Here is a 57,671-nt window from a genome sequence, read left to right as displayed (position 1 = left end):
GCCCACAGCCGTGTTGACAACATTACCAAGCAATACCGTCGTGGTTTGATTACAGACGACGAGCGTTACGAATCCGTTATTCGGACATGGGAACAAGCTAAGGATCAAATTCAAGAAGAATTGCGTAAGTCCTTGCCACGCTTGAACCCAATCGCGATGATGTCTGACTCCGGGGCCCGTGGTAACATCTCTAACTTTACCCAGTTAGCTGGGATGCGGGGGAACATGGCGGCGCCATCTGGTCGAATCATTGAATTGCCTATCACCTCTAACTTCCGTGAGGGTTTGTCTGTCTTGGAAATGTTTATCTCGACCCACGGGGCACGTAAAGGGATGACCGATACGGCCTTGAAGACCGCCGACTCTGGTTATTTAACTCGTCGTTTGGTTGACGTGGCGCAAGATGTCATTATCCGTGAAGATGACTGTGGTACTGACCGTGGTATGACCGTTCGTGCCATTATGGATGGTAACTCCGTCATTGAATCTCTGGAAGAACGTTTGATTGGGCGTTACGCACGTAAAACGGTTCGTCACCCAGAAACTGGTCAAGTATTAGTAGAAGCTAACCACATTATTACGGAAGACATGGCAGATGCCATCGTGGCAGCAGGGATTGAAGAAGTAACCATTCGTTCAGTCTTCACCTGTGATACTAACCACGGGGTATGTAAGAAGTGTTATGGTCGCAACTTAGCGACTGGTTCTGAAGTGGAAGTCGGCGAAGCAGTGGGTACCATTGCCGCTCAATCCATCGGGGAACCTGGTACCCAGTTGACCATGCGTACCTTCCACACCGGTGGGGTTGCGGGTGGTGGCGATATCACCCAAGGTTTGCCACGTATCCAAGAAATCTTCGAAGCTCGTCATCCAAAAGGGCAAGCAACGATTACTGAAGTGGCTGGGATTATTGAATCAATCGTTGAAAAAGAATCTGACCGTAGCCGTGACATCACGGTTAAGGGTGTGACCGATACCCGTACTTACAATGTGCCTTACACTTCCCGTCTCAAGGTTGCGGAAGGCGACAGCGTAGAACGTGGTCAAGCCTTAACTGAAGGTTCAATCGATCCTAAGGAATTACTCCGCGTAACCGATGTCTTGACCGTAGAAAACTACTTGCTCCGCGAGGTTCAAGCTGTTTATCGTGGTCAAGGGGTAGAAATCGGAGACAAACACGTCGAAGTAATGGTTCGTCAAATGTTGCGTAAGGTTCGCGTTATGGACCCTGCTTCAACTGACATCTTGCCAGGTGCCTTACTGGATATCTCGGACTTCGCTAAGGCCAACACCAACGCTATTCAAGCCGGTGAAGTGCCGGCGACAGCTCGTCCAGTCCTCATGGGGATTACCAAGGCCGCCTTGGAAACTAAGTCCTTCATCTCTGCTGCATCCTTCCAAGAGACGACTCGTGTCTTGACTGATGCTGCTATCCGCGGTAAGAAAGACGCGCTCCTTGGTCTTAAGGAGAACGTTACAATTGGTAAGTTGATTCCAGCCGGGACCGGGATGACCCGTTACCGTAAGTTAGAAACCAACATCCAACCGCCTATTGTCGAAGCAGAAGACGAAGATATTGAATTAGAAAATCAAGCACCTGCTAAGGCCTAGGCCTTCAAGTGCTGAGCCAATAGGCTGGGAAGATTCCCAGCCTATTTTTTTACGCTGACAAAATTATGAAATTTTTTAGAAATATCAAGTGATGAGATAGAATATTGCGCGAAAGATAATGGAACCGATTCTGAAGAAGTTCCGAAAAGATTCAATATAAAGCGAATAATATGGCATAAAAATCATTTAATTTTCGAGTGTGTCAGTGTTATTTTGCGGGTGGTATGCTATAATAGAGGCAAAGGGAGGTGCTCACATGGTAACAAAAGAGCTGATTCAACAACGCGCTGTTTTCCTAAGTACCCTTTGTCGAGATTTGGAGCAGGAGTCCTGGGTAAGAGGTTTTTTTCTAGCTGGCCACACGCTTCAAGGTCAGGACGATCCCTACTCAGATATCGATCTCCGTCTCATTGTCATCGACAAAAAAGCCAAGCGTCAAGTCTATGAATGGTTGGCGACCTGGTCACCTGATTTGCTCTTTATTGAAGAACTAAATGACGTCAATGCCTCCTTTTACTTTGAGCATTTTATCAAGTTGAAAGTGCTGGCCTACTATGCTTCAGAACTTGAGCCAAGTATCTGGTTCAAACAAATTCAAGTCGTTTGGGACCCAGAAGGCATGATTGAACCGATGCGACAATCTTCCTTGGCCTTGGAATTGTCAGTCACTCAGGCCATGATTGACCACTATCTGACCAAGTACTACGCCCACCTCCATACCTTATGCAGAGGTATGATGCGAGGCGAGATTAACTACTGCATGCAATGTATCTTGATGATGCGCAATATTCTGTCGGCCCTCTGGTGCTTGGAAAAGGGCCACTTGCCCAACGATATTGGCGACTGGTCTCGCTATGAAGGCGCCCGCTCAGTTCTCAGCCAAGCCCAACAGCAATGGATGCAGAAGGTGATTTCGCTGGACAAGCAGTCGGTCCGTCATTTCTGTTTGGATTCCAATCAACAAATCAAACAGGTTTTGGTACGTTTTGGCTATGATACCCACCAGTTTGACCGGCTGACCCTCCATGTCTTGGAAGAAACTCACTAATTGGCTTATTCTCTTACGCCCACCTAGCTTGCTGTGCCAATCGGATGCCCCCGTATTGGTCCGCTAGCTAGGTGGTTTACTTGTCTCCCGCTATTTTTATCTGCTTAGGTGAAAAAGTCATGACATTTAGGCTTTTTTCAGGTACAATAAAGACGTATGGGCTTTTTTGATAAGAGCCGTCAAGACAGTACTAGGAGGAAATTAAATGACTGAACAATATCAAGATGTCCAGGCTGAACTTAACGACCAGCTTTTGGTTCGTCGTGAGAAAATGGCCCAAATGGCAGAAGCGGGCGTGAACCCTTTTGCGGCGGGCTTTAGCCGGGACCATTTATCTGCCAAAATCTTGCACGACTACAGTGAGATTGACAAAGAAGCCTTAGAAGAAAAGAAAATCCCGGTTCGTGTGGCAGGCCGTATGGTCTCCAAACGTGGTAAGGGTAAGGCTGGTTTTGCCCATCTCTTAGACATGGATGGCAAGATTCAAATCTACGTCCGCCAAGATTCAGTAGGTGAAGATAGCTACCAATGGTTTAAGGCAGCAGACTTGGGCGACATCGTCGGCGTTGTGGGTTATGTCTTCAAGACCAATACAGGTGAACTTTCGGTATTCGCTCAAGAATTCCACCCCCTAACCAAGGCTTTACGTCCTCTGCCAGACAAATACCATGGCTTAACTAATGTAGAGCAACGTTACCGTCAACGTTACTTGGACCTTATTAGTAACGAAGAAAGCCGCGAACGCTTTATCTTGCGTTCTAAGATTGTGCGCGAAATCCGTCGTTTCTTAGACGACCAAGGCTACTTGGAAGTTGAAACACCAGTTCTGCACACCATCGCGGGTGGGGCAACCGCTCGTCCATTCGTAACCCATCACAATGCCTTGGATATGGAGCTCTATCTCCGCATCGCGACTGAGTTGCACCTCAAACGCTTGGTAGTCGGTGGGATTGAGAAGGTTTATGAGTTAGGGCGGATCTTCCGTAATGAAGGGATTGATACCACCCACAACCCAGAATTTACCACTATCGAATGTTATACGGCTTACCAAGTTTATACAGATGTCATGGACTTGATTGAAGGCATGCTGAAGAATGTAGCTGAGCGTGTCCTTAACAAGACTAGCTTGGAGTATCACGGTCACACCATTGAGTTAGGTCAACCTTGGGCGCGTCGCCATATGGTAGACTTGATTAAGGAAGTTACAGGTGTGGACTTCTGGCAAGCTATGGACTTCGACCAAGCCAAAGCTTTGGCTAAAGAGCATGGTGTGGAACTCAACGACCACGACACCACTGTGGGTCATGTCATCAACGCCTTCTTCGAAGAGCACTGTGAAGATAAGTGTATCCAACCAACCTTCGTTTACGGACACCCAGTGGAAGTATCACCATTGGCGCGTAAGAACGAAGAAGACCCACGCTTCACTGACCGTTTTGAGCTCTTTATTGTAGGGAAAGAATACGCCAACGCCTTCACAGAGTTGAGCGATCCAATTGATCAACGTCAACGTTTTGAAGCGCAAATGGAAGAAAAGAACAAGGGTAACGATGAGGCTCAACCAATGGATGATGAGTTCATTGAAGCGCTGGAATATGGGATGCCACCAACCGGCGGTTGGGGCTTAGGGATTGACCGTCTGGTAATGCTCTTCACGGGCGCTACTGCTATCCGCGACGTCCTGCTCTTCCCAACTATGCGCCACCATTCATAAAATAAGTGTATCAAAAGAGGACTTATATATAAGTCCTCTTTTTTTACTTGAAGTAAGAGGAGGTTTTATCGAATCTACTTGGAAATTAGAGCTATAAACACGATAGTTAGGAGCTTTACCCGCACTCAAGAATACCCTTACAAAAAATAGTTGACACGAGTCAAAAATGCGTGTAAAATGAATTCGTAAACAATTGTTAGCGTTTTCTGTTTTGAGGAGGAGTATTGATGAAGGACACATTATTTCATCAACGGTTAAGAGAAAAAGGATTCTTAATCTTAACCCATCGTGGTATGAGAGGAGGAAACATCCCTGAAAATACGATAAAGTCTACTCAGTTGGCCTATCAGTTAGGCTCAGATTTAGTAGAGGTAGATATTGCTCGTTCTAAAGATGGGGTCTACTATTTGTTCCATCATAACAACGAGAAAAGATTACTAGGGGTAGAAAATGGCTCGTTAGAAAAATTGACTAGTGCTGAGATTGATGCACTCGCTTATTTGAACGGGATTGGTGATGATTCGGGATATCATCTAGAGAAGCTGAGTGATTTTCTTGCTTGGTTACCAGTTGATGGGCTGGTTAACATTGACCGTTCATGGTTTTATTGGGACGACCCAGCTTTTATGAGACTATTTGTAGATACACAAACACTAGATCGCGTATTCTTCAAAAGTCCACTAGAAGATGAACTGTTGGCTAAGTTGAATTCGCATAGACTCGATGTGTTTTACATGCCGATTTTACGCGAGCAAATGGACATGTCCTATTTTGATGCTTATCCTTATGTTCACTGTATTGGAGCGGAGTTATTGCCGACAGAGGAAAATTCACCTCTGCTTGCTGCTGATTGGCGATCTTCGCTCCGTGAAGCTGGATACCTAGTGTTACTTAACGGTATTAATATTGGAGTAAGACACAATCTTTTTTATCAATTTGACGAGGACCAAGCCGTTCTCAATCCATCAGAGGGATGGGGACATATTGTGGCACATCGTCCAGATGTTATTCAAACAGACTGGCCATTTCTGCTCGCAGCTTATCGCCAGAACTGCCAAAAATAAGGAGGATTAAAATGTTTAAGAAGTTAAAGATGTTGTTTGCTGGGTTAGCAGTATTCTCAACGGTTGCAAGTGTTACTGCAGTTCAAGCTGAAGCAGACAAGTCGCAAGAGCTCGTTGTTTACTCGAATGCAGTATCTAGCGGACGTGGTGATTGGTTAATTGAAAAAGCTGCAGAAGCAGGGTTTAAAATTAAAATTGTTGAAGTTCCCGGTGGGGAAATTGCTGATCGATTAATTGGGGAAAAAAATAATTCAATTGCAGATGTAACTTTTGGCTTAAATGTTATCGAATACAATAAGCTTAAAAAAGAAGATGTTTTGAAACCATATAAGCCGGCTTGGGCAGATGAAGTAACTGAGGGGCTCGCAGACCCAGACGGAAACTATTGGCCAATTACGGTCGTGCCATTGGTTTTGATGGGGAATGAATCGCAAACTATGCCGAAAGACTGGACTGATTTAACAGATCCTAAGTACAAAGATCAGTACGGGATTTTTGCTCTCTCAGGTGGGACGCCAAAAATGATTTTGGCTAGTATCCTAGCGCGTTACGCAGACAAAGATGGTGAGCTTGGAGTATCAGAAGAAGGATGGGAAGTAGTTAAGAAATATATTCAAAATGCCCATATCTATACTGAAGGGGAAGATCACCGCACTGCCATTATTGAAGGTAAGTACAAGTACGGTCAAATGTGGGGGAACGGCTTACTTCAACTAGAGAAAGAACGCAACGTTAAAATGCAGTTTATGCAACCAGAAATCGGGATGCCTTTCGTTTCTGAACATTTAGGGATTGTTAAAAACTCTAAGAAAACAGAATTAGCTGAGGAATTCATCAATTGGTTCGGTAGTGCCGAAACACAATTGGCTTGGAGTAATCAATTCGGTACAATTCCTGCGAATAAGAAGGCTTTGGAAAAAGCTCCAGATTATGTTAAAGAGTTTGCTTCAAAGACTAAACAACAAGATATTGACTGGGAATTTGTTGGTCAACACATTGACCAATGGGTTGAAAAGGTTACCCTAGAATTTATCCAATAATCAACGTTTAGGCTATAAACAAGAAGAGGAGTTTACACAATGATCAAGTTCACAGATATCCAAATCAGTTATGGTGATTTTGTGGCTGTGGACAACCTGAATTTAGAGATTCAAGAAGGTGAATTTTTCACCTTCTTGGGCCCTTCAGGTTGTGGCAAGTCAACGACCTTGCGCGCCCTGGTGGGCTTTAATATTCCAACGCGCGGTAAGATTGAAGTAGGTGGCCGGGATGTTACGCGATTAGAGCCTGAAGCCCGGGAGATTGGAATTGTCTTCCAATCATATGCCCTCTTCCCAACTATGACAGTATACGAAAATATTGCTTTTGGTCTCAAAGTCAAGAAGATAAAACCGGAAATTATCCGTGAGAAAGTAAATGAAGTTGCTAAGAAAATTAAGATTACCGAGAAGCAATTGCAGCGCAATGTCTCGGAACTATCTGGGGGACAACAACAACGTGTGGCGCTAGCGCGTGCACTTGTTTTAGAGCCTAAGATTCTCTGCCTTGATGAACCTCTATCCAACTTAGATGCTAAGCTTCGGGTTGATTTGCGTAAGGAACTCAAGAGGCTCCAAAAGGACTTCAAAATTACGACTTTGTATGTTACGCATGACCAAGAAGAGGCCTTGACACTTTCTGACCGCATAGCCGTATTCGATAACGGGAAAATTGAACAAGTCGGCACACCGAGTGAAGTTTATAACGCTTCTCAAACAGAGTTTGTTTGTGACTTTATTGGAGATAACAATCGTCTTGATGAGGGCACTATGCAGATGCTGAGCCAATCTTCAGGCCATGCCTTTAAGGATAAGGCCGGCTATATTAGATTGGAACGTGTACGTTTCAATCGAGACTATCCAAATGATGTGGAGACTAAAGGGGTTGTCTTGGATATGGAATTTGATGGTATTCTTCTCAAGTACACCGTCAAGTTAACCAATGGAAAGCATATTCATATTATTGATAAAAATGATGGGTTCTCTAAACGTGAGATTGGGTCTGAAATTTCTGTCTTTATGAATCCTGCAGATATTCTGCAGTTTTAGGAGGTACTCCTATGAAATTCGACCGTAAAATCGTACAGAAGATTGCTTTGCGCTTATTGCTAGTTTGGCTGATTCTGGCCTTTATTGTCTTGCCTAACTTTAATTTGCTTTATACAGTCTTCGTCAATAACGGACAAGTATCCTTTAGAGCGATTGAAAAAGTCCTGAAATCTGAACGAGCTCTAAAGAGTATTTTTAATAGTTTTATTTTAGCATGCTCTATGGTGGTCACTATTAATGTAGTAGGGACTTTAGTAGTTTTATTTACCGAGTATTGGGATCTGAAAGGGGCAAAAATGCTTAAGATAGGCTATATGACCTCTTTGATATATGGTGGGGTTGTCTTAGTTACTGGCTACAAATTCCTATATGGGGATACTGGCTTCTTAACTAATGCGATGGCAAGCTTTATTCCGGGATTTAATCGGCAATGGTTTGTAGGATTCGCAGCTGTACTCTTTGTAGCAACTTTTTCTAGTACTTCCAACCATATTATGTTTTTAACTAGTGCAGTTCGAAACGTAGACTACCACACGATTGAAGCAGCGCGAAATATGGGGGCTAAGCCTTTCACAGTTTTCTGGAAGATAGTTTTACCAACCCTGAAACCAACTCTTTTTGCCTTGACGATCTTTACTTTCTTATCGGGGCTATCGGCAGTTTCGGCGCCGCTGATTGTAGGGGGAGCGGACTTCCAAACCATTAACCCTATGATTATCACTTTTGCCAAGTCTAGTAGTTCAAAAGATATTGCAGCGGTCTTAGCAATTTTCTTAGCTATTATGACAATTACACTTCTAGTAGTACTAAGTCGTATTGAGCGGAATGGGAATTACATCTCAATAAGCAAGACGAAGGCTCGACTCAAAAAGCAAAAGATTGAATCTCCTCTGTGGAATGCAATTGCTCATTTAGTGGCATATGTTCTGTTCTTAATCTATATGCTACCGGTAGTGCTAATTATCTTGTTCTCCTTCCAAGACCCAGTGGCTATTGAAAAAGGGCAACTTGATTTTAGTAATTTCACCTTGAAAAACTATAGCCAACTCTTTACCAATGCGGAATCTTTTATGCCATATGTAGTCAGCATTGTGTATGCTGCTTTGGCTGCAGTGATTGTGACGCTCTTGGGGGTTGTTATTGCCCGGTTAGTTCATAAGGCTGAGTACAAAGTAGACAAGCTATTTCAATGGGGCGCTTTAATGCCATGGATTTTGCCAAACACCATGATTGCTGTAGCCTTTCTCTTTTATTTCAATAACCCGCAAGCTGTTGTTTTCAATCGAGTGCTGATTGGAACCTTGGCGATTATGCTAATTGCATATGTAGTAGTGAAAATGCCATTCTCATATCGGATGACGAGGGCTGCTTTCTTCAGTATTGATAATAATATGGAAGAGGCCGCTAAGAGCATGGGGGCGTCAACCTTCTATACCATGACGCGGGTGATTATTCCATTCTTGCTACCGGTGCTCATGTCAGTAATGGCGCTCAATTTTAATTCTCTGTTAGCGGATTACGACCTATCCGTTTTCCTTTACCATCCGCTTTTCACTCCGTTGGGAATTGTCGTGCGGTCGGCAAGTACGGAAACGGCTACGACTAGTGCCAAGGCCATGATTTTCGTCTATACAGTGGTCTTAATGATTATGACATCAACCTCACTATACTTAACGCGTACTAAGGATCGGAAACCTCCGAAGAAGTTACGTAAGTAATTGGCGATTGATTCAGTAATATGAGCGATAAATCGGCATAACTGCAGCTGTAGTTATGCTGATTTTTTCATAAGTGCGTGCTATAATTTGTGTTAGTGAGGTGATGGGAATGGCAACGATGGATGATATTGCGCGCAAAGCTGGCGTATCACACGGGACGGTTTCGAATGTATTAAATAAGCGCGGGAATGTGAGCGCTAAGAAAATTAAGCTGGTTGAGGATGCTGCTAGAGCATTAGGATATTATGTCAACGAGTCAGCGCAAACCTTACGTAAGGGGATGTCAAAGGTTATCCATTTGATTATCCCATTTGAATTGAGACGAAAATATGATTCCTTTGTTTCTGGTGCCTATCTCGCTATAAGTGGCACCGACTATAAAATTGAGTTGACCTATTTTCGGATGCGTCAAGACTTAGATAATCTTGTAGAACAGTTGGCTACTGCAATACCGAGCGCAATTTTTTGCCTTGGGGCGGCGCCGAAGCAGGCAATTTTGGATAATTATAAAGCTGACACCCCTTTACTTTTGGTAGACTGTCTAATAGCAGAGCAACCTCTATCCTCTCGCGTATACTATATCGATTTTAATCAGGAGACGGTTGGTCATATGCTAAGAGCTTGGGTTGATGGGAACCAGCGAGTGGTTGTATTGAGCGATCGGCAGGGCTTTCAGGCCGCCTATGAATCTTTGATTCAGTCACTTTTACCTGAAAGTGAGATAACTGTCATTGGAATTGAAGGAGATTATAAGTGGATTGAACTAGCCGATATACTTGACGACTTGACAGAAAATGACATAGTAGTTGCATTGAGCCCTAGTTACAAGGAGCAGCTGGAAGAGCTGAGTAATTGGTTGTATTTACCGCTTAAGTGCTCTGTGATTGTGTTAGGTGAACCTACGCCCTTTCATGAGTGCCCAGGTGGTGCATTAAACTTGAAACAACTGGGATATCGCGCTCTACAACAGGTATGCCGACAAGTTTACCAATCCGAAATTTTGCCAGTTGATATTTCAGTTGTATCTAGCCCGTCCATATTAAAAGAAAGCAAGCCATTGCGTTTTCTGACCATTGGAACGCCCATGACTCAAGCAATTAAGAAGATTGCCCAACGCTATAAGAAAGTGTATGGGGTTCCTGTTCAGGTTGAAGAATTGGGCTACGAGGCTATGTATGCTCTCCTAAATCAATATGGACCGATTGATGCAGATATTGTCCGTTTGGATATAGCGGGAATGCGAAGTGTGGATTGGTCCGCTTTTGCTCGCTTAGATTCTATACCTCAAGTGGCAAGGATTAACCAATCTCTAATAGAAGGGATCCCTAAGGAATATACCCATGTGTCGGGATATCAGTACGCCTTGCCGCTAGATATCAGTTTGCAAATGTTGTTCTACCATAAGCAGTTTTTTGAAGATAAATTAATACAACGAGAGTATTTTGAACGTTATCGAGAGCAATTAGCAGTGCCAACGACTTTTGCGGCTTTTGACCGAATTAGCCAATTCATACAGGAAGCTCAATTTAAGAAAGGGCTCGTTGGGCATTCGCTTATCCAGGGTGGCCCCCTAATTACCTATGCAGACTTCGTTCCGCGTTTACTAGAGAAAGCCCATCAGTTAGATGAAACCACACCTGAGACGGAAATCTTCTTAGAGTGTTTAAAAGCATATCAAGAGAGTCTTGCGAATAGCGCACAGGTTTTCGATGGTTGGTGGGGAGATGCGGCAGCAAACTTTGCCAGTGGGAATTCTGTTATGGAAATCATTTTCTCCAACTACGGGAGTGATTTAGTAGGGAGTGCGTCGCATTTCCATTCGAGTGATATTGGTGTTTCAGCCATTCCAGGAGGGCGCCCACTCTTAGGTGGCGGAGTACTTTGCGTGTCTAAACCTGCTATTAAACGTCCAGAAGTAGGACACTTTCTTGAGTGGCTCTATAGTGATGAAGTAGCCAAACCTCTTGCATTACTAGGTGGGCTATTGCCAACTAGTTCAGTTGTCAATAATCCTGTTATCCAAGCTGAATATCCGTGGTTAAGTCAATTAAGGGCCAATCTTCAGACTGGTTCTCGCTTTGGGATATGGGCAGAAGAATATGCCTTACAAAATGAAGTGAATCTAGGTGCTGCGGTAGCGCAAGCCATAGAAAAGCAAAGAAAGAAGGAATAAAGTGGATTATCAAGTGGTTAGTCTGCGACTTTTTATGGCGATTCTGTGTGCCGGATTAATAGGATATGACCGGCAGAAGAAGAACCGTCCAGCTGGTTTGCGGACACATATTTTGGTATGTATTGGTGCAGCAGCAATTTCGATGATTCAAGCAGCTGTTTTCTATGAAAAATTACAAGTGCATCCAGAGATTAGAGTAGACCAAGTGAGACTCTTAGCACCCATTGTCAGCGGGATTGGTTTCCTTGGTGGCGGGACTATTATCGTTACTAAGCAACGTGTGGCAGGATTGACTACGGCAGCCTCATTGTGGACGACAGCCGGAATGGGGATTGCGATCGGCATGGGATATTATGAGATTGCTCTTTTGACTTGTGCGGCAGTTATGTTTTCGCTTACAATTATTCGACGTATTGTTCATATGCCCAATGTTAAGCGACTAGAAATAAAATACATTCATCGAGTGGCAACCAAGGAGTTTCTGACTCAGTTCTTTGAATCACGAGGAATTGAGGTGACAGATATTCTATTTGATGTAGAAAATTCAGAAGGGCGCCGACTTTATCGTAATATTTTTACGGTTCATGTCCCTGAAGAATTATCTTTGCCCCGATTAATTGAAGAACTAGCTGCCCACCCAGATATCCGGAAAATTCGTTTGGTATCTATATCGGAATAAGCCATTTACCGACTAAGTGCATCGCGCTTAGTCGTTTTTGTGAGATTGAATGAACAGATTTGAAGTAGTTATGGATATTTACAATGTAAAACATGCTATAATAAGAGAAAAGAATCAGGAGGCGAGCGAGATGCGCAGTGAAGTCATGTGGCAGGATTTTTGTAGGCGTCAGGGGCTGGCAAAGGATACGCCCTATGAGGCTTTTAGTTTCGGTGGACCGGGCAGTGTCATTGCGGACCCCTTGGCACAGCTGGTCATGGCGGGCAAGAAGACGGCCACCTGCTCAGCCAAATTGCTCTATGAGGTAGAGGATGAGCCCCTGCCGGAAGTTGGAAGCTATAGCGTCATTCTGAATAGCCGTAACCAGGCTCAATGTGTCATTCAGACCACGGGGGTGGTCACCATGCCCTATGAAGAAGTGACCGAAGCTTGGGCTAGAAAAGAAGGAGAGGGCGACCTTAGCCTAGAATATTGGCGCCAGGCCCATTGGTCTTTCTTTGAAGCAGAATTTCGCTTAGTCAATCAGGTTTTTACCCCTGAACAGGAACTGGTTTTCGAAGAGTTCCAGGTAGTTTACCGCTTGCCAGAGGCGAGCTTAGGCTGATTTACTGGCTCGAAAAATCTAGACAGAAAAAGACCAATATATCATATATGATATATTGGGAAAAATAAGGAGGAGAAAGAATGGAATTTGTAAGAACAGAAAGAGGATTTGAAGGCTATAATGCAGCAGGAGAAGTCGTAGCTGAGATTACTTATCGGCCGACAGAGGATCCCAAGGTGGTCATTGCCGACCATACTTTTGTGGACGATAGTTTGCGTGGCCAGGGTGTCGCCCAAGAACTCTTGGACACCTTAGTAGCGGCTATGAAGGCTGAAGGCAAAAAGATTAAGGCAGAATGCTCTTATGTAGTAGCTAAGTTCCAACGTGACTCGCAGTATGATGCGGTCAATGCCGATAAGGACTAGTCGGATGCCAGAAGTATGGGAACTAGTCGATGTCAATAAGCAATTGACTGGCATCAGACATTTGAGGGGGCAAGAAGCCCTCATCCCACCAGGTCATTATCATCTGGTGGCGCGCGTTTTGGTAATGGATGCAAAGGGTCAGATTCTACTGACCCAGCGTAGTCATGGTAAGGCCCATTATCCTAATAATTGGGAATTTGGCGCCAATGGCTCAGTTTTGGCAGGCGAAAGCTCGGAACTTGCTGCTTGTCGCGAGTTATGGGAGGAGACTGGGATTAAGGTGACGCCCCATGACTTAGTCTGGTTGGAGGACTATCGCTATGACAATTGGTGGCTAGATATTTACGGAATTGTTTTAGCGGATCTGGCGCCCGCACTTGTTTTGGACCCAGAGGAAAATCAGGCCTGGGTTTGGCTAGCGCCAGACCAGTTGGAGCAATGGCAGGCCAAACTTGTGCCGGGCGACTGGGAACGTTGGCAGGCAGTTGCCAGCAAGTTGTTAGCATTGAGAGAGGAGGTTGACAAATGAAGATAAAACTAGGTCAGCCTTTGAGCCAGGCCACACTAGCAGAATGGGGTTTTGAAAATGGCCAGGCACGCCATGTCTTGGCCGAAGGGGAATTTGAGCTTCGAATGACTATGTCAGACCAGGAGCTAGAACTGGTGGTCTATGATTTGGCCATGGAGGAACCCTACACCTTGTTTGAGGTAGCCAGTGCCAGTGGGGCCCTTGTAACAGCCCTACGCCAGCAAGTGGATGATATTCTCAATCGGATTTTAGGCCAGCAGATTCAAGACAATCCGCTAGTAGAGCGATTGGTGGAACATGTGAAGGCGACTTACGGGCTGGCACCAGCCCATCCCTTTAAGCGCCATCCGGAAATAATAGGCTTTAAGGTGCCGACGGTCGATAAGCTATTTGGTATCTTTTTGCCGGTCGACTATTGTCGGTTAGATAAAACGAGTTCGCGGACTGACCAGGTGCTAGTGCTTAATCTTAAGGGCCAGCCCGACCAGATTCTTGGGCGCATTGATAACTGTCGCTATTTCCCTGCTTATCATATGAACAAGAAACATTGGTTTAGCCTACTTCTGGATGCACAGACGGATTGGGATCAGCTGACCAGTTTGCTAGCAGAAAGCTATAGCTTAGTTAAGAAATAAGGATATAAGAAGGCCCTGCTTGCTAGTGGGGCCTTTTACTTTTAGCAGGACTGCTCAAAAAATTCGAGCAAGTCGCAAAAAAGTCTTCCATACCCCCTTGACGAAAGAGGATTTTATTGGTACATTAGTAGAGGTGTTTTTATACGAGATTCCTGAAATTCAGTCGTGCTGACTGGTATAGAAGCAACATTATTATTTTTCCATAAAAATGGCACACTTGGATGTGTGGACTAGATTAAAGCAAAGGGAGGAGGAGCTTGGATGCCAACTATTAACCAATTAGTTAATAAACCTCGTAAAACCAAAGTCGTTAAGTCAAACTCACCTGCATTAAACAAAGGGTACAACAGTTTCAAGAAGACCCAAACGAACAACAACTCTCCACAAAAACGTGGGGTATGTACTCGTGTGGGGACCATGACACCGAAGAAACCTAACTCAGCTTTACGTAAATATGCCCGTGTACGTTTGTCTAACTTGATGGAAGTGACAGCTTACATTCCAGGGATCGGTCACAACTTACAAGAACACAGCGTTGTTTTAATCCGCGGTGGTCGTGTAAAAGACTTACCAGGGGTACGTTACCACATCGTTCGTGGTGCGCTTGACACTGCTGGTGTTAACGATCGTAAACAAGGCCGTTCTAAATACGGTACCAAACGTCCTAAAGGCTAAGAGCCTCATCATTAAACATTCAGAAAGGAGGATTTTGAATGCCTCGTAAAGGTGCAATCGCAAAACGCGAAGTTTTGCCAGATCCACTCTACAATTCAAAATTAGTTACTCGCACAATTAACCGTTTAATGCTCGATGGTAAACGCGGTAAAGCTGCTACTATCTTATATGCTGCTTTCGATATCGTGCGCGAACAAACCGGTCAAGACCCAATGGAAGTTTTCGAACAAGCAATCGAAAACATCATGCCATTATTAGAAGTTAAAGCTCGCCGTGTAGGGGGTTCTAACTACCAAGTACCAGTTGAAGTACGTCCAGAACGTCGTTACACCTTAGCCATCCGTTGGTTGGTAAGCTACTCTCGCTTACGTGGTGAAAAGACCATGGAATTACGTTTAGCGCGTGAAATCATGGATGCAGCTAACAACACTGGTGCATCAGTTAAGAAACGCGAAGACATGCATAAAATGGCAGAAGCCAACAAAGCATTCGCTCATTACCGTTGGTAAGATTTTCAGTCATATCACTAGCTGTTATAAGCTAGTGGTTTTTGACTACTATGCACACTCTCAAAACAACTGAAAAGGGGTAAAACAAAAAGATGGCAAAAAGAGAATTTTCGCTAGAGAAAACTCGTAATATTGGTATCATGGCCCACATCGATGCTGGTAAAACCACCACGACTGAACGTGTCTTGTACTATACCGGCCGTATCCACAAAATTGGTGAAACCCACGAAGGGGCTTCCCAAATGGACTGGATGGAGCAAGAACAAGAACGTGGGATTACCATCACCTCTGCCGCAACTACTGCGCAATGGGCTAACCACCGGATTAACATCATCGACACACCAGGGCACGTGGACTTCACTGTCGAAGTAGAACGTTCTCTCCGGGTTCTTGATGGTGCCGTTGCCTTATTGGATGCTCAGTCTGGGGTAGAACCTCAAACTGAAACCGTATGGCGTCAAGCTACCACTTACGGTGTTCCTCGTTTGGTCTTCATCAACAAGATGGACAAGATCGGTGCGGACTTCTTATACTCTGTAAGAACCTTGCACGAACGCTTACAAGCAAACGCTCATCCAGTTCAATTACCAATTGGTGCTGAAGATGAGTTCTCAGGTATCATTGACTTAGTGGAAATGAAAGCCTACAACTACACTAACGACTTAGGGACTGACATTGAAGAAATCGAAATCCCAGGTGACTTACAAGATTTAGCTGAAGAATGGCGTACTAAGTTAGTTGAAGCAGTTGCTGAAACTGACGAAGAACTCATGATGGCTTACTTGGAAGGCGAAGAAATCGACGTACCTACCTTGAAAGCAGCAATCCGTAAAGCAACTGTTGCAGCGGACTTCTACCCAGTATTCTGTGGTTCTGCCTTCAAGAACAAAGGGGTTCAATTAATGTTGGATGGGGTTATCGACTACCTTCCATCTCCATTAGACGTTCCAGCTATCAAAGGGATTGACCCTGATACTGACGCTGAAGTAGAACGTCATGCAAGCGATGAAGAGCCATTCTCTGCTTTGGCCTTCAAAGTTATGACTGACCCATTCGTAGGTCGTTTAACCTTCTTCCGTGTTTATTCTGGTACTTTACAATCCGGTTCTTACGTTCAAAACGCTACTAAAGGCAAACGTGAACGTGTCGGCCGTATCTTACAAATGCACGCCAACCACCGTCAAGAAATTCCTGAAGTATTCTCTGGGGATATCGCGGCAGCTGTTGGTTTGAAAGACACTACTACTGGGGACACTCTCTGTGATGAGAAGAACGAAGTAATCCTCGAGTCTATGGAATTCCCAGAACCAGTTATCGAAGTAGCGATTGAGCCTAAATCAAAAGCTGACCAAGATAAGATGGGTGTAGCCTTACAAAAATTGGCTGAAGAAGACCCAACCTTCCGTGCTTACACTAACCAAGAAACTGGTGAAACAGTTATCGCAGGTATGGGTGAGTTACACTTGGATATCATCGTTGACCGTATGCGTCGTGAATTCAAGGTTGAAGCTAACGTGGGTGCTCCACAAGTTTCTTACCGTGAAACCTTCCGTTCTGCAACTCAAGCAGAAGGTAAGTTCGTTCGTCAGTCTGGTGGTAAAGGTCAATACGGTCACGTATGGATCGAATTCACACCAAACGAAGAAGGTGCTGGTTTCGAATTCGAAAACGCAATCGTCGGTGGTGTGGTTCCTCGTGAATACATCCCAGCGGTTGAAGCTGGTTTGAAAGACGCTATGGAAAATGGTGTCCTCGCAGGCTTCCCAATGGTAGACATCAAAGCTAAGCTTTACGATGGTTCTTACCACGATGTCGACTCTTCTGAAACTGCCTTTAAGGTAGCGGCGTCCTTAGCACTCCGTGCAGCTGCTAAGAAAGCTAACCCAAGCATCTTGGAACCTATGATGGCAGTTGAAATCACTGTACCTGAAGAATACTTCGGGGACGTTATGGGTCACGTGAACTCTCGTCGCGGTCGCGTTGAAGGTTCTGAAGTACGCGGTAACGCTCAAATCGTTAAAGGTATGATTCCATTGTCTGAAATGTTCGGTTACGCAACTACCTTGCGTTCTGCAACTCAAGGGCGTGGTACCTTCTCTATGACCTTCGACCACTATGAAGATGTGCCGAAGTCAATCGCAGAAGAAATCATCAAGAAATACGGCGGCAAGTCAGAAGACTAATCTGACAGGACTTGCTTGGAATAACGAATAAGCGTTATTCCCAAAGCCTAGAAAATGGTGCAAAATCTTGAATTTTGCCCCATTTCTAGGTATAATACTACTGATAGATTTAATTGAAATCTATAAAACAAACTCAACTATTTTTAGGAGGCAGAAATTAAAATGGCAAAACAAAAATTTGACCGTTCTAAACCACACGTAAACATTGGTACAATTGGTCACGTTGACCATGGTAAAACTACCTTATCAGCTGCAATCGCAACTGTATTAGCTAAACAAGGTTTCGGTGAAGCTCGTTCATACGACCAAATCGATAACGCTCCAGAAGAAAAAGAACGTGGGATCACAATCAACACTTCTCACATCGAGTACGAAACAGCTAACCGTCACTACGCTCACGTTGACTGCCCAGGTCACGCGGACTACGTTAAAAACATGATCACTGGTGCTGCTCAAATGGACGGCGCGATCCTCGTTGTATCTGCTGCTGACGGCCCAATGCCACAAACTCGTGAACACATCCTCTTGTCTCGTCAAGTTGGTGTTCCTTACATCGTAGTATTCTTGAACAAAGTTGACATGGTTGACGACGAAGAATTGCTCGAATTAGTTGAAATGGAAGTTCGTGACCTCTTGTCTGAATACGACTTCCCAGGCGACGACACTCCAGTTATCGCTGGTTCAGCTTTGAAAGCTTTAGAAGGCGACGCTAACTACGAAGCTAAAGTTTTAGAATTGATGGAACAAGTTGATGCTTACATTCCAGAACCAGAACGTGACACTGACAAGCCATTCATGATGCCAGTCGAAGACGTATTCTCTATCACTGGTCGTGGTACTGTTGCAACTGGTCGTGTTGAACGTGGTCAAGTTCGCGTTGGTGACGAAGTTGAAATCGTTGGTATCGAAGAAGAAACTTCTAAGACTACCGTTACCGGTGTTGAAATGTTCCGTAAGTTATTGGATTACGCTGAAGCTGGGGACAACGTTGGTACCTTGTTACGTGGTGTAACTCGTGACCAAATCCAACGTGGTCAAGTATTATCTAAGCCAGGTTCAATCACTCCACACACTAAGTTCGAAGCTGAAGTGTACGTATTGTCTAAAGAAGAAGGTGGTCGTCACACTCCATTCTTCTCTAACTACCGTCCACAATTCTACTTCCGTACAACTGACGTAACTGGTGTTGTTACTTTACCAGAAGGTACTGAAATGGTTATGCCAGGCGACAACGTACAAATGGTTGTTGAATTGATCCACCCAATCGCGATCGAAGAAGGGACTAAGTTCTCTATTCGTGAAGGTGGCCGTACTGTAGGTGCCGGTGTGGTATCTAAAGTCTTAGCTTAATTCTAAGCTTAATATGCCTTTCCAAAAGGGTCTCTTCGGAGGCCCTTTTTCTATATCCAAAATAAGCCCCCTGTGTCAGATGACATAGGGGGACTTTATTTGTAGATAGGTTTTAGAGGTCGCGGCGCTTGAAGGTATAGATGCCGGCGAGAGTGAAGATGAGACTTAAGGCAAAGGCGAATATAGCGGTTTTGCTAGTCATACTAAAGCTAGCTGTACTCTCATAGACAAATTCCATGACAATAGCCTTAAACCAATCATTATTTGGGTCAATCAATTCGCCAGGGATTTTCAAGAAAATAAAAACGGTAAAGTAGACAATAAAGACCATACTGTAGTTGCGGGTCAGGAAGAGGACGAAGCTGGTAACGCAGAACCAAGCATAGGTACAAAGACACTGAATCAGGAAGGTAATCAGAAACTTAGGCCAAAAATCCGCTGGTAGACTCCCCATCTGGCCCCCTGACCGTAAGAATTCGATGACGTAACCTGCTGCGTAGAGAAGGAAAAATTGTAAGAGAATAAGACTAGCAATGGTCAGAGACTTAGCTAGGTAATACTGGCCACGGGTTTTACCGGTAGTCAGATTATTATGGTAGAGTTTGTTGTTAAGGTCGACTCCTAAGAGTAGGGTGGTCACCACATTGCAGGCGATAAAAAGTAGGCCTATGTTATAAGACACGGCATCCATGGCGAAGAAGAAGCCAGAACTAGAAGTAGTAACTCGCGAAGTAAAAATGGCTAGCAGAATACCCAGGACACAGAAGGCTTGAATCCCCCAAAATCCGACGGAGCGGACTAAACGGTAATAATCGGCTTTGATACTATTAAGCATACTGTTTTCCTCCTTGAACTTGAATTAAATCGGTAAAGTATCGCTCTAAATCTTTATGAGCGTAGTAGAGCGCACTGATTGGAATATCAGCTAAAACCAAGGCCTTAGCCAGTTCTGGTATATCCTCTGCTTTGCCGATTAACTGCAATTGGTCGGTCTGATGGCTCGGTTTAAGTCTAAAGCCTAGCTGTTTTTGAACGAAGTCCTTAGCCATTTGAGTCTTTTGGGACTGGAGGATAATATAGTCGCCACTTTCGCGGTCGAAGTCATCCTTGGAAAGCTCTTGGATGAGCCGTCCTTGATGAATGAAGCCAAAGCGACTAGCCACCAAATATAATTCTGACAAGATATGGCTTGAAATAATCAGGGTCATGCCTAATTCACGGTTAAGGCGGAGGACCATCTCACGAAATTCTTGAATGCCGACAGGATCGAGACCATTGATTGGTTCATCTAAGATGAGCAAATCAGGTCGAGACAGGATAGCGATGGCGATACCCAGACGTTGTTTCATTCCCAGAGAGAAGTCCCGAAATTTTTTGGCACCAGTTTGGCTTAAGCCGACATAGTACAAGGTCTCCTTAATCAGACTATCCGGCTTTTTGATGCCACGATCCAGGCAATAAAAACGGAGATTGTCGTAGGCAGATAGATGCTGGTGTGCCACAGGTGTTTCAATGACAGAGCCTACATGGTGGAGGGCGGTAGTCCACTCTTTAGGGGTGCGTGAGCCCAAAATGGAGACGGTGCCTTGACTTGGTGCGATTATTTGGGTAATTAATTTGATTAAGGTGCTTTTACCCGCTCCGTTTTGACCGATTAGGCCATAGATTTCTCCTTTCTTTAGCTTGAGGCTGAGCGAGTCCAAAGCCACTTGGTCGCCATAATGCTTACTAAGATTTTGAATGACTAAGATATCTTCCATGATCTTACTCCTTTGCTTATTTCTTATCTCTAGCTTATCAAGTGAATTTCAAATATCTCTCAAGCAATTCTCAAATCTTTCTAAAGTTTTGGAAGAGAGCAAGGGTGTTTTCTGAAAGCAAAAAATTATACCAAAGTGAGGCGCCGGCAAATTTGCATTTGAATGAAAATGACCGTTTTATGAATGAAAATGACCGAAAACGCTTGAAAGATGACCGAAAGCGGTGTATAATCGGGGTGTGAGGTGATAAGAGTGTTAACTCAAACGCGACATCAACTAATTCTATCAGAACTAGAGCAAGCGCATGTTGTCAGCCTACAAGATTTGATGGCCAAGCTGTCAGTATCAGAGTCCACTATACGGCGGGATTTATCTCAGTTGGAAGAAGCAGGGCGCCTGGTGCGAGTTCGTGGCGGTGCCAAACGGGTCTATCATTTGGATCGCGAATCTAGCTATAAGGAAAAGCTAGGGCGGAATAGTAGTGACAAGGCCCTTATTGCTGAGACAGCAGCCGCACAGGTGACAGCAGGCCAGGTCATCTACCTAGACGCAGGCACCACGACCTTGGCTATGATACCGCATTTGGTTGGGCAGGGTGTGACGGTGGTTACCAATGGACTCAGTCAAGCTGACTTGCTGTGTGACTATGGCGAGTCCGTCATCTTGTTAGGTGGCCAAGTTAAGCCCAAGACGCGGGCCATAATTGGAGCGCAAGCTCAGGCTCAACTAGCACGCTATCGTTTTGACCATGTTTTTATGGGCATGAACGGGGTGGATGCTGAATGGGGCTATACGACGCCAGACCAGGAGGAGGCAGCCCTTAAGCAACAAGCCATGCAGCAGGCCAACCAAGTCTATGTTTTGGCGGATGCTTCCAAGATGGGACGGGTCAGTTTCTGTCATGTCGCCAATTTGGAAGAGGCGATTCTTATCACTCATGCCTTAACAGAGGGGCAACGGGCACCTCTTGTGCAAGTCACGACAGTGAAGGAGTGTTAAATTTCGTGATTTATACGATTACCTTTAACCCTGCCGTCGATCTCGTTATCCAGGTTGACCAATGTCAGCTAGGAGAGTTGAATCGATCCAAGGGAGAGGCCTATGTTGCCGGAGGTAAGGGAATCAACGCATCCCTTGTCTTACAGCGCTTAGGGCATGTCAACTACGCGACTGGATTCGTAGGTGGATTTACCGGTCAATATATCAAAGACACCCTCATTCAAGAAGGTGTCAAACCACTTTTTGTTGAAGTGGATGGCATTACGCGGGTTAATGTCAAAGTCAAGTCTCAAGAAGAGACAGAAATCAATGCTGCAGGCCCCCAAGTGAGTCCGGAAAAGTTTGCGGAATTATTGGCCATTTTTGAGCGGGACTTAAGCTCAGATGACGTGGTCTTCTTAGCAGGGAATGCGGCTCCTGGACTTGACGTCAAGGCCTATATTGCTATCGCCAAACTCTGCCAAGAGCGGGGCGCAAAATTTGTGCTGGATACCAACAAGCAACTCTTAACCGAATGCTTGCCTTATCGACCTTTTGTCATCAAGCCTAATCATCATGAATTAGGTGAGATTTTTGGGGTTAGCTTGAAGGATGAGGCAGAAATAATCCATTATGCCAAGAAACTTCAGGAATTAGGAGCACGTCACATTATTGTATCTCGCGGTGGTGAGGGCGCCTTACTTCTAACTGAGGATGGCCAAGTCTTTAGCTCAGATATCCCTAAGGGAAGAGTGGTTAACTCAGTCGGGGCAGGCGATTCTATGTTGGCAGGTTTTGTGGCCACCTACTTGGAGACAGGCGATTTTGCTCAATCTCTAAAACGTGGTGCTGCTACCGGGAGTGCGACAGCCTATTCGGTTTGGATAGCTGAACGTCAATTGATTGATGACCTAGTAAATCAAATTCATGTTGTCGCGCATTAGCCTAGGAAATTCAAAGGAGAAATAGAAAGTGAAATTATCAGAATTATTTGTTAAAGAGGCTATGGACCTCCAATTGAGTACAACAGATAAGCCATCAACGCTTAAGTATTTGGCAGAGCGCTTCCACCAAGCTGGCGGTGTCTCCGACGTTGAAGCTTATGTGGCCGCTTTAGAAGCCCGCGAAGCCCAATCAACAACAGGTGTCGGCGATGAGATTGCCATTCCTCATGCTCAACATGAATCAATCAAATCAGCAGCTATCGTCTTTGGGCGTAGTGACGCAGGGATTGACTGGGAGAGCTTTGATGGCCAAGCTGCCAAATTTGTCTTCATGATTGCAGCCCCTGCAGGTGGTGGTGGCGAGCACTTGCAAGCCTTAGCTAAATTATCTTCTGTCCTCATGCAACCAGCAACTAAAGCAGCTTTAGCAGTAGCAAAAACCCCTGAAGAAGTAGTGGCAGTTTTTACCGCAGCGGAAGCAGAAGAAACAGCCCAAGCTACTGCGGCTGAGCCAGCAAGTCCTGCGCAAGACGATGTCTATGTCTTGGCCGTAACAGCTTGCCCAACTGGGATTGCCCATACTTTTATGGCAGAAGAAAAGCTCAAACAAGCCGGGAAAGCCGCAGGTATCAAGATTAAAGTTGAAACCAACGGGCAGGCCGGTGTCGGCAACCGTTTGACTGCTGACGATATTAAAAAGGCGACAGCCATTATCGTAGCAGCGGATAAGCAAGTTGAAATGGCGCGCTTTAACGGCAAACCAGTCATTGTCACTAAAGTAGCAGATGGTATCCACAAAGCTGATGAATTAGTAGCTAAAGCGGCAAAAGCAGAGGCGCCAATCTACCACGCAGCAGAAGGTGCTGGCGCCGCAGACCTTGAAGTCGGTAAAGAATCCATTGGTCGTCAATTCTACAAGCACTTGATGAACGGGGTTTCTCATATGTTGCCGTTTGTGGTATCTGGTGGGATTTTAATTGCCTTGTCCTTCTTCTGGGGGATTAATTCCTTTAACCCTGAAGATGCTAGCTATAATCAAATAGCGCAATTCCTCTTTGTAACAGGTAAATTATCTTTTGCTATGATGTTGCCAATGTTAGCTGGTTTTATCGGTCATTCAATTGCTGACCGTCCTGGTTTGGTTGTTGGTTTTATGGGTGGGATTTTAGCTAATCCATCTGTCTTGTCTGACTTTGGAGCGGTAGGTCTCTTTGAGAAAAGCATTCCGTCAGGTTTCTTAGGCGCCTTAGTAGCCGGCTTCTTGGCTGGTGGGATTATCTATGTCCTCCGTCTAGCCTTTGCTTGGCTACCAAAATCACTTGAAGGTTTGAAACCAATCTTCCTCTTCCCAGTTTTTGGGGTCCTGATTATGTCCTTCCTCATGCTCTTCGTTGTGAACGGCCCAATGGGGGCTGTTATGCAAGGATTGCAAGACTTCCTCAACGGTATGAGCACAGGTTCAGCCTTAGTCTTAGGTTTCTTAGTCGGTGCCATGATGTCAATTGATATGGGTGGTCCAATTAACAAGGCCGCTTACGTTACAGGGACTGCCTTAGTGACACAATCAGCAGGCGCAGGTTCAAACGTTATGGCAGCCGTTATGGTTGGTGGGATGGTGCCACCGTTGGCGATTGCCTTGGCAGCAACCCTCAACAAAAACCTCTGGCCAGAAGAAGAACGTAACTCAGCTCTAGTTAACTATGTCATGGGTGCAGCCTTCATCACGGAAGGGGCTATTCCATTTGCTGCAGCCAACCCATTGAAGGTTATTCCACCATTGGCAGTTTCTGCCGGTGTAGCGGGTGCCTTAAGCATGCTCTTTGGTATCGTCAGCAAGGTGCCACACGGCGGGGTCTTCGCTATGTTAGCGGGTGGTGTAACGAATCCATTGCTCTATTTAGCGATTTGGGTTGGTGCCAGCTTCTTAGGGGCCTTCCTCTTGAGCTTGACCTTACGTAACCAAAACAAAAAATAAGCTCAAACAGCCAAGACTGCGGTCTTGGCTTCTTTTTTATGGTTTCATTAAGCCTAAAAAAGCACCTGGCAAGGAGCCAGGTGCGGATAATCGATTTGATAGGGAGATTAGTTTTCTTCTAAGCGAGCAAAACCATCGGCAGTCACTGCTTTGAGGGTGCTTGCAGAAGCATTCATCTTGTCCAACTCAGAGTCGTTAAGTGGGATTTCAATGACAGAAACAACCCCTTCGCGACCCAAGATAGCTGGAGCCCCGATGTAGAGGTCTGATTGACCATACTCACCGTCTAAGTAGACAGAGAGAGGGAAGATTGCCTTTTCATCGTCTAAGATAGCACGGCAGATACGAGCCAAGGTAACAGCAATCCCGTAGTAGGTTGCACCTTTTTTAGAGATGATTTCGTAAGCAGCGTCACGAACTTTGAAGAACATTTCAACTAAGGCTTGTTCGTCAGTGTCTGGGTGGTTTTTGACCCATTCATAGATAGTCAAGCCACCCACGTTAGCGTGAGACCAAACAGGGAATTCAGTATCCCCGTGTTCACCTAAGATATAACCGTGGACGTTACGCGCATCAACACCGATAAGTTGTGCGATTTCTTGACGGAAACGAGCGGTGTCTAAGGTAGTCCCAGAACCGATAACGCGCTCTTTAGGGAAACCGGAGAACTTCCAAGTTGCATAAGTTAAGATATCCACTGGGTTGGCAGCAACCAAGAAAATACCGTTAAAACCAGAGTCTACGATTTGTTTAATAACTGATTTGTAGATGCTTAAGTTTTTGTGAACGAGATCCAAGCGAGTTTCACCTGGTTTTTGTGCTGCGCCAGCTGTTAATACGACGATATCTGCGTCACCGCAGTCGCTGTATTCAGCAGAGTAAATTTCCTTAGGTGAAGTGAAGGCTAAGGCGTGAGAGAGGTCTAAAGCGTCCCCGACTGTCTTGTCCTTGTTGATATCAATGATGCCGAGTTCACGGCCGATGTTTTGGTTAACGAGAGAGAAAGCAAAGCTAGATCCGACTGCGCCATCACCGACTAAAATAATCTTGTTCTTTGGTTGTTTCATAGTGAATATCTCCTTTCTATCACTTGGCTATATTATACCACTCTTTTCAAAAATGTGAAGAGGAAATTTTTTGAGTAGTACAGTTTATTGTGGCGAATAATACAGTTCGCCTCGTGAATCTTTCTGTTAGTGACATGCTCCAAACATGTGTTATAATAGAAAATGCAGAGGAGGGAGCAGGATGAAGTTAATCGTTGGATTAGGGAACCCTGGTGATAAGTATCAGGGGACGCGCCATAATGTGGGTTTTGATGTCATTGATGCTTTGGCGCGTCAAGAAGGTTTGAAATTGACCGACCAAAAATTTCGTGCCGATTATACTATTTGGCGAGTGGGAGACGAAAAGGTGCTCTTGGTCAAACCCTATACCTTTATGAACCTATCGGGTGAAGCTGTCTTGCCTCTTATGTCCTATTATAATATTAGCCCTGACGAGCTTGTGGTGGTTTATGATGACTTGGATTTGGATCCTGGCAAGTTGCGTCTACGCCAGTCAGGTAGTGCGGGTGGCCACAATGGGGTCAAGAGCATTATCGAAATGCTAGGGACCCAAGATTTTAAGCGGGTCAAGATTGGCATTGGCCGCCCTCAATATGGACGCAAGGTTGTGGACCATGTTCTACAACGTTTCGATACAGATGACCGTGCTTTAATAGAACAGAAAATTGACCAGACAACCGACTTGTTGAGGGCCTGGGCTAAGGGCGAAACTTTCGTCCAATTAATGAACCAATATAACTAAAAGATACCATAAACCTTAAGATAGGTTGCGACTCTCCCAGGGGTGGGTAGACGTTGCAGCCTCTTGTGGCGTTAGCTGACTCAAATCTCTGAGCCAGTTTTACTAGAGAGAAAGTAGGAAAAACATGGAATTTGCGCAAGATGCTTTTCTGACGGCTATTAAGGCCATCAATCAAATAGAGGCGGGCAGCTTACCCCAGTTGGTAACTGGAATTGATGATAGTGCTCGTGCCGTCATGCTGGCTCAGCTTTTCCAAGCTCGCCCTCGGCCACTCTTGATTGTGGAGCCCATTGCTACCAAGCTAGGACAGTTAGTTGATGATTTAACACAGCTTCTGCCCCAGGTGTCCGTGCAGGCTTTTGTAGTGGAGGAGGCTCTGGCCATTGAATTTGCCTTTGCTTCGGAAGATCAGATGCGGGATCGGATTCAGATCCTTAACCAACTAGCTCACGGCGAGCCTTGTATTGTAGTTACTAATGTGGCTGGTTTACGAAAACAATTGACTCACCCTAATCAATGGCGTCAAGCTCAACATATTCTTGAACTTGGAGATAACTGGGAACGACGCCAGCTAGAAAGTGTCTTGACCGCTTGGGGTTATCATCGGGCTAGCTTGGTAGAACAACCGGGTGAGTTTAGCGTACGCGGGAGTATCATTGACTTCTTCCCAGTATCTGCCGAATATCCGATTCGTTTGGATTTCTTTGATACCGAGCTGGATTCTATTCGGGCCTTTAATGCTGAGACCCAGTCCTCGATTGAAAATCTAGAATCTGTCCAAATCCTGCCAGCTCAAGATGTCTTATTTGGTCTAGAAGCACAACAAGCTCTCTTGCCACGTTTAGAGGATATGAAGGCGCGCGCCCTGAAGAAAGTGAAGGATCAAGAATTAAGAGAGGCCATGGAAGCGGGTCTCAGCAATCAGTTGGATCAGTTGTTCCATGGCGAGCCTCTTAAGTATCCGCATGCCTATCTGAGCTTGGCTCAGGATGACCAAGTGGTGACGATCCTTGATTATTTAGGAGAGCAAGGACTTTTAGTTCTATCAGAATTTGATAAGCTACAGCAACAGGCCCTTCATCTGGTTGAGGAAGATCAGTTTTGGATTGAGCAGGAAACTCAGAAAGGTCTGCTGATACCTGGATTGGCTGTTAAAGCAGATTTTCAATCCTGTGTGCGAGCTTACTCAGGTGCCTTGCTCTATCTGTCGGTCATGAATCGAGGGTTGGGACATCAGTCTTTAGGAGCAGTGCATTCCTTCCAGTATCGCACCCTCAACCCTTTCTTTAACCAAATGCCTCTCGTCAAAACGGAGATGGATCACTGGCTGAAACAAGGCTATACCATTCAAGTAGCTGTAGGGAGTTTGGAACAAGCGCGGAAGGTTGAAGCACTGTTTGAGGAATTTCATATCGGCCCTAGCGTGGTAACGGAAGGGCAAGCCCAAGCCAAGGTTATCAATATCGGAGTAGGAGCTCTATCAAATGGTTTTGAACTACCGGTCTTAAAGTGGGTAGTGGTAACTGAAAAAGAACTCTTCAATAAATTGAAAAAGCGTCAGGCTCGTCAATCTCGCACTAAGCTAACCAATGCTGAACGGATTAAGAGTTACTCGGAATTAGAAGTTGGTGACTATGTAGTCCATGTTCATCATGGGATTGGTCAATTCCGTGGTATGGATACCATTGAAATGAATGGCATTCATAAGGATCTCTTGTCAGTTGTTTATCAAGATGACTCACGCATTCTGATACCAGTTGATCAAATTCATCTGCTACAAAAATATGTCGCCTCAGAAGCCAAGACACCTAAGCTTAACAAGCTAGGGGGCACTGAGTGGGCTAAGACTAAGCGTAAGGTAGCGGCTAAAATAGAAGACATTGCGGATGAATTAATCGCTCTCTATGCTAAGCGAGAACGAGAAGTTGGGTATGCTTTTGGGCCTGATACACCAGAGCAGAGTGAGTTCGAGTCGGCTTTTGCTTATGTAGAAACAGAGGACCAACTCCGGTCCGCAATAGAGATTAAGGCAGATATGGAAAAAAGCAAGCCAATGGACCGCCTACTAGTCGGTGACGTAGGTTACGGCAAGACCGAAGTAGCCATGCGGGCCATTTTCAAGGCGGTCATGGACGGCAAGCAAGTGGCCTTCCTAGTCCCTACTACGATTTTAGCTCAGCAACACTATAATTCTTTGGTTCAGCGTTTTGCTGATTATCCTTTTGAAATTCGGCTGATGAGTCGCTTTGTATCTAAAAAGCAACAAGATCAGACCATCGATGACTTGCTAACGGGGGCCGTGAATATTGTGGTCGGGACTCATCGCTTGGTCTCAAAAGATGTCCAGTTTCAAGACCTAGGCCTATTGATTGTCGATGAGGAGCAACGTTTTGGGGTCAAGCACAAGGAGCGGCTCAAGCAACTCAAGTCACAGGTTGATGTCTTGACTTTGACGGCGACTCCAATTCCCCGTACCTTGCATATGTCGATGATAGGTGTTCGGGACTTGTCCTTGATTGAGACGCCACCCAATAACCGTTTCCCCGTGCAGACCTATGTTATGGAGCGCAACGATGGAGCGATTAAGTCAGGTATTGAGCGCGAACTAGCTCGAGAAGGTCAGGTCTTCTATCTCTATAATCGGGTGGCGACTATTGAGCGTCGGGCCATGGAAATCCAGGCTTTGGTACCAGAGGCTAGGGTAGCTTATGCCCACGGTCAGATGTCGGAGGTGGAATTGGAGACGGTGCTGGTGGACTTTATTCAAGGGGCTTACGATGTCCTGGTGACTACCACCATTATTGAAACAGGGGTTGATATTCCTAATGTTAATACCCTTTTTGTAGAAGATGCGGACCATATGGGGTTATCCACGCTCTACCAATTACGTGGTCGGGTAGGGCGAACCAATCGCGTGGCCTATGCTTATTTGATGTATGAGCCATTTAAGTCACTCAGTGAGGTCAGTGAGAAAAGATTGCAGGCCGTCCGCGAATTTACAGAGTTGGGATCAGGCTTTAAGATTGCCATGCGCGACCTATCTATTCGAGGAGCAGGTAATCTGCTGGGGAAGCAACAATCTGGTTTTATTGATTCAGTCGGTTTTGACCTCTATTCCCAAATGCTCAAAGAAGCTGTTGACATTAAGCGGGGCAAGAAGGTTGGACAGATAGCAAGTCAAGCTAGCAACCAGATTGAATGGCATCTCTTAATCGACGCCTATATTCCAGCCAGCTATATTGCCGATGAACGGCAAAAGATTTCGGTCTATAAGCAAATTCAACAAATCGATTCAGAAGAGGCCTATCGCAATCTGCAAGATCAGTTGATTGACCGCTATGGTGAATTTCCTGATGAAGTGGCGGATTTACTGGAGATTGCTTTGATTAAACATTACGGCCTCGAAGCCGGCATTGTTAAAATTCAGCAGACTCCACGTCATGTCAAGGTCAGCTTCAACCAGGTGGCCTCAGAACAATTACGAGGCGCCAAGCTCTTTGAAGCCTTGTCTGGCATTTCCCAGAAATCCACCGTGTCTCAAGAGGGTTCGCGCCAGGTGATTAGCTTGGATATCCTAGAACAGCCATCCTATGTTTGGCTAGGAGCCCTTAAGCAATTAGCTCGTCAGGTAGCCAGTCTTTTGTTAGACGACACTAGTAAGAATAAGGAGAAGTAAGATGAGATTAGATAAGTATTTAAAGGTTTCGCGTTTGATTAAGCGTCGGACCATTGCCAAAGAAGTGGCGGACCAAGGTCGTATTACCTTGAATGGCCAAGTAGCTAAATCTAGCTCTGCTGTGAAGGTAGGCGATGAGTTGGTGATTCGTTTTGGTAACCGGCTTTTAACCGTGCGTGTGACAGACCTTAAAGAAAACACCAAGAAAGAAGAGGCAAGTAATCTCTACGAAATCTTGGGTGAAGAGCGCCTTAATAATGAAGTTCGTCAAGTAGACGAGTTTCTAGCTTAAAATAGGGCTTGGCTAGGGCTTCAGCTATGCTACCTCAAGCCAAGCTCGCAAAAAAACTTGGAAAAACGACAAGTTTGAATGGAAATTAGGCGCGAATATTGATATACTCAAACTAGGTTTATCATGGAGGTGAAAAGTATGAATTATAAATTAGATCCACAGGAATCTGTTCAGACTTCCTCACCCCGTCAGACAAAGCAACCGCACTCTCACGGACGACGCCTGATCTTTCATGTCATTCTGATTGGAGCTCTTGCTTTTGCAGGGATTCCATTATGGCGGGCTTATCAGGACCAAGTGGCAGCCGAGCAAGCCTACCAAGAGGTTAAGGCGGGCCAGGAACAAGCCGTTGAAGAGAATCGTGAAGTTTTCCAAGCAACTCAACAAATGAAGGATCCTGCCTATCTAGAGGATGTGGCACGACGTGATTATTACTACACCAAGCCAGGTGAGATTATTTTCGAGTTAGGATCTTCGCATCAGGAAGACACCAAGCATCCTTAAGGGATGAGAGTTACTGAATAGAATATAAGGATGAAAGAACTTAAGGGAGGATAAGACATCGTATGTCAATCGAAGTAGGGCAAAAAATCACAGGGAAAGTCACAGGGATCACACACTTTGGGGCTTTTATTAGCTTGCCAGATAATAAAACAGGTTTAGTTCACATTAGTGAGGTTTCAGACGGCTATGTTAAGGAGATTAGCTCCGTCTTAACAGTCGGCCAAGAAGTCGCAGTGAAGGTTCTGTCTATCGCTGACGACGGTAAAATTAGCCTGTCAATTCGTCAAGCCAGTGATCGACCTGCAGAGGCACCCGCTCGGCCTAAACGTGAACGCCAAGAAGGTGCTGCACCACATGGCCAACGTGCCCCACGCTTCAAGAGTCGTCAAGAAGAGGGCGGGAATCGCCCTAATTTCAACAATGCGGGAAATAATAACAGCCGTAAGTTGGATGATTTTGACCAATTAATGAGTAACTTCCTAAAGGACAGCGAAGATCGTCTGTCCTCATTAAGACGTAACACCGAAGGCAAACGCGGCGGTCGTGGCGGCCGACGTAGCTAGGGATGTCTTGCTAACGCGCGATAGTTTTCTTGTCGTGCGCTAATACAGGATATAAGAGCAGCCTTTTAGGCTGCTTTTTGTATCTAAAGGAGAATCTAGATGGAAAAATTAATGCGGGAAGTCAAGGCTCAGCTAGAGTCATGGCCAGCTTGGCTAGAGGCTAAGACGGTGGTCTTAGCTGTATCCGGCGGGGTTGATTCCATGGTCATGCTTAGATTGATGCATGAATTGAATCAGTTGCGACAATATGCTCATCTGCAGTTGGTCGTCGCCCATTTCAATCACAAGTTGCGACCAGAATCAGACAATGAGGCCGTCGCTATTAAGGAAATTGTGGCAGAGTATGGCTGTATTTATTTTGCGACGGAGTGGGGCGAACCGGCTGCCACTAATGTGGAAGCTCAGGCGCGTGACGCCCGTTATCAATTTTTCGCAGAAGTGATTCGGACAACTGAAGCAGATGTTTTGATGACCGCCCATCATCTTAATGATGTGGCTGAGACCTTCTTAATGCGGATGACACGTGGCACCTCCATTCGTGGCTTGCAAGGTATTCGGGGCTGTTATCAGCGCCTGATGAGTGACCCAAGTGGTCATACTGTCATGCCAACCATAATGAGGCCCTTTATTGGGGTGACCAAGGCGGAACTAGAGGCGTATGCTGAGAAGTTCAATGTGACTTATTTTGAAGATGCTTCTAACTACATGGATCACTTTGTACGTAATCGATTCCGTCATACCTATATTCCACAACTGATGCAGGAGAATCCTCAGTTACTACAAAATCTTTTGACCATTCAGCAACAGATTCAAGATTCCTACACCGTCCAGTATGCGGATTATCTGAATCTTGAGCCTCAGCTACTCATGTATTCGACTAATCATTATTGGTTGCTTTATATTCCAGCCTTTCTGGCTTTGCCAGAGGCAAAATTCAATATGTACCTGCGAATTTTCTTTGAGGAACGCCTAATCGAAGATGTGCCCGCTTATAATCGCGATTTAGTAGGTCAATTGCAGCAGATGATGCGTAACCGCCGTGATCCTAATCAACGTTTGCAGTTAGGACATGGTTGGGTAGCAGTCAAACGCTATGATTACGTCCAAATCCTACCAGAAGAGGCGGGGCCAAAAGCTTATTTTGGTCAACGTTTAATCTTAAGTCGACTCAACCACTGGTATGCCCTAGATGGTGGTGCAGAAGCGGGGATTTTTGCAGCTCATCAGGTGTCACCGGAAATGCGTGAAGCGGCTGAAGGTTGGGCAGGCCTACATTTAAGTCAGGCCCAGGAGACGGCGCCACTCAATTTCCAGCTAAGACAGAGACAAGACGGTGACCAAGTTGCAATAAGCGACGAATTAGGTCAAGTCTATCATAAGAAAGTTGGCAGAATCCTCATGGACCTTAAGTTGCCTAGCGATGAGCGAAATCAAATCAAAGTTCTTGTAGATGAAAAAGATGAAATCGTATGGTTGGGGCCAGTTAGCAATTCCCCATTGTCTCGCGGGCCACAAACTGATAAAATAACTCATATATTCCTTTATCGGAAGACACGGCAGTAAGACACTAGATAAAAAGGAGAGAAAGCTCAATGTTAGAGAAAGACATTTTAAAAGTACTAGTAACCCAAGAAGAAATTGCAGAAGCAGTGGCCCGTCTAGGCAAAACCTTAACGGAAGACTACAAAGATAAAGAAGTAGTGGTCGTTGGGATTTTACGAGGGGCAGCAATTTTTATGGCTGACATTATTCGTGCTATGGATTGCTACTTGACCATTGATTTCATGGACGTATCGAGTTATGGTGAAGCCCTCCAGTCATCGGGTGAAGTCAAGATTGTCAAAGACTTAGATACTCGTGTCGAAGGTAAGGATATTCTGATTGTGGAAGATATCATCGATACCGGGCAAACCCTTAAGTACATTGTGGACCTGCTCCACTATCGTAAGGCTAATTCTGTTAAAGTATGTACCCTCTTGGATAAGAAAGAGCGTCGTGTCAACAATATGGAAGCAGATTATGTGGGCTTAGATATTCCCAATGAATTCGTAGTGGGATATGGCTTGGACTATAAACAAGAGTACCGTAACCTTCCTTATATCGGTGTCTTATCACCTGCCGTCTACGAAAGCAAATAGGCCATGTGCCAGACCCTAGACTGTGATCTAGGGTCTTTTGGCGAAAACAAACCTTAAATATTGGTAAAGCCCAGCCTTACAGGGACCTTCCATTAGGACCCTATGGCAAAATATGATAAAATACAAGAATGAACAGAATGATCAAGACAAAGGAGTCGAACAGCATCTATGCAAAACCCAAATCGTAATTCGACGCGGAACATTCTGACATCTATGATGGCATTAGCCATGCTCTTTATGCTCTTCCATGCCCTATCAGGGGCTCTAGGGGGCGGCCAAGTCAAGGAACTCACCCAGAGTGAGTTGATGACAGAGATTGCGGACGGCAAGATTGCCGAGATGGATGTCCAGATTGGTTCCGGTGTTTATAATGTCAAAGGTAAATACAAGACCGGGACAACACGCTCAGAACAAACCAACTTTGTGGCCCTCTTCCAAGGTGGAAGTGAGACTGCCACTCAATTCACCAGCCGAGTGCTAGGTAACGATAGCACGCTTAAGTTATTGACGGAAATAGCGACCCAACAAGGGGTCAAGATGAAGACCTTGGCCGAATCCAATATGGTACTGTGGGCTAATATCCTACCAATGCTACTCTTAATGGGTATGATGGGCTTCTTCCTCTACAACATGTTCCAGAGTGGTGCTGGCGGTGGCGGTATGCGAGGGGCCATGAACTTTGGTAAGTCACGCTCCAAGGATATTTCCAAGCAGAAAGTCAAAGTCCGCTTCAGTGATGTAGCGGGTGCTGAAGAAGAAAAGCAAGAACTGGTAGAGGTAGTAGAATTCCTTAAGGATCCTAAACGTTTCACCAAGTTGGGGGCGCGTATCCCAGCCGGTGTCTTACTGGAGGGCCCTCCAGGGACGGGTAAAACTCTCTTAGCCAAGGCAGTAGCCGGTGAAGCGGGGGTTCCCTTCTTCACCATGTCAGGTTCTGAATTCGTCGAGATGTTCGTCGGGGTCGGGGCTAGCCGGGTACGGGATCTCTTCGAGAATGCTAAAAAGAATGCCCCAGCTATTATCTTCATTGATGAAATTGATGCTGTGGGTCGTCAACGGGGCGCAGGTCTCGGGGGCGGACATGATGAACGTGAACAAACCCTTAACCAATTGCTGGTTGAGATGGACGGTTTCGAAGGGAACGAAGGGGTCATCGTCATTGCGGCGACTAACCGTTCGGATGTTCTCGACCCAGCCCTCTTACGTCCAGGTCGTTTTGACCGTCAGATTTTAGTGGGTAACCCAGATGTTAAGGGGCGGGAACAGATTCTTCAAGTCCATGCCCGTAACAAGAAATTAGAAACAGAAGTTGACCTTAAGGTTGTGGCACAACAAACGCCTGGCTTCTCAGGTGCTGAGTTGGAAAACTTACTGAACGAAGCAGCTTTAGTAGCAGCACGTTTTGACCATAAGGCGATTACCCAAGCGGACATCGCAGAAGCCCATGACCGGGTTATTGCGGGGCCAGCTAAGAAGGATCGTGTGATTTCTGAACAACAACGCCGTACCGTGGCTTACCACGAGGCGGGGCATACCATCATTGGGATGGTCTTAAGTGACGCACGTGTTGTTCATAAGGTGACCATCGTGCCACGCGGACGTGCAGGTGGTTATGCGGTCATGTTACCTCGTGAAGATGCTTATATTGTGACTCGTAAGGAACTCTACGATCAAATGGTAGGGCTCCTGGGTGGTCGTGCTGCCGAAGAGATTGTCTTCAACACTCAATCTACTGGGGCTAGCAATGACTTCCAACAAGCGACTAAGATTGCGCGTAGTATGGTCACTGAATATGGGATGTCTGACCGCTTAGGGCCGGTTCAATACGAAGGCAACCATACCGTCTTCGTTGGTCGTGACTATGGCCAGAAACCTGCTTATTCTGATCAGGTAGCCTATGAGATTGACAACGAAGTGCGTCAATTATTGAACCAAGCTCATGAAGAGGCACACCGCATTATCAATGAGCACCGCGAGCAACTCAACCTGATTGCAGAGAAACTGCTTGAAGTTGAGACCTTAGAAGCGGCGCAAATTGAGTCTCTCTTCAAGACTGGGAAGATGCCTGAGCAAGTAGCAAAGTCTGAAGAAACAGACACTCCTACTTCGGCCGAAAGTCAAGATCAAAAAGCGACTCCTTCACGTGTAGAAGAAGCGCTGGAAGCTGGCGACCGTATCATTGCAGATGACCAAGTGCCGTCTGAACATCATCAAGCCTAATAAGGAAAATCAGACCTCATGGGTCTGATTTTTTTGCCTATTAGCACTAGGCCAAAGACTTGCTAAACTGGTGGGGTCTGATATACTTAGAAACGGAATATAATGACTCCCATTGGGAGATGGAGGAAGCAAACATGTCAGATCAATTATTAACAGCCTTGGCATTCGATGGCCAATTGCGGGTTTTGGTTTTGGATGCTACTGGGGTTGTCCAAGAAGCAGTCAATCGGCACAAAACTTGGCATACCGCAACAGCTGTCTTAGGTCGTACCCTGGTGGGGACCCTTTTACTAGCAGCTAATTCTAAGGGAGACGAACGTTTGCGAGTAGAAATTCTCGGAACGGGACCAGTAGGCCGGATTATTGCGGAAGGAGATGCCTACGGTCATGTACGTGGCTTTGTATCTAATCCGCAGGTGGCCTTAGAACTCAATGCCATTGGCAAGTTAGACGTTGCTAGGGCAGTGGGTATGCCGGGCAATATGGCTGTACGCAAACTCTTAGGTAATAAGGAGCTTTTCGCAGGGCAAGTGCCACTGGTGAGCGGGGAATTGGCAGAAGATTTCACCTATTATATGGCTGTGTCTGAACAAACGGCTTCTTGTATTGGACTCTCTGTCTTGGTTAATCCGGATGAGTCAGTGGCTAAATCTGGTGGTTTTATGATTCAAGTGATGCCTGGGGCCACTGATGAAACCATTGACTTCATTGAAAAACGCATTGCGGATTTAGGCCGTTTCTCCGATCTCTTGGAGTCACAACCAAGCTTAGAGGCTCTATTGGATCTCTTAGTTGGGCATGGTAATTCTGAAGTTCTGTCTAAGAAAGATGTCTCTTTCTATTGCGGTTGCTCTAAGGAAGCCTATGGACACGGTATTCAGTCCTTAGGTCGTAAGGAAATCCAAGCCATGATTGACGAAGATGGTGGGGCGGAAGTAGTTTGCCATTATTGTGAGAACCACTATGACTATAGTGTTCAAGATTTAGAAGCGATTATTGCAGCAGGTGAGGCTGCAGGTCAGCAAGCAGAAACAGAGGAGGTATAATTTGTTCAAGATTAGAGAGATTGAGATTCCAAATCCAGTCGTGGTCGCGCCCATGGCGGGCGTATCGAATGCAGCTTTTCGGACCATTGTGAAACAATTTGGTGCAGGACTAGTTGTTTGCGAGATGATTAGTGACAAGGGGATTCAGTTCCGTAATGACAAGACCCTGAGCATGCTACACATTGAACCAAATGAGTATCCTCTCAGCATTCAAATTATGGGAGGCAACAAAGAAACTTTGGTAGAGGCGGCTAAATATGTTGCTGAAAACACTGAGTGTGCCATTATTGATATAAATATGGGTTGCCCTGTTAACAAGGTCATTAAGGCAGAAGCAGGGGCGCGTTGGCTCTTAGACCCGAACAAGGTTTATGAAATGGTGGCAGCAGTAGTGGATGCCGTTCAAAAGCCAGTCACAGTAAAAATGCGCACGGGCTGGGATGATGAACATCTTTACGCCATTGAAAATGCCTTAGCAGCTGAACGCGCAGGTGCTTCCATGGTGGCCATGCACGGCCGGACCCGGGTACAGATGTATGAAGGCAAGGCCAACTGGGATATTTTGGCGCAAGTTAAGAAAGAACTCAAAACCATTCCTTTTGTTGGAAATGGGGATGTTAGAACGCCTGAAGAACTCAAATACTTGCTTGATACGACGGGTGTAGATGGTGTCATGGTGGGGCGTGCAGCTCTGGGCAATCCATGGGTTATTCAGCAGATGGTCCACTATGTTGAGACCGGTGAACTCTTGCCGCCAATGACGGCGAGACAGAAAATTGATACGGCCATCGACCATCTAGAACGCTTGGTAGACCTCAAGGGTGATCGGACCGCAACGCGAGAATTTCGGACCCAAGCTCATTACTATCTTAAAGGTATTCCGCGTTCTTCTAAGGTTAAGGTAGCGGTCAATGAGACTGAAGATCCAACTGTTGTGAAGCAACTTCTACGTGACTTTGTAGATCAGGTGGAAGAACGTGAAGCTAAAGAATTAGCGCGCAAGGCTAGCCAAGAGACGGTAGTCGAAGCTTAGTCCTTGTATGTAGATAAAAAAATAGGCTGAGACTTTTGTCTCAGCCTATTTTTTGTCTGCCTTAACGCGGTAAGGCGAAGTAGAGGGTTAGAGCCAACAGCCCGATAATCATGCCGATGATGATGTTGAGGGTGCGCTCGGATAGATGAATGCCCTCATATAGATTGGTGCGTCTGGGTGAAGTTTTGCCTACCTCAGGCTTGTTTTCGGTGGACTCTTGGGTGGTCATTGCGTGCCTCCTAGTGTTGATAAAGCAAGGCAAGCCCCAGAGGAACTTGCCTAAAGGAGATACCCTTCGATAATAGCCTATTGGCCGTTGAAGGCTTGGTAAGGAATACGTACAGCGACTTGAGTGTCGTCGTACTTGTAGTCAGTGCCGTCTAAGAAGTCTTTGCCTTGACCTGCATTGTAAGAGAGTGCGAAGACAGCTTTAGCCATCCCTTCGGCATCTTGTTTTACAGTACCAGTCATAATACCACGTGCAATAAGGTCTACTGCTTCTTCAGTCGCATCTACCCCAAATACAGGAATCTTCTTGTCAGCTTTAGCATCAGTGTTAAAACCAGCGCCTTGGAGGGCAGCAATAGCACCAGAAGCCATTGAGTCGTTGTTAGAGATGATGACGTCGATGTTGTCGGCGTCTTTAGCTAACCAAGCGTCAGTTGCAGTTTTTGCTTTGTCTGGGTCCCAGTTAGCAACTTGGTCACCTAATTTGTTCACTTCAATCTTAGCTTCGGTTAAAGTATCAACAGCGTATTTTGTACGAGCGATTGCTTCTGGGTTTTCTGGGTCACCGATTAACATAACGTAATCTAATTTGCCGTTACCATTGCGGTCATATTTCTTGTCAGATTTCCAGAGTTCCGCAATCATCTTACCTTGGATAATCCCAGCTTCTTTAGCGGTTGTCCCAACGAAACGAGCTTTGTCGTAAGCTTTAACAACGTCAGTTGCTGGTTCACGGTTGAAGAGCACGAGTGGAATATTCGCGTCTTTAGCTTTTTGAACGACTGCTTCTGCTGCCCCGGTGTCTACCACGTTAATCAAGAGGATATCCACGCCCTTTTGAATCATGACATCGATTTGGTCATTTTGTTTAGCTTGGTCGTTTTGAGAGTCATTGACGATGAGTTCAACGTTGGAATGCTCTTTGGCGATTTTTTCAAGCGCTACACGTACAGAAGACATATAAGCGTCATCGTATTTGTAGAAAGCTACCCCAATTTTGATGTTCTTATCTTCGGCTTGAACTTTAGGGCTGAGGCTAGGAACTAGCGCTAAGCAGAATAGGCAGAAGATGGCGCACCATGTAATGACTTTTTTCATAAAGATCGACTCCTTTAAGGATTTTATTTTGTTGAATTGAGTATAACACGGCGTGTAAAACGATTACATTGATTTTTTTACACTCCAGGTTAGAAAATTTACGGTCTTATTTGCGCTTGATGTATTTACGTACGTCGATTGCTACCGCCAAGATAATGATCAAGCCCTTGATGATGTATTGGTAGTTAGGGTTAACACCCACATAAGCCAAACCGTAGTTGATGAATTGGAGAATGATGGCCCCGATAATAACCCCAGGAATGGTCCCAATCCCACCGGAGAAGGAGACACCCCCGATAACGGAAGCAGAGATGGCATCGAGGTCGTAGTTAAGACCGGTGTTAGAGGTAGTAGACCCTACCCGAGCAGCTTCCAGATAGCCAGCTAAGCCATAGAGAATCCCTGAAATCAGGAAAATGATGAGAATATTCTTAACGATATTAACCCCGGAAACTTCAGCAGCTTCGATGTTGCCCCCGATAGCATACATGTTCTTACCAAGTTGGGTTTTATTCCAGATAATCCACATGATGACGCAGACGACAATGGCGTAGAAGACTACATAAGGGATTTGAATATCTTTGGTAAAGTTGACGGTGCCGTTAACTAAATTACGGTAGCGGTCGTCAAAGTTAGCAATCGGTTGTGCGCCCCCTGCTTGTTGTTGTTGATAAATCAAGGCAATCCCGTAAGCTACTAATTGAGTCCCTAAGGTAATAATGAAGGCGTGGACTTTAAGAACAGCTACCCCAAAACCGTTAATCAAACCGAAGATCCCGCCGACTACAATAACGATAATGAGTGGCAACCAGAGTGGTAATTGAGGTAAATCGGGATACATACGCGAAGCGTAGGTAGTTGATTGAAGGAGGGAGGCAGCAATCAGGGAAGTTAAACCCAAGACGCGGCCGGCAGACAAGTCTGTCCCGCCTAAGATGATAAGCCCGGCAGCCCCGCAGGCCATAATGATCCGAGTGGAGGCTTGAGCCAAGATGTTAATGAAGTTTTTTGGTGAAACAAAAGAAGTATCCATCGAAATAATGATGGCGATTAAAGCAGCAAGCACAATATAAAGAGAAAAGTCTAATAATAGCTCGCGCGGTGTTTTATTGGTGAAGCGTAGTTTTTTACTTAGTTCCATAGAGACATCCTCCTTAGAGATAGAGTGCACTCAAGCGAAGTATTTCTTCTTGGGTGAGTGATTCGGTCTTTTCGACGCCAGCCAAGCGACCATTAGACATTACTGCAATGCGGTCAGTGATACCGAGCAACTCGGTCATTTCACTGGAGACAACGATAACGGTCTTGCCCTTCTTAGCCAAGTCTAAAATTATTTGGTAGATTTCGTACTTGGCTCCGACGTCAATCCCCCGCGTTGGCTCGTCGAAGAGATAGATATCCGCATCGGTTAGTAGCCAACGGCCAATAATAACCTTCTGCTGGTTACCACCTGATAAGGAGCGGATTTGTGTTCGTTGACTTGGGGTCTTGATGGCCATGGCATCAATCATGCGTTGGGTGTCGCTACCCATGGAAGCATTGCGAATCAGACCTAACTTACCGCGATAGTGGCGCATGTTAGAGATAACCGTGTTAAAACGAATGTCCGCGATTGGGAAAATCCCAGTTGCCCGGCGTTCTTCTGTCACTAAGGCAAAGCCATTTTTGATAGCGTCGCGGGAGTTGTTATTATGAATTAACTTACCATTCTTGTAAATCTCGCCACTGGCTAGGGTTGCAATCCCGAAGATACATTCAATTAGTTCAGTCCGACGAGAGCCCACTAAACCGGCAATCCCCAAAACTTCGCCTTCGTGAACAGTTAAGGATACGTCTTGAATGCTTGGTTGATATTTAGCGGTCAAATTGCGCACCTCTAAGGTTACCTGGCCAGGATGATTGTTGCGAGGTGGGAAGCGATGGCCGATATCCCGCCCTACCATGAGTTGAATGATACGTTCCATGGTTAAGTCTTTAGCTGCTTCTGTCGCAATCCATTGGCCGTCTCGCATAATGGTCACTTCATCCGAAATGGCTAAAATTTCTTCCATTTTATGGGAGATATAAACCAAGCCACAACCTTGATCCTTGAGTTGGTTCATGATGCGGAAGAGGTGCTGAACTTCTTGCTCCGTTAGAGAGGAAGTTGGCTCGTCTAGGATAATTACCTTGGCATCGTAGCTGACTGCCTTGGCAATCTCAATCATCTGACGTTGGGAGACGGAGAGTTTACCAATGATAGTCCGTGGATCAATATCCAAGTTGAGTTGCTGGAAGATGGCCTTGGTATCTTGGTACATCTTATGCTCGTCAATCAGGCCAAGTTTGTTTTTTGGGAAGCGGCCCAACCAGATATTTTCCATGACGCTACGTTTAAGAACCTGATTCAGTTCCTGATGGACCATGGAGACGCCTTGTTCCAATGCTTGTTTTGGGTTGTTAAAGCGTACGGGTTGGCCATTGAGTTTGATACTACCGGAGTCCTCGATATAGATACCGAAGAGACATTTCATCATAGTTGATTTACCAGCACCGTTCTCACCCATGAGGGCGTGAATGGTGCCTGGGCGAACTTTAAGTCGTGCACCGTCCAAGGCTTTGACCCCTGGAAACTCCTTGACGATATCTTCAATATCCAATAGGTACTCTGCGATTTGTGTCATAATGTCACCACCTTATAGGATTTGAGTCTATTCTACCTCCAATGGCGAAACGCTTACATAGAATAATTTACGCATAAGGTTCGAAAATTTACGCTATTGCTAGATTGATTCAGACTTATAATCGCGTTATAATAGGAAGATAGAAAATACATAAGGAGGAAAGAAGATGTCAATTTTAGATGATTTAACATGGCGTGGTGCCATCAATCAGCAGACTAACGCTCAAGGCTTAGAAGAACTAGTAAATAAGAAGGCGATTGGCTTATATTGTGGCGTCGACCCAACAGGGGATTCCATGCACATTGGACATTTAATTCCCTTTATGATTCTTAAGCGCTTCCAGCTGGCTGGGCATAAACCAGTAGTGCTAATTGGGGGCGGCACAGGCTCAATTGGCGACCCGAGTGGGCGCAATAGCGAGCGGACCTTGCAAACCATGGATGTGGTAAAGGAAAACGCGCGTAAATTAGCAGACCAGATGAACCGTCTCTTCCTAAAAGGGGATGTTCAAGCGAGTGGTTTCCGGATTGTAAATAACTACGACTGGCTTAGCCAGATCTCGCTCTTAGATTTCTTGCGTGACTATGGTAAACATTTCAACATTAATAATATGTTGGCTAAGGATGTTGTCGCGTCTCGACTAGAGGTAGGGATTTCCTTTACTGAGTTTAGCTACCAGATCCTTCAATCCATTGACTTTGCCCATCTATATAAAGAATACGATGTTCAATTACAAATTGGCGGCGCCGATCAATGGGGCAACATTACGGCCGGATTGGATTTTATTCGTCGGACTGAAGGCCATGAGACTGAAGTCTATGGGCTGACCATTCCGCTTATGCTCAAATCTGATGGCACTAAGTTTGGTAAAACAGCAGGTGGGGCAGTTTGGTTGGATCCAGAGAAAACAACGCCATTTGAGTTCTACCAATTCTGGCTCAATCAACAAGATGGTGATGTGGTTAAATTCCTTAAGTACTTTACCTTCTTATCTCATGAAGAGATTGATGCCTTGGCTGTCGAAATTGAGACTCAGCCTCACTTGCGGGTTGCCCACAAGCGTTTGGCTGAAGAAGTAACGCGCTTTGTTCACGGGCAAGAGGCTCTAGATGAAGCCATTCGGATTACAGAAGCTTTATTTACAGGCGAGGTGGGTTCGCTCACGGTTCATGAAATCGAGCAAGGTTTTAGAAATATGCCGCAAGCTAGCACCTCAAGAGAGCAAGCTAACCTAGCTGTTTGGTTAGTAGATATTGGTATTGTTAAATCTCGTCGTGAAGCCAGAGAATTTATTTCTAATGGCGCGATTACCTTGAATGGCACCAAGGTAACCGATGTGGAAGCTGTGATTACGCCTCAAGATGCTATTGGGGGTAAATATGTGGTCGTACGCCGGGGTAAGAAAAATTACACACTCGTTACCTATCAAGATTAAGATGTGAGAAGCAGGCTTTTGGGCCTGCTTTTTTGCGCGCGAGTAAGGCGGGGTGAGCAAGTAGGTGGGGGATTGTCTCAATTCCAGGGCAGAAAAGGTCCCCAAAAATAACCGCGAAATAATATCGATGTTGCGTCAATATAACAACCTTTAGGTTTACTATATGTATAGCACCATCTTCAAGACTATCTTTTAGGATAGCTAAATCAGGCTAAAGGTCTAGACAAAAGTAAAAATCAGCTCTGTAGCTCTATTTCGTCAGTTGTAGAACGTCGAAAGGGAGGTATATTTGCCTATCTATTGTGGCAAAAAAGAGTCAAAAAACGAAAAATAACCAAGTAAAATTACAGCTATGTTACAGATGCTATACGAATCGTCGAAAAACCGCACCTTAGCAAAAACTTGTGGTATCATGTAAGCATGTCATAAAAAGATAAACCAAAGCCTGTGTCCAACACAAGCGTGATATACAAAATTACGAGACTAAAAGGAGTCAAATCGCTTATGAACAAGAGATTATTCAAAACGTTATTAACTTCAGCCGTCGTATTAGGGAGCGTAGCTGCACCTGTGGCTGCTTTCGCACAAGACTACGATTCATTAATCGGGCAAAGTGAAAGCCAAATCGAAAACTTATCGGCTGCTCAAGCACAACTTTACGCACAATTAGCAAGTTCTTATGCTAAGTTGCAAGAAGTTCAAGCGCAAGCAACTACTCTTCAAGGGAATATCCAAGAAAATGACGCAGCAATTGCAAGCTTACAAGCAGAAATCAAAGACTTAGAAGTAGCAATTGGCAAACGCGAAAGCCTCTTGGCAGATCAAGCTCGTGCTGTTCAAGCAACAGGTGGGGCAGAAAACTATGTTAACGTTGTAGCTTCTTCTAAATCTGTTAGCGACTTTGTTGGCCGTGTAGACGTTGTGAAGAAGATGGTTTCAGCTAACAAAACACTTTTAGGCCAACAAAAGGCTGATAAAGAAGCTGTTGAAACTAAGAAATCTGCAGTAGAAACGACTAAAGCAGACAACGTTGCTAAGCATGTACAATTAGAAGCTCTTAAAGGTGCTTTGACTGAAGAGCAAGCTAACAACGAAGCAGTATACAACCAATTGACTTCTGACTTATCATTAGCACAAAATGCTCGTGAAGCTTTAATTGCTGAAAAGGCTGCTTACCAACAGCGTCAAGCAGAGATTGCAGCAGCACAACAAGCAGCGGCTGAACAAGCTGCCGCAGAAGCTCAAGCACAAGCTTTAGCACAACAACAAGCACAAGCAGAAGCAGCTGCCCAAGAACAAGCGGCTCAAGAGCAAGCAACTCGTGAATCTCAATTAGCTGAGCAACCAGCACCAGCAGCTGAAGAAGCAAAACCAGCTGCACCAACTACAGAAGCTGAAGCAACTAGCCAAGCGGAAGCAACTGAAAGTCAAGCGCCTGAAGCTCCTACATCTGAAACTCCAGCAGCTGAAGAGTCAACTGTTGCAGAAACTCCTTCAACTCAAGAAGAAGAGTCAACAACACCAGCTCCACAACCTGCTCAAGAAGCACCAGCAGCTGAGGAAGAACCAGAAGCTCCAGCAGCTACTACTGAAGAAGAACCAGCCGCAGCAGCACCAGCGGCTTCAACTTATGGCGATGTATTATCAACAGCTGCTAAATACGTAGGGACTCCTTATGTATGGGGCGGTAAGAGCCCAAGTGGTTTTGACTGCTCAGGTTTCGTACAATATGTCTTCAAAGAAGCATATGGTATCGATGTAGGTAGCTGGACAGTACCACAAGAATCTGCAGGGACTCGTATCTCTGTATCAGAAGCACAAGCGGGTGACCTCTACTTCTGGGGTGACGCAGGTTCAACTTACCACGTAGCGATTGCAACTGGTGGCGGGAACTTCATTCATGCTTCTCAACCAGGTACTCCATTAGGCTACAACAACATCCAAAACTTCACACCACAATTTGCAGTGCGTGTACGTTAATAAGAAGTATATTAAAAGCTGGGATTTGTATCCCAGCTTTTTTGTTACTATATATAATAGAAGAGAGTTGGCAAGGACCAACTCTCTTTTGTATATGTTGCTTACTGCAAGCAGTATTTTATTCCAAAGGGAAGAGCCAACTGGCAAATTGGGGATTGAAGAGGTCTTGCGCCTCAATCCATTGATAGGTAAGCTTAGCGGTTACATCACTAGCCTTATCAGGCTGATTTTGACCAGTTTGCCCTGCTGCATAGCCTAAAGCATAGGGGTTAGGTGTGAGATTACGGCGGATGTCCCCTGCTTCGATAGCGCTAAATACCTGAGGTTGATAGCCGATGCTGTAGATGTCAGGAATAGCTAAACTTTGATGCAAGTAATGGGCCAGCTCTTGTATAGAGACTTGATCGAGTAAGACGACAGCCGGTTTGGAAGCTAAGGCTTCAACGGCACGAAGCATAGCCTGTTGATTTTCGAGTTTGTCGCCTTCTAAAGCAAGTGACTGGTAGGCTTGGCCAGACTGATCTAGGACGTCCTGAGCTCCTTTTAGGCGCTCGATGCTTTCTTGGTTGTGTGCCTGATAGGCTAAAATGAGAGGGGGCTCTGTCCCACTATTGGCTTTCAATGCTTGTGCTAAGGCCTGGCCTTGCTCCAGAGGCGCCCAACCAAGTTGGCTTGCTTGGGATAGGTGGACTTTTGGGCTATCGATTAAGGCCACTTTAACCCCTTGCTTAAGCCAGTTTTCCAATTGAGATGTTAACTCAAGGCTATAGGTAGAGTGAAGTATCACCTGATCGCCTGTTAGGAGTTTTTGCTGGCTTAAGAGGGCCACTTGTTCATCAAGATTTTCTGGTAAAGCTAGAGTCTGAATCTCTATGTCGTCAGATGGATTGATTGAGGCTTTGAGCCCTGCCAAAAGTTGTTGGTTGTAGGGCTGGCTCAAGGCTTTACTGCTAGCAAACAAGATGCGATGTGTAATGGTCTGAGTAGGTTGACCAAGCCAAAGGCTCAATGCTAAAAGGCTAGCTAAACTGACTAGGATAAGTCCTAATAATATAGTAGAAAGTTTTCTCATGATGGCAAGTCCTCCCAATCTAAGCAAGGAATCGAGAGGCTGACGCAGGTTCCTTGGTCTTCTTGGCTATCAATTGTTAGCCCGTATTCTGGCCCAAAATAAATCTGCAAGCGCTCATGGACATTTCGCAAGCCAATGCCCGCTACATCAGATGGCTGTTTTAGCTCTCGGCGTAGTTCTTCCAAACGCTCCACACTCATGCCTTGGCCGTTGTCTTTAATTTGGATTAGAATACCTTTTTCTGTCTGCTTAGCTTCAATTGTTAGCAAGCCAGGTTCATAGAGGTTGGCCAAGCCGTGTATAATGGCGTTTTCCACAATAGGCTGTAGGATTAGTTTGATAGTAGGGTATGAGCCGACTTTCTCTGGTAGCTGGAGTTGATAGGTAAATTGTTGATTGTATCGGATTTGCTGAATCTCTAGATAGTTAGTGACGTGTTCAAATTCACGTTCCAAGGGGATGTACTCCTTGCCCTTACTTAAGGTAATACGAAGTAGCCGACCTAAGGCAGTCACCATATGCGAAGCATCTCTGGTATTTTGACTTTCTATCATCCACAGGATAGACTCCAAAGTATTATAGAGAAAATGAGGTTGGATTTGGGCTTCTAAGACATTTCGCTCACTTTTGCGTAAAGCGGCTTCTTCGAGTTTAATTTGCTCCATGAGTTGATCCACTTGGTTGAGCAGTTGGTGATAGGCCTGATAGAGCTCATTGGCTTCATCGTAACCAGAAGTCTCATAGTGACCAGTCGGAAGATCCTGAAAGTCTTGCATATGGCGCGCAAGGCGACGAATAGGACGGGCAATAAAACGAGCTAGCAAGTAGGCCAGAACGTTAATTAAGAAGGTCAAGGCTAAGAAGAGAATAAGCGAGGTCTGTAGAATTCGTGACAGACCACTAGCCAACACTTCTTGTAGGTAGGTCTTTCCGACAACGCGCCAATGGGTACCGGCCATAACCTGACTGGCTAATACGACATGGTTATCCTTATCTAGTTGGACCTTTGTGGGCTCTGTTCCTAAATCTGGAATAGTTTCCCGCTTGAGTTCAGCGGTCATCAGGGCTTGGTGGGGATGGTAGATGAGTTCTTGTTGGTCATCTATCAAGTAAGTGTAGCCTTGCTTGCCAATCCCTCCGGTCTCAAAGAAACGCTGGAAGGTTTTGATTTTATAGTCGATAAGTAGAAGGCATCGCTTGCCTTGATGGTTGAAGGGGATAGTATTAGAGATAACCCAAGGAAACTCTCCCTGGAAAAGGTGTTGAATATGAGGTTTAGAATAGAGCGTCTGATCGTGCTGTGCTTCTTTTTGATACCAATCGGGAGATAAAACCGGATGTTGGCTATTCGTTTTAAGTTGAAAACGGCTAGGAGCAAAATCTAGTACTTGGCCCTGTTCATCCAGCACCGCGATAGATTGGATATCTCGGTTAAGGGTGACGCTAGAATCAAGCAAATCATGCAAAGCTTGAGGTGTTAGGATTTCGAGTGTGAGGCGGCGGATGATTGCCTCGTTGGCAACATCCATTGTGGCAATCATGGTTTCCAAGGCTTCTGTCGAGCGCGCCACGTGTTGTTCGGTTAGGGTCATGGTCTGCTTAATTAAGAGATCGCGTGCAATTTGATAATGGCCCCAGAGACTAATGCCTAGAATAGAAGTTGATAAGAGGAAGCAAGTTAAATAAATCACTCGGTGCAAGGGTTGACGCTTGGTAGGGGTCATAGCGAGGGGCTCCCTTCTTGGGCGGCTTCACGAATTTGGCGCGGCGATAGGCCAAAGTAGCGCTTAGTACTATAGGAGAAGTAGTGAGTGTCGGTATAGCCGACGGCTAAGGCTACTTCTTGTACCTTGGCTGAGCTAGTTAGTAAGAGCTCTTTTGCCTTATTCATACGAATTTGAATCAAGTGTTCCTTGAAGGATTGTCCTGTCTCGCGAGTGAATAGAGAGCTGAGATAGTTAGGGCTGACATGCATTAACTGAGCCAAACGTTTGCCTGTAAAAAGTGGGTCTTGATAATGTTGTTGCATTAAACGCAAGCCTTGCTGGGTTAAAGATTCTTTGAGAGTTTGGCGTTCGCTCTGGATTAAGAGTAATAACTTTTTGCTGTGAGCCAGGAAGGTCTGCATTAAATCCGCTACTGGGGCTTGGCTAGCTACTACCATTTGAGACATAAAGGACTCAATCAACGGTGAGTTTTGGATGCCGGTGAGGTTTTGACTGATGCGAATAACCCGTGAAGTTAATTCTAGGAAAAAGAGATAGTCGGCCGAAGGAGTAGAGGATTGGAGATGACTTTGGTTAATTAAGCTCACAATGTAATCCTCAAACTCAGGATAGGAAGCAATCTTAATCAAAGACAAGAGTCGTTGATCAGGTGTCGCATCGTAGTCTAGGTTTGATTCCATCTCGACACTGAAATCGCCATAGTAACATAGGGCAGTATTTGGCACCGATTGACAGTAATCATATGCCTGTAGGGCCTGATGATAGAGGCGTTTTAAGTCCATCAAATGTGAGGATACTTGACTAATACCAAGGTAGAGGGTACGTCGATAATTTTTCAGGAAGGTTTGCTGGATATCTTGCAGCAAAAGGTCGAGGCTAGTTGAGATATCGGGCTTATCATGGCTAAGGATGATGATTAACTTACCAGCAAAAGGGAAGGCTTCGGCCGGCAAATATTTATGACAGACCTCTAGGACGGTCTTGCGATAGGAGACCCAACTAAGCTCTTCGGCAAAGAGAATGTCTCGCATATCCGGGCTGATGGCGTGGATAGGGCTAGAAGACTGGCGTGGACAGAGGCTAATGACGGTATAATGAGGGCCGGGAATTTCTAATTGATAGAGATTAATACGGTTTTGCCAGTAAGAGGTATCTTCCAGGGATAAAGGCTCGGTTACAAGGCTAATAAGCAAACTCCGACGGGAGGCCTCAATGGTTGTCATATACTCCCGTGTCATTTCCTGCATATCCAGAGCACGCTGGCGCTGAGCGTCTAGGTTCTGGCTAACACGGGATAGAGCGGCTTGGATATCTGTAGGAGTGATAGGTTTCAGTAGATATTCTTGAATATTTAGACGAATAGCATTCTGAGCATAGTCGAATTTGTCGTGGCCACTGATAAAGATAATCTTGATAGTGGGATCAAATTCGTAGATGGCTTGACTCAATTCAAAGCCGTCCATGAGTGGCATGCAAATGTCGGTAATGACAACATCGGGACAAGTTTCTTCGATAATGGCTAGGGCTTCTTGCCCATTGCTGGCAGTGCCTACTAGTTCATAGCCCAAAGAAGTCCAATCCATTAGGTTGACAATGGACTGGAGCACAAAAGTCTCGTCATCTACAAATACAAGTTTTCGTCGGGTGGTCATGCAAGTCCCTCCTGAGGACATAAAATAGGTAACGCTTTCTATCAGTTTAACACAATTTTTGGGGATAGCATAGGGCCCTATATAAAAAGCCACAAGTCATCAGACCTGTGGCTTTCTAGTTTTAAGCTTATTTTTTAAGTTGGAAGGTAATATCGCCGGATTTAGTTAAGGACTTAAAGTCTTTGTCATAGAGGTTGACGTTCAAAGTAAGTGAGCGATCTTTGTAGAGATCATAGTCATCCTTGCTGTAGACGAATGCTAAGTGGTAAGTATACTCTTGGCCAGGTTCTACTACTTCCTTATCTTTGGCCGGCTCAACTTCAACCATGCCTTCGTGCATTAATTTTAGTTGGTCATTGAAAACTAAGTTACCAGCGGTCTGACGTGCGTTCAAGGCAACTTTACCGTTGTTCTTAACGGTAATTTCAGCAGTTAAGACTACCACACCACCTTTAAGTTTTTCGAAACGGCTAGCTTGATCCTCGTTAGGCTTGAAGTCAACCAATTGGTAGCCGTTCAAAGTCACATCATAGCCTTCAAAGTTAACGTTTTGCTTATCAGTACTTGAGCTAATGAGGGTCTTAGTTCCCCAGTTTTCAGCAGTCAGTTTGTCAGGGTAGAATTTGCTAGCCGCTGAGCGTTTTTCTTCCCCTTCTTTAGACGTTGGCAGAATAGTAGATGCCGTAGGTACAATAGCATCCGTAATTTTGTCCCCTTGATTAGCTAATACAACGAGGGTATCGAATGATAACGCGCCATTTTTGTTTAATTGTTTGAGGGCGTCGCCACCAATTGTTAGGACAACGAAGCCGCGAAGCTCAGTTTTAGCCTTAAGTACTTGCTTGGCGTCTACAACAGCCTTAGTTAGGTCTTTCGTCTCGTCTAGTAAGTTGTTGTTGTGGCTCACTGCTCTGTTATAGCCTACAATGGAGCCAGAGAAACCGCCGGTAATGTATGCATCTTTATCTGAGTCATTCTTAAGGGAGACATCAAGTACAAGAACAGCGCCAGTTTGGGTATTGCCACCAAAAGGAATCTCTAAGTCTTTGGAAAAATCTTTGAGGGAGATTAAGCTGTAGGCATGGATGGTTTCCGTAACAGGAGCCTTGCCTAAGGTAATAGGGGTTGAGTTTGTGTAAGTTACGCTAGCTTCTTTAGCAGAAGCTGCAGTCTTGATAGCCTCCGTTACCGCCTTGAAGTCTGTACTAGATTCTGAACTAGCGGTACTTTCTTGGCTACTAGCGCTTGACTCGCTGTTTGAAGATTCTGCCAAAGCAATTGATGGTCCTGCTAAGAGGGCCGTTAACGATAAGCTGCATAGGAAAATGCGTAAAGTTTTTTTCATTTCATTACCTCCAATAGTAAATCCTAGTCATATTATAATACAGAATGGATAGGCATGCAAAGTTGTCTAGTACTATGACTTGATAGGGCCCAAGAGCATGCTAGCCCAAGCTTCATGGAGTGATTCTTGATCGGAAGGTTGGAAGAGGCCAGCCAAGACGTCGCGATAGAGGCGAGAAAGTTCGTTTTGGCTGAAGTAGGCTTGTCCTCCACAAGCGCGAATCACCTCTTCGACTGCTATTTTAGAGGCTTCAACGGAACGGTTTTTTAGGGCGGACAGGCGTGGTAACCAGCTCAAATCGTAAGGTTGACCTTGATCTAAAGCTTGGCAGAAATGATTAAGTTGAGGTGGGATGGCATCCAGTTGGATAGCGGCTTCAGCCAAGCGCCAACGGATGTTCTTGTCCTGGTCGTAAGTTGTCTGGTTGCTGACAGAATAACGATTTTTGACCGTTTCTAGGCCCAGTTCGAGGGCTCGTTGCCCAATGCCTAAATAGGTAGCGGCAAGTAGAATCTCGAAATAAGCGAAAATACCGAAAACGGTGGGCTCTAAACTTGGGCCAGGAGCCAGTTTGGCCAAGATTTGTTCGGGTCTTACTTGCAGACCCTTGAGCGTCACACTGTGTGATTGAGTGGCACGCATACCAAGCGTATCCCAGTTTTCGTGAATCTCTAATTGATTATCTTGTTTGTGGGCATAGGCAAAGACAGACTGGGCTTGTTCTTGGCTGGAATCGGTCGCAAAGGTCACGAAACGGCTGCAGGCCTTAATCATCGACAGGAAGACCTTGTCGCCATAGAAAAGATAGCCCCCATCTGATTGGGGTTGAGCCTGGCAGATAGAGCCGAAGAGAACGCGGTCGTTAGAAGGTTCCGAGATGCCGAAGGCTAGGAGGTGACCTTCAGCCGCGTCTTTTAGGATTTGCTGGCCTGCAGTTTGGTCATGAGCTACTAGATGACGGCCCAAGCCTACAATGATCTGGTGCATATTAATGCCTAAGGCAGTACCAGGTGCTGCCTTGGCTAGGCGGGTTTGTTCCTGCGCGATTTCTTGAAGTGTGAGACCGTGCCCGCCAAATTCTTTGGGTACAAAGGCCTTGTAGTAGCCAGCTTCTTTGAGAGCTTGATAGTCTAGCTCAGGAAATTCGTTGCTTCGGTCGTAATGGTCTGCGCGTTGATGGATAGAATCGAGTAGTGAATCAGATAAAAACATAGCGGACACTCCTTGGAAAGTAGTTAGTAAAATAGATGGATGCTTGATTTCCTTCCTTATTATAACATGATTGCTGTGTGACGCCTTGCTAAACGCTTGCAAATAGCGACTGACGAGGCAAATGTGATACAATGAGAATAGCAAAAGGAGAGCGAGAAAGATGAGATTGTTGCTAGCAGAAGATGAATTAGATTTAGCTAAGGGAATCCAGGCTATTCTCAAGCATCATCATTATGATGTGGATCATGTAGCCGATGGAGAAGAAGCCCTCTTGTACGCACGCTCTATGGAGTATGATGGCCTGATATTAGATGTCATGATGCCTAAGAAATCGGGCTTCGATGTCCTAACGGCTTTGCGGAGCGAAGGTTCTCAAGTGCCAACCTTGCTTTTAACGGCTAAAAACCAAATTGAAGACAAGGTGCAAGGGCTTGATTTAGGGGCGGATGATTATTTAACCAAGCCCTTTGATATGCAGGAACTTCTAGCCCGTATTCGGTCTATGTTGCGACGTCCGGCCAACTTGGTAGAGAATGATTTGCGTTATGGTGATTTAACCCTCTACCGGCAACGGGCCAGTCTAGCGGTAGGAGCGGCTGAACTCCCCTTAAATAAGCGAGAGTTTCAACTGATGGAGATGCTCTTGTTGAACCAACAACAGGTTTTGTCCTCCGAATTAATAATGGAAAGAATCTGGGGCTTAGACTCCGACGCGGAGATTAATGTGGTCTGGGTCAATATTTCGTCCTTACGCAAAAAATTACAACAGCTGAGTTCTAAAGTGACGATTAAGGCCTCGCGAGGCCTGGGTTACCAGCTGGAGGTGGCGCATGATTAAGCAGATGCAAGGCCGTTTTGTCCGAATCGCCATGCTATCTTTTACGGCTGTGCTCTTGTGCCTGCTCCTGGGTTTGAATGGGCTTAACTATTGGCAGACGGTTCAAGAGCTAGATGGCGAAGCAAGTCACCTAATAGACCAGAGCCAGAATCAGCATCAGGGCAATCAGGAAAGACCGCCTCTGCCGAAGAATCAGGGCTTTGATTGGGCTAGACTCTGGCAGAGCTATCAGGAACCGAATTATCACACGGCTCGTTATATATACGCTAAAACCGATGCCGATGGTAAGTTAGTGACTAGCCAATTAGACCGCATGGATGATTATGACCAGGGGACTTTGGCGAATATGCTCAGTCCACTCTTGAAATCTTCTAAAAACCGGGGCTGGATTGGCGTACTGCGCTACTATCAGCGGACGAATTCGCAAGGAGAAAAGGAATGGCTCTTTGTAGATGCGGGACGGCAGCTTCAGGCGGTGACTCGCTTGGCCATGATTTCGCTGGGTATCTTGGTTTTGACCTTACTCATCGTCTATGGTCTACTTCGATACTTTTCTAATAGAGCCATTCGGCCTTTGATTAACAATATTAAACGTCAACAGGAATTTATTAGTAATGCCAGCCACGAGATTAAGACCCCTTTAGCGGTTCTGGCTACCAATAACGATGTCTTGGAATTGACAGGATGCAAGAATGAATGGACCCAAAGTAATCGCAGGCAAATCCAACGCTTAAATGCCTTAGTGGAGCAGATGCTGCAATTAGCTCGCTATGACGAAGGCCGAGTCGCGCTAAATCCGGAGTCTCTGGATTTAGTCGCCTTGTTAAAACAAGCGTTGGGTGATCTTGGGGGATTGCTTGAAGCAAATCGGGCGCAGGTTTCCTTGAATTTGCCTGATAGCATTCTATTAACTATCGACAGGGCTTCTTTTCAACAGGTCAGCCAGGTTCTACTCGAAAATGCCCTTCAGTATCATCTGGCAGGGACAGAGATTGAGGTTGGCTGGCGACAAACTGACAAGAGCTTGTTTGTGGCCAATCATTGTCAGGAAATGAGTCAAGAGCAGGCAGAGCGCTTATTCGAGCGTTTCTATCGGCCAGACCAAGGGCGCCAACGTGACCAAGGAGGAAGTGGGATGGGCTTGTCCTTAGCCCAAGCGGTAGCAGAACGCAATGGTTGGCATTTAAAAGTCGGCATGCGTTCAGAGACTGAAATAGAATTTACTATTCGATTCTAGCTAGGCGAGCAATCCTGCTTGAAGTCGCTAGGGCAGAGTACTAAAATAGGAAGTGCGATACATATTATATAGTAGAAAGAAGGAATAGGATGGAAATCAATGAAACTTTGTTGCGTGCCTTGAGTGAAGTCAATGGGATTGCGGGTAATGAAGGTGCGGTTCGCCAACTTTTCAAAGAAGAAACGGCACCTTATGCGCAAGGCTACGTTCAAGATGGTCTTGGTGGCTTATTTGCGGAGCATATTGGGGATGCCAGCGGTCCGCGGATTATGATGGCTGCTCACTTTGATGAAGTGGGGTTTATGGTTAGTCAGATTACGGATAAGGGCTTCCTAAAGTTTGTGCCGATTGGTGGTTGGTGGAGCCAGGTAGTTTTGGCCCAGCAAGTGACCATTACGACGCGAGACGGCAAAACCTACCATGGTGTGACGGGCTCTAAGCCTCCACATGTTCTGCCTGCGGAAGCACGCAAGATGGCGGTCGATATAGCGGATGTCTTTGTCGATTTAGGAGCGACTTCTAAGGAAGAAGTGCTAGAGTGGGGTATTCGTCCGGGGGACATGATTACGCCGTATATCGAATATCGTCGTCTCAATGGTGGACCTTTTCTCTTGGGGAAAGCTTGGGATAACCGCATCGGCGTTGCAGTTGCGATTGAAGTATTAAAATATGCAGCCAGCCAAGATCATGCTAGCCAGCTCTTTATCGGGGCGAATGTTCAGGAAGAAGTTGGTTTGCGTGGCGCTAAGGGCGCGACCCACAAACTGAATCCTGCTATTAGTTTTGCATTAGATACAGGGACAGCGGGTGATACACCAGGTATGACGACTAAAGAAGCAGACAGTGAATTAGGCAAAGGGCCTCAAGTTTTAATTTATGATGCGTCTATGATTCCTCACAAAGGCCTGCGTGACTTTGTGATTGATGTGGCGGAAGAAGAAGGCATTCCATTCCAATTCACCAGCATAAAGGGTGGCGGAACGGATGCTGGGGCACAGCACCAAAGTCTTGATGGCGTGCCATCCATTGCCATTACCATTCCGGTTCGCTACTTACATTCCCATACTTCGATTATTCACGAAAATGACTTCAAACATACAGTGGCGCTGATGACTGCCTTGCTCAAACGCCTCAACAGTCAGACGGTTGCCGATATTGTGGCTAATGTCTAGGGGGTAGGACATATGCATATTCATTGTTTAGGATGTGCCGGAGGTTACCCAATGGGAGACAATGGCACGACTGCTTTTGTGGTTTCAAGTCAGGACAGGTCCTATCATATTTTGCTTGATGCAGGGAGTGGCGCTGCACGTGCCTTAGAAAATTATCTAGATGTACTAGAGCTTAATGCTGTCATTGTGTCCCATGACCATGCTGATCATGTGGCGGATCTAGGTACTATCCAGCATTTATTAATGTTGAAACCTTCAGGTGCTAAACATGCACCAGTGCCTATTTATTTGCATGACCAATCGGTATTTCCGCCATTGGCCATTGAGGACAAAACTAGCCAATTATTGAGCTATAGGGAAGATAGTGTCTTAGAATGTGGGCCTTTCCGCGTAAGTTTCTGCCAGACGGTCCATCCACTTCCTTGCTATGCTATGCGTGTGGAAGAGATGGAAACAGGGCAAGTCTTAGTCTTTACGGCTGATACTGGCTGGTGCCCAGAGCTAATCGACTTCAGTCAGGGTGCCCATGTATTAATTGCTGATTCAGCCTTTACTAACGAACGGGGGCGAAACGAGATTCATATGACGGCTAGTGAAGTCGCGCAATTGGCCAATCAGGCCCATGTGCAAACCCTGATAGCTAGTCATATGGCACCGCATGCGGATCAAACTCTCATCCTCCAACAAATAGCGGCGGATTTGAACCCGGATATTAATTTAATTCATTGTCAGCCGGGTCTGACTATATCACTTTAAGAGGGAGCGTATAATATGTATTTCGTTGATAATGGCAACAACTATGACGCAAGTCTGAATATTGCTTTAGAAACTTATTTGGTAGAGAACCGATTGGTCGATGAGCCCATCTTGCTCTTTTACATTAATGATCCTTCTATTATAGTAGGAAGAAACCAAAACACCATTGAAGAAGTAAACCAAGCCTACGTAGAAGAAAAAGGAATTCGAGTGGTTCGCCGTATGTCCGGCGGTGGGGCTGTCTACCACGATCGAGGGAACTTTTCATTTTGCTTCATTAAAGACGATGACGGCTCCTTCCGAGATTTCGCTAGCTTCACGCAACCGGTAATTGAAGCTTTGCATAAAATGGGAGCAAAAGGAGCGGAGCTCAAAGGGCGAAATGATCTGCTGATTGAGGACAAGAAGTTTTCAGGCAATGCCATGTATGCAAAGAATGGGCGTATGACCGCTCATGGGACCATCTTGTTTGATGCAGATTTAGAGGAGGTCACTAAAGCTCTTAAACCTCGCAAGGAAAAGTTCGAATCCAAGGGGATTAAATCGGTGCGAAGTCGCGTGACTAATATTAAACCTTATGTGTTACCGGAATATCAAAAACTCACTACCGAAGAGTTCCGTGATTTACTCTTGCTTGAAATATTTGGCGTGGAAAGTCGCGACCAAGTCAAAGAATTTAAGTTGACTGAAGCGGATTGGGCCAAAGTCCGAGAGATTCAAGCTGAACGCTTCGGCAATTGGGAATGGAACTATGGACAATCACCAGCTTTTGCTATCCAAATGAGTCAGAAGTTCCCATTTGGCTTTGTCGATTTCCGTTTCAATGTGGAGCAAGGGGTTATTAAGGAAGTTAAAGTCTATGGTGACTTCTTTGGCCTAGGAGATATTAGCGATGTAGAAGACGCGCTAGTAGGCGTCCGCTTCGAGCGCGAGGCTGTCAACCAGGTCTTTGAGAACTTAGACTTCAATAAATATTTTGGACGAGTAACAGCAGAAGAAATTCTAAGCTTAATCTTCGGCTAGAATTGGCACTATATATAGGGGAGGCCACTTGGCTATACAACCTATATATAGTGTTTTTCTTTTGGACCAAAAAAAGGACTGAAAAGTAGCTAGAAAGTGTTGACTTAGTGGGCTTAGTCATGGTATATTACATTATGTTCTTAGGAACACACGAACCATTTTCTAAAAATCGTCAAAAGCATTCGAAAAAGCTTTGACATCGACAGAAGATGGTGCTAATATATAGAAGTTGTCGCTGAGACAACGGCAAAGCAAAAACTTCGAAAAAACTTCTGAAAAGTTGTTGACAGAAAGTAAGGCTTGTGCTAATATATAGAAGTTGTCACGTGGTGGCAAGGAGCACATTGAAAA

At 45.4% G+C, this 57,671-nt stretch carries 49 protein-coding genes and 1 pseudogene (1 of these 50 running past the window's edge); 37 read left to right on the top strand and 13 right to left on the bottom strand.

Annotation, left to right across the window (positions count from 1 at the left end):
- The 17 genes and pseudogenes from rpoC to tuf form a co-directional block, all read left to right on the top strand.
- Positions 1 to 1,533: pseudogene (gene rpoC, locus RWO08_RS06895) on the top strand (DNA-directed RNA polymerase subunit beta'); its annotated part reaches 2,025 nt to the left of the window's first position; the annotation flags it as partial.
- A gap of 334 nt (positions 1,534 to 1,867) precedes the next feature.
- On the top strand, positions 1,868 to 2,659 hold the full coding sequence (locus tag RWO08_RS06890; RefSeq protein WP_291430582.1) for a hypothetical protein: 792 nt from the start codon (positions 1,868 to 1,870) through the stop codon (positions 2,657 to 2,659).
- Between the two features lie 205 nt (positions 2,660 to 2,864).
- Positions 2,865 to 4,373: a lysine--tRNA ligase gene (lysS, locus tag RWO08_RS06885; RefSeq protein WP_291427526.1), complete on the top strand. Its 1,509-nt coding sequence runs from the start codon at positions 2,865 to 2,867 to the stop codon at positions 4,371 to 4,373.
- A gap of 227 nt (positions 4,374 to 4,600) precedes the next feature.
- On the top strand, positions 4,601 to 5,437 hold the full coding sequence (locus tag RWO08_RS06880) for a glycerophosphodiester phosphodiesterase family protein (protein ID WP_291427527.1): 837 nt from the start codon (positions 4,601 to 4,603) through the stop codon (positions 5,435 to 5,437).
- A gap of 11 nt (positions 5,438 to 5,448) precedes the next feature.
- Positions 5,449 to 6,477 carry an extracellular solute-binding protein gene (locus RWO08_RS06875; protein WP_268443415.1) on the top strand — a complete coding sequence of 343 codons (1,029 nt, stop codon included), beginning with the start codon at positions 5,449 to 5,451 and terminating at the stop codon, positions 6,475 to 6,477.
- A gap of 39 nt (positions 6,478 to 6,516) precedes the next feature.
- A complete protein-coding gene (locus RWO08_RS06870; RefSeq protein WP_291427528.1) occupies positions 6,517 to 7,524 on the top strand; it encodes an ABC transporter ATP-binding protein in 1,008 nt (335 codons plus the stop codon).
- A gap of 11 nt (positions 7,525 to 7,535) precedes the next feature.
- A complete protein-coding gene (locus tag RWO08_RS06865; RefSeq protein ID WP_023392503.1) occupies positions 7,536 to 9,242 on the top strand; it encodes an iron ABC transporter permease in 1,707 nt (568 codons plus the stop codon).
- A 109-nt stretch (positions 9,243 to 9,351) separates the two neighbouring features.
- Entirely contained in the window at positions 9,352 to 11,415 is a 2,064-nt protein-coding gene (locus RWO08_RS06860; RefSeq protein ID WP_291427529.1) for an extracellular solute-binding protein, read from the top strand.
- A gap of 34 nt (positions 11,416 to 11,449) precedes the next feature.
- Complete coding sequence (locus RWO08_RS06855; RefSeq protein ID WP_070756781.1) at positions 11,450 to 12,094, top strand: MgtC/SapB family protein; 645 nt, start codon at positions 11,450 to 11,452, stop codon at positions 12,092 to 12,094.
- A 130-nt stretch (positions 12,095 to 12,224) separates the two neighbouring features.
- On the top strand, positions 12,225 to 12,698 hold the full coding sequence (locus tag RWO08_RS06850) for an ASCH domain-containing protein (protein WP_291427530.1): 474 nt from the start codon (positions 12,225 to 12,227) through the stop codon (positions 12,696 to 12,698).
- Between the two features lie 80 nt (positions 12,699 to 12,778).
- Positions 12,779 to 13,063 carry a GNAT family N-acetyltransferase gene (locus tag RWO08_RS06845; RefSeq protein WP_291427531.1) on the top strand — a complete coding sequence of 95 codons (285 nt, stop codon included), beginning with the start codon at positions 12,779 to 12,781 and terminating at the stop codon, positions 13,061 to 13,063.
- A gap of 4 nt (positions 13,064 to 13,067) precedes the next feature.
- Positions 13,068 to 13,592 carry an NUDIX domain-containing protein gene (locus RWO08_RS06840; RefSeq protein WP_291427532.1) on the top strand — a complete coding sequence of 175 codons (525 nt, stop codon included), beginning with the start codon at positions 13,068 to 13,070 and terminating at the stop codon, positions 13,590 to 13,592.
- Complete coding sequence (locus RWO08_RS06835; protein ID WP_291427533.1) at positions 13,589 to 14,227, top strand: MmcQ/YjbR family DNA-binding protein; 639 nt, start codon at positions 13,589 to 13,591, stop codon at positions 14,225 to 14,227. Before RWO08_RS06840 ends, RWO08_RS06835 begins: the two co-directional genes overlap by 4 nt.
- Before the next feature lie 261 nt (positions 14,228 to 14,488).
- Positions 14,489 to 14,902: a 30S ribosomal protein S12 gene (gene rpsL, locus RWO08_RS06830; RefSeq protein WP_023392496.1), complete on the top strand. Its 414-nt coding sequence runs from the start codon at positions 14,489 to 14,491 to the stop codon at positions 14,900 to 14,902.
- A 38-nt stretch (positions 14,903 to 14,940) separates the two neighbouring features.
- On the top strand, positions 14,941 to 15,411 hold the full coding sequence (gene rpsG, locus RWO08_RS06825) for a 30S ribosomal protein S7 (protein WP_023392495.1): 471 nt from the start codon (positions 14,941 to 14,943) through the stop codon (positions 15,409 to 15,411).
- Between the two features lie 92 nt (positions 15,412 to 15,503).
- A complete protein-coding gene (gene fusA, locus RWO08_RS06820) occupies positions 15,504 to 17,594 on the top strand; it encodes an elongation factor G (RefSeq protein WP_291427534.1) in 2,091 nt (696 codons plus the stop codon).
- A 162-nt stretch (positions 17,595 to 17,756) separates the two neighbouring features.
- Entirely contained in the window at positions 17,757 to 18,944 is a 1,188-nt protein-coding gene (tuf, locus tag RWO08_RS06815; protein WP_070756672.1) for an elongation factor Tu, read from the top strand.
- A gap of 112 nt (positions 18,945 to 19,056) precedes the next feature.
- Here the strand turns inward: tuf and RWO08_RS06810 are convergent, their stop codons facing one another.
- Together RWO08_RS06810 and RWO08_RS06805 are read right to left on the bottom strand one after the other, a co-directional pair.
- Positions 19,057 to 19,779 (bottom strand): lantibiotic ABC transporter permease, encoded by a 723-nt coding sequence (locus RWO08_RS06810; protein ID WP_291427535.1) that lies wholly within the window; start codon positions 19,777 to 19,779, stop codon positions 19,057 to 19,059.
- Entirely contained in the window at positions 19,772 to 20,704 is a 933-nt protein-coding gene (locus RWO08_RS06805) for an ABC transporter ATP-binding protein (RefSeq protein WP_314211593.1), read from the bottom strand. The genes RWO08_RS06810 and RWO08_RS06805 overlap by 8 nt, the downstream gene beginning before the upstream one ends.
- Positions 20,705 to 20,956: 252 nt before the next feature.
- Between RWO08_RS06805 and RWO08_RS06800 the strand changes: the two genes are divergently transcribed.
- From RWO08_RS06800 to RWO08_RS06790, 3 genes are read left to right on the top strand one after another with little or no spacing between them, the layout of a single operon-like run.
- On the top strand, positions 20,957 to 21,703 hold the full coding sequence (locus RWO08_RS06800) for a DeoR/GlpR family DNA-binding transcription regulator (RefSeq protein WP_070756664.1): 747 nt from the start codon (positions 20,957 to 20,959) through the stop codon (positions 21,701 to 21,703).
- A gap of 5 nt (positions 21,704 to 21,708) precedes the next feature.
- Positions 21,709 to 22,626, top strand: coding sequence for a 1-phosphofructokinase (pfkB, locus tag RWO08_RS06795; protein WP_291427537.1), 918 nt, complete (start codon positions 21,709 to 21,711; stop codon positions 22,624 to 22,626).
- Positions 22,627 to 22,654: 28 nt separating this feature from the next.
- Positions 22,655 to 24,601, top strand: a complete 1,947-nt coding sequence (locus RWO08_RS06790; protein WP_314211592.1) for a fructose-specific PTS transporter subunit EIIC — start codon at positions 22,655 to 22,657, stop codon at positions 24,599 to 24,601.
- Positions 24,602 to 24,708: 107 nt separating this feature from the next.
- Here RWO08_RS06790 and RWO08_RS06785 read toward each other — a convergent pair whose 3' ends face one another.
- Positions 24,709 to 25,668: an L-lactate dehydrogenase gene (locus RWO08_RS06785; RefSeq protein WP_023392487.1), complete on the bottom strand. Its 960-nt coding sequence runs from the start codon at positions 25,666 to 25,668 to the stop codon at positions 24,709 to 24,711.
- A gap of 181 nt (positions 25,669 to 25,849) precedes the next feature.
- On the opposite strand from RWO08_RS06785, the gene pth reads away from it, so the two are divergent.
- The 10 genes from pth to dusB all read left to right on the top strand — a co-directional run bounded on the left by pth (position 25,850) and on the right by dusB (position 37,882).
- Positions 25,850 to 26,410 carry an aminoacyl-tRNA hydrolase gene (gene pth, locus RWO08_RS06780; protein WP_311466160.1) on the top strand — a complete coding sequence of 187 codons (561 nt, stop codon included), beginning with the start codon at positions 25,850 to 25,852 and terminating at the stop codon, positions 26,408 to 26,410.
- 124 nt (positions 26,411 to 26,534) lie between these two features.
- Positions 26,535 to 30,086: a transcription-repair coupling factor gene (gene mfd / locus RWO08_RS06775; RefSeq protein WP_314211591.1), complete on the top strand. Its 3,552-nt coding sequence runs from the start codon at positions 26,535 to 26,537 to the stop codon at positions 30,084 to 30,086.
- 1 nt (position 30,087) lies between these two features.
- Entirely contained in the window at positions 30,088 to 30,378 is a 291-nt protein-coding gene (locus tag RWO08_RS06770) for an RNA-binding S4 domain-containing protein (protein WP_070756651.1), read from the top strand.
- A gap of 138 nt (positions 30,379 to 30,516) precedes the next feature.
- Positions 30,517 to 30,882: a septum formation initiator family protein gene (locus RWO08_RS06765; protein WP_035364954.1), complete on the top strand. Its 366-nt coding sequence runs from the start codon at positions 30,517 to 30,519 to the stop codon at positions 30,880 to 30,882.
- 62 nt (positions 30,883 to 30,944) lie between these two features.
- Positions 30,945 to 31,445 carry a S1 domain-containing RNA-binding protein gene (locus RWO08_RS06760; protein ID WP_023392482.1) on the top strand — a complete coding sequence of 167 codons (501 nt, stop codon included), beginning with the start codon at positions 30,945 to 30,947 and terminating at the stop codon, positions 31,443 to 31,445.
- A gap of 99 nt (positions 31,446 to 31,544) precedes the next feature.
- On the top strand, positions 31,545 to 33,008 hold the full coding sequence (gene tilS, locus RWO08_RS06755; protein ID WP_314063688.1) for a tRNA lysidine(34) synthetase TilS: 1,464 nt from the start codon (positions 31,545 to 31,547) through the stop codon (positions 33,006 to 33,008).
- A 29-nt stretch (positions 33,009 to 33,037) separates the two neighbouring features.
- Positions 33,038 to 33,583, top strand: coding sequence for a hypoxanthine phosphoribosyltransferase (hpt, locus tag RWO08_RS06750; protein ID WP_070756641.1), 546 nt, complete (start codon positions 33,038 to 33,040; stop codon positions 33,581 to 33,583).
- Positions 33,584 to 33,751: 168 nt separating this feature from the next.
- Complete coding sequence (ftsH, locus tag RWO08_RS06745) at positions 33,752 to 35,803, top strand: ATP-dependent zinc metalloprotease FtsH (RefSeq protein ID WP_070756639.1); 2,052 nt, start codon at positions 33,752 to 33,754, stop codon at positions 35,801 to 35,803.
- 134 nt (positions 35,804 to 35,937) lie between these two features.
- Complete coding sequence (hslO, locus tag RWO08_RS06740; protein ID WP_314211590.1) at positions 35,938 to 36,849, top strand: Hsp33 family molecular chaperone HslO; 912 nt, start codon at positions 35,938 to 35,940, stop codon at positions 36,847 to 36,849.
- 1 nt (position 36,850) lies between these two features.
- The gene (gene dusB / locus RWO08_RS06735) at positions 36,851 to 37,882 is read left to right on the top strand and encodes a tRNA dihydrouridine synthase DusB (protein ID WP_314211589.1); all 1,032 of its coding nucleotides are present in this window, start codon (positions 36,851 to 36,853) and stop codon (positions 37,880 to 37,882) included.
- A 61-nt stretch (positions 37,883 to 37,943) separates the two neighbouring features.
- Here dusB and RWO08_RS06730 read toward each other — a convergent pair whose 3' ends face one another.
- The 4 genes from RWO08_RS06730 to RWO08_RS06715 form a co-directional block, all read right to left on the bottom strand.
- Positions 37,944 to 38,111, bottom strand: coding sequence for a hypothetical protein (locus RWO08_RS06730; protein WP_180363304.1), 168 nt, complete (start codon positions 38,109 to 38,111; stop codon positions 37,944 to 37,946).
- 77 nt (positions 38,112 to 38,188) lie between these two features.
- Entirely contained in the window at positions 38,189 to 39,208 is a 1,020-nt protein-coding gene (locus tag RWO08_RS06725) for a galactose ABC transporter substrate-binding protein (RefSeq protein WP_314211588.1), read from the bottom strand.
- A 106-nt stretch (positions 39,209 to 39,314) separates the two neighbouring features.
- Complete coding sequence (gene mglC, locus RWO08_RS06720) at positions 39,315 to 40,349, bottom strand: galactose/methyl galactoside ABC transporter permease MglC (protein ID WP_070756632.1); 1,035 nt, start codon at positions 40,347 to 40,349, stop codon at positions 39,315 to 39,317.
- 13 nt (positions 40,350 to 40,362) lie between these two features.
- Entirely contained in the window at positions 40,363 to 41,871 is a 1,509-nt protein-coding gene (locus tag RWO08_RS06715) for an ATP-binding cassette domain-containing protein (protein WP_291427547.1), read from the bottom strand.
- A gap of 166 nt (positions 41,872 to 42,037) precedes the next feature.
- On the opposite strand from RWO08_RS06715, the gene tyrS reads away from it, so the two are divergent.
- Positions 42,038 to 43,306, top strand: a complete 1,269-nt coding sequence (tyrS, locus tag RWO08_RS06710; protein WP_070756630.1) for a tyrosine--tRNA ligase — start codon at positions 42,038 to 42,040, stop codon at positions 43,304 to 43,306.
- Positions 43,307 to 43,810: 504 nt separating this feature from the next.
- Entirely contained in the window at positions 43,811 to 45,286 is a 1,476-nt protein-coding gene (locus tag RWO08_RS06705) for an NlpC/P60 family protein (RefSeq protein ID WP_291427548.1), read from the top strand.
- A gap of 118 nt (positions 45,287 to 45,404) precedes the next feature.
- Here the strand turns inward: RWO08_RS06705 and RWO08_RS06700 are convergent, their stop codons facing one another.
- The 5 genes from RWO08_RS06700 to RWO08_RS06680 all read right to left on the bottom strand — a co-directional run bounded on the left by RWO08_RS06700 (position 45,405) and on the right by RWO08_RS06680 (position 52,294).
- A complete protein-coding gene (locus RWO08_RS06700) occupies positions 45,405 to 46,358 on the bottom strand; it encodes a substrate-binding domain-containing protein (protein WP_291427549.1) in 954 nt (317 codons plus the stop codon).
- The gene (locus tag RWO08_RS06695; RefSeq protein WP_314211587.1) at positions 46,355 to 48,082 is read right to left on the bottom strand and encodes a sensor histidine kinase; all 1,728 of its coding nucleotides are present in this window, start codon (positions 48,080 to 48,082) and stop codon (positions 46,355 to 46,357) included. The genes RWO08_RS06700 and RWO08_RS06695 overlap by 4 nt, the downstream gene beginning before the upstream one ends.
- Positions 48,079 to 49,737, bottom strand: coding sequence for a response regulator (locus RWO08_RS06690; protein WP_314211586.1), 1,659 nt, complete (start codon positions 49,735 to 49,737; stop codon positions 48,079 to 48,081). The genes RWO08_RS06695 and RWO08_RS06690 overlap by 4 nt, the downstream gene beginning before the upstream one ends.
- A gap of 127 nt (positions 49,738 to 49,864) precedes the next feature.
- Entirely contained in the window at positions 49,865 to 51,082 is a 1,218-nt protein-coding gene (locus RWO08_RS06685) for a hypothetical protein (protein ID WP_314211585.1), read from the bottom strand.
- A gap of 72 nt (positions 51,083 to 51,154) precedes the next feature.
- A complete protein-coding gene (locus tag RWO08_RS06680) occupies positions 51,155 to 52,294 on the bottom strand; it encodes an acyl-CoA dehydrogenase family protein (RefSeq protein ID WP_311466138.1) in 1,140 nt (379 codons plus the stop codon).
- A 160-nt stretch (positions 52,295 to 52,454) separates the two neighbouring features.
- Between RWO08_RS06680 and RWO08_RS06675 the strand changes: the two genes are divergently transcribed.
- The 5 genes from RWO08_RS06675 to RWO08_RS06655 all read left to right on the top strand — a co-directional run bounded on the left by RWO08_RS06675 (position 52,455) and on the right by RWO08_RS06655 (position 57,320).
- The gene (locus RWO08_RS06675) at positions 52,455 to 53,132 is read left to right on the top strand and encodes a response regulator transcription factor (protein ID WP_291427553.1); all 678 of its coding nucleotides are present in this window, start codon (positions 52,455 to 52,457) and stop codon (positions 53,130 to 53,132) included.
- On the top strand, positions 53,125 to 54,369 hold the full coding sequence (locus RWO08_RS06670; RefSeq protein WP_291431027.1) for a cell wall metabolism sensor histidine kinase WalK: 1,245 nt from the start codon (positions 53,125 to 53,127) through the stop codon (positions 54,367 to 54,369). Before RWO08_RS06675 ends, RWO08_RS06670 begins: the two co-directional genes overlap by 8 nt.
- Positions 54,370 to 54,458: 89 nt before the next feature.
- Positions 54,459 to 55,541 (top strand): M42 family metallopeptidase, encoded by a 1,083-nt coding sequence (locus RWO08_RS06665; protein ID WP_314211584.1) that lies wholly within the window; start codon positions 54,459 to 54,461, stop codon positions 55,539 to 55,541.
- Between the two features lie 12 nt (positions 55,542 to 55,553).
- Positions 55,554 to 56,297 carry an MBL fold metallo-hydrolase gene (locus tag RWO08_RS06660; RefSeq protein WP_314211583.1) on the top strand — a complete coding sequence of 248 codons (744 nt, stop codon included), beginning with the start codon at positions 55,554 to 55,556 and terminating at the stop codon, positions 56,295 to 56,297.
- Positions 56,298 to 56,312: 15 nt separating this feature from the next.
- Positions 56,313 to 57,320 (top strand): lipoate--protein ligase, encoded by a 1,008-nt coding sequence (locus RWO08_RS06655; RefSeq protein ID WP_314211582.1) that lies wholly within the window; start codon positions 56,313 to 56,315, stop codon positions 57,318 to 57,320.
- 162 nt (positions 57,321 to 57,482) lie between these two features.
- On the opposite strand, the gene RWO08_RS06650 is transcribed toward RWO08_RS06655, so the two are convergent.
- A partial coding sequence (locus RWO08_RS06650; protein ID WP_314211581.1) for a hypothetical protein occupies positions 57,483 to 57,671 on the bottom strand: 189 nt, incomplete at its 5' end.

The organism is uncultured Abiotrophia sp., from assembly GCF_963520105.1.
GTDB lineage: Bacteria > Bacillota > Bacilli > Lactobacillales > Aerococcaceae > Abiotrophia.
Note: the sequence above shows the minus strand (reverse complement) of the source record. Positions and strands in the feature narration are given on the sequence as shown.

Bases quoted from the DNA above. Each gene is read 5' to 3' on its own strand.
- rpsL (WP_023392496.1), top strand. From the start codon at position 14,489: ATGCCAACTATTAACCAATTAGTTAATAAACCTCGTAAAACCAAAGTC.
- tilS (WP_314063688.1), top strand. From the start codon at position 31,545: ATGGAAAAATTAATGCGGGAAGTCAAGGCTCAGCTAGAGTCATGGCCA.
- RWO08_RS06890 (WP_291430582.1), top strand. From the start codon at position 1,868: ATGGTAACAAAAGAGCTGATTCAACAACGCGCTGTTTTCCTAAGTACC.
- RWO08_RS06770 (WP_070756651.1), top strand. From the start codon at position 30,088: ATGAGATTAGATAAGTATTTAAAGGTTTCGCGTTTGATTAAGCGTCGG.
- RWO08_RS06700 (WP_291427549.1), bottom strand. From the start codon at position 46,358: ATGAGAAAACTTTCTACTATATTATTAGGACTTATCCTAGTCAGTTTA.
- RWO08_RS06805 (WP_314211593.1), bottom strand. From the start codon at position 20,704: ATGGAAGATATCTTAGTCATTCAAAATCTTAGTAAGCATTATGGCGAC.
- RWO08_RS06860 (WP_291427529.1), top strand. From the start codon at position 9,352: ATGGCAACGATGGATGATATTGCGCGCAAAGCTGGCGTATCACACGGG.
- RWO08_RS06695 (WP_314211587.1), bottom strand. From the start codon at position 48,082: ATGACCCCTACCAAGCGTCAACCCTTGCACCGAGTGATTTATTTAACT.
- RWO08_RS06870 (WP_291427528.1), top strand. From the start codon at position 6,517: ATGATCAAGTTCACAGATATCCAAATCAGTTATGGTGATTTTGTGGCT.
- mglC (WP_070756632.1), bottom strand. From the start codon at position 40,349: ATGGAACTAAGTAAAAAACTACGCTTCACCAATAAAACACCGCGCGAG.
- pth (WP_311466160.1), top strand. From the start codon at position 25,850: ATGAAGTTAATCGTTGGATTAGGGAACCCTGGTGATAAGTATCAGGGG.
- hpt (WP_070756641.1), top strand. From the start codon at position 33,038: ATGTTAGAGAAAGACATTTTAAAAGTACTAGTAACCCAAGAAGAAATT.
- rpsG (WP_023392495.1), top strand. From the start codon at position 14,941: ATGCCTCGTAAAGGTGCAATCGCAAAACGCGAAGTTTTGCCAGATCCA.
- RWO08_RS06835 (WP_291427533.1), top strand. From the start codon at position 13,589: ATGAAGATAAAACTAGGTCAGCCTTTGAGCCAGGCCACACTAGCAGAA.
- RWO08_RS06675 (WP_291427553.1), top strand. From the start codon at position 52,455: ATGAGATTGTTGCTAGCAGAAGATGAATTAGATTTAGCTAAGGGAATC.
- RWO08_RS06665 (WP_314211584.1), top strand. From the start codon at position 54,459: ATGGAAATCAATGAAACTTTGTTGCGTGCCTTGAGTGAAGTCAATGGG.
- RWO08_RS06840 (WP_291427532.1), top strand. From the start codon at position 13,068: ATGCCAGAAGTATGGGAACTAGTCGATGTCAATAAGCAATTGACTGGC.
- RWO08_RS06730 (WP_180363304.1), bottom strand. From the start codon at position 38,111: ATGACCACCCAAGAGTCCACCGAAAACAAGCCTGAGGTAGGCAAAACT.
- RWO08_RS06845 (WP_291427531.1), top strand. From the start codon at position 12,779: ATGGAATTTGTAAGAACAGAAAGAGGATTTGAAGGCTATAATGCAGCA.
- RWO08_RS06725 (WP_314211588.1), bottom strand. From the start codon at position 39,208: ATGAAAAAAGTCATTACATGGTGCGCCATCTTCTGCCTATTCTGCTTA.
- RWO08_RS06855 (WP_070756781.1), top strand. From the start codon at position 11,450: ATGGCGATTCTGTGTGCCGGATTAATAGGATATGACCGGCAGAAGAAG.
- RWO08_RS06715 (WP_291427547.1), bottom strand. From the start codon at position 41,871: ATGACACAAATCGCAGAGTACCTATTGGATATTGAAGATATCGTCAAG.
- RWO08_RS06705 (WP_291427548.1), top strand. From the start codon at position 43,811: ATGAACAAGAGATTATTCAAAACGTTATTAACTTCAGCCGTCGTATTA.
- RWO08_RS06765 (WP_035364954.1), top strand. From the start codon at position 30,517: ATGAATTATAAATTAGATCCACAGGAATCTGTTCAGACTTCCTCACCC.
- hslO (WP_314211590.1), top strand. From the start codon at position 35,938: ATGTCAGATCAATTATTAACAGCCTTGGCATTCGATGGCCAATTGCGG.
- RWO08_RS06875 (WP_268443415.1), top strand. From the start codon at position 5,449: ATGTTTAAGAAGTTAAAGATGTTGTTTGCTGGGTTAGCAGTATTCTCA.
- fusA (WP_291427534.1), top strand. From the start codon at position 15,504: ATGGCAAAAAGAGAATTTTCGCTAGAGAAAACTCGTAATATTGGTATC.
- RWO08_RS06880 (WP_291427527.1), top strand. From the start codon at position 4,601: ATGAAGGACACATTATTTCATCAACGGTTAAGAGAAAAAGGATTCTTA.
- RWO08_RS06680 (WP_311466138.1), bottom strand. From the start codon at position 52,294: ATGTTTTTATCTGATTCACTACTCGATTCTATCCATCAACGCGCAGAC.
- RWO08_RS06850 (WP_291427530.1), top strand. From the start codon at position 12,225: ATGCGCAGTGAAGTCATGTGGCAGGATTTTTGTAGGCGTCAGGGGCTG.
- ftsH (WP_070756639.1), top strand. From the start codon at position 33,752: ATGCAAAACCCAAATCGTAATTCGACGCGGAACATTCTGACATCTATG.
- lysS (WP_291427526.1), top strand. From the start codon at position 2,865: ATGACTGAACAATATCAAGATGTCCAGGCTGAACTTAACGACCAGCTT.
- RWO08_RS06785 (WP_023392487.1), bottom strand. From the start codon at position 25,668: ATGAAACAACCAAAGAACAAGATTATTTTAGTCGGTGATGGCGCAGTC.
- RWO08_RS06760 (WP_023392482.1), top strand. From the start codon at position 30,945: ATGTCAATCGAAGTAGGGCAAAAAATCACAGGGAAAGTCACAGGGATC.
- RWO08_RS06865 (WP_023392503.1), top strand. From the start codon at position 7,536: ATGAAATTCGACCGTAAAATCGTACAGAAGATTGCTTTGCGCTTATTG.
- tyrS (WP_070756630.1), top strand. From the start codon at position 42,038: ATGTCAATTTTAGATGATTTAACATGGCGTGGTGCCATCAATCAGCAG.
- tuf (WP_070756672.1), top strand. From the start codon at position 17,757: ATGGCAAAACAAAAATTTGACCGTTCTAAACCACACGTAAACATTGGT.
- RWO08_RS06660 (WP_314211583.1), top strand. From the start codon at position 55,554: ATGCATATTCATTGTTTAGGATGTGCCGGAGGTTACCCAATGGGAGAC.
- RWO08_RS06685 (WP_314211585.1), bottom strand. From the start codon at position 51,082: ATGAAAAAAACTTTACGCATTTTCCTATGCAGCTTATCGTTAACGGCC.
- mfd (WP_314211591.1), top strand. From the start codon at position 26,535: ATGGAATTTGCGCAAGATGCTTTTCTGACGGCTATTAAGGCCATCAAT.
- RWO08_RS06655 (WP_314211582.1), top strand. From the start codon at position 56,313: ATGTATTTCGTTGATAATGGCAACAACTATGACGCAAGTCTGAATATT.
- RWO08_RS06690 (WP_314211586.1), bottom strand. From the start codon at position 49,737: ATGACCACCCGACGAAAACTTGTATTTGTAGATGACGAGACTTTTGTG.
- RWO08_RS06670 (WP_291431027.1), top strand. From the start codon at position 53,125: ATGATTAAGCAGATGCAAGGCCGTTTTGTCCGAATCGCCATGCTATCT.
- RWO08_RS06810 (WP_291427535.1), bottom strand. From the start codon at position 19,779: ATGCTTAATAGTATCAAAGCCGATTATTACCGTTTAGTCCGCTCCGTC.